Consider the following 55,629-nt stretch of genomic DNA (forward strand, 5'->3'; position numbering starts at 1 on the left):
GGACCCTGGCCGACGGCTGGGCCTACGCCCGACTCTATGAGTCGACCCGCCAACGCAACGACGCCCTACCCGGCTGGCTGCACTTCTACAATCACCACCGCGCTCACTCCACCATCGGCGGCCAGCCACCAGTCACCAGGCTGACCAACCTCCCTGGACATCACAACTAGGCTGTGACGATGACCGATCGGCTGGTGTGGATCGACTGCGAGATGACCGGGCTCGATCTGGGGTCCGACGCCCTCATCGAGATCGCAGCCCTGGTCACCGACGGCGACCTGAACATTCTCGGCGAGGGCGTGGACGTCGTCATCGCCTGCGACGACGCGAAGCTCGACGCGATGCCCGACGTCGTGCGCGACATGCACGCCCGGTCCGGGCTGACCGAGGAGGTCCGGCGCGCGACGGTCACGGTCGAGCAGGCCGAGAAGATGGTGCTCGACTACGTCCGCACCCACGTCCCGGACGCCCGGTCCGCGCCGCTGGCCGGCAACTCGATCGCCACCGACCGCGGCTTCATCGCCCGGGACATGACCGAGCTCGACGGGTACCTGCACTACCGGATGATCGACGTCAGCTCGGTGAAGGAGCTGGCACGGCGCTGGTTCCCCCGGGTGTTCTACGCCAAGCCGGAGAAGGGCCTCGCGCACCGCGCGCTCGCCGACATCCGCGAGTCGATCCGCGAGCTGGCCTACTACCGGCAGGCGCTGTTCGTGGCCCCGCCCGGTCCGACGACCGAGCAGGCGCAGGCCGCGGCGGCCGCCGTCGCGCACGTCGCGGCACCCCCGCAGACCGGTACGACCCCCGGCTGAGGGCTCCCACGGACCCCGGTCTATAGTTTCTCCAGCGCTTCCGGGAGTCCGGGAGATCGCGATGGTGGGTGTAGCTCAGTTGGTAGAGCACCTGGTTGTGGTCCAGGGGGCCGCGGGTTCAAGTCCCGTCACTCACCCGGTCGCCGATTCTGCAGCAGCAGAGCCGTGCGACGGACAAGTACACATGCGCCGTTAGCTCAATTGGCAGAGCAGCTGGCTCTTAACCAGCGGGTTCGGGGTTCGAGTCCCTGACGGCGCACGCACGATCACAACCGAATAGCACGCGCCGTTAGCTCAATTGGCAGAGCAGCTGGCTCTTAACCAGCGGGTTCGGGGTTCAAGTCCCTGACGGCGCACCACCGATTCTGTGGGGGTAGGACGTCATCGTCCTGCCCCCACAGCTCGTCCTGGCCCCTGCAGCTCATGGTGCCGACGGTTCCCGGCCGTGCTCAGCTCGGCAGGGCCAGCAGCCGTTCGGCGTTGAGGTGGGCGATCTTCTCCATCGCGAGCGGGGGCAGGTCCGCCTCGCGGAGGAACGCCCGGGCGCCGTCGTTGCCCAGCATCGGGTAGTCGACGCTGAACATGATCCGGTCCACCCCGACCGTCTCGACGCAGAACCGGAGCTGGGCCTGGTTGAACATCCCGCTCGGGGTGATGTGGACGTTCTCCCGGAAGTAGTCCCCGACCGGACGGTCCAGGCGGGTGATCCGCTACGGCAGGGCCTCCTCGATCCGCTCGAGGTAGAAGGGGACCATCTCGCCCCAGTGGCCGCCCCAGGCACTCGTCTGCAGCCGGGCCGTGACGATCGGGCCAGCCCGCCCTCGTAGTTCGACCGGGAGGTCTCGACCGGCGGGACGCCCGGGTGCAGGTAGATGGGCACCCGCAGCTCCGCCGACCGCCGCAGGACGGGGTCGAACCGGGGCTCGTCGAGGAACCCGTCCCCGGTCCGGCCGTTGATCATGGATCCGACGAACCCGAGCTCACCGACGGCGCGGTCGAGCTCGTCGGCGGCGGCGTCCGGCACGGCAGTCGGCAGCGCGGCGAAGGCGGCGAAGCGGTCCGGGTGCGCCGCGACGGCCGCCGCCGCGCGGTCGTCGACCTTCCGGACGAGCTCCACGGCGACGTCGGCGGGCAGCTGCGAGGCTAGCGGGCCACGGGACTGCCGGCCCCCGACGAGATCCTGCGAGGTCCCGGCCCCGGCGGTCTACTCCACCGGTCCGAGCAGGGCGAGCAGGATCCGTGCCAGCTCGGCCCGGTCCTGCGGCGGGATCCGCGCGAGCCTGCGGTCGAACTCCCGCGCCAGCGCGGCGAGCGCCCGGTCGCGGGCGGCCTCCCCCTCGGCGGTCAGGACGAGCCGGTGGCGGCGCAGATCGGCGTCGTCGATCTCCCGGCGCAGGTAGCCGAGGCCGACCAGGGTGCGCACGTACGCCGTCACGCTCGCCTTCGGGATGACCAGCGTCGCGGCGAGCTGGGCCGGGTAGGGGGACGTGGCGACCTCGGCGAGGACGAAGAACTCCTTCGTCTCCAGGCCCAGCTCCGCCAGGTCGGCGACGCACTCCTCCAGCACGACGGTCAGCAGCCGATGGTTCAGCGACCACAGCTGCGCGGCGTCGACCGACACGAGGGCCTCCCATTCCGTACGATGTCGAACAGAGTCAAAGTCGAACTACCTGCATGTCGAACTTCGACGCTGTCGACCCTAGACGGAGGGGCTCCCGTGCCACTGCAACACATCACGATCCCGCGCGGGCCCATCCAGCTCGCCGCCGACCTCCACCTGCCCCCCGGCACCGACGGGTCGGCTCCCCGGCGTGCCGTGGTGCTGTCGACCCCGGGCAGCAGCGTCAAGGAGCAGATCGGCGCCCACTACGCCCGCCGCCTCGCCGACCGCGGCATCGCCGCGCTCGTCCTCGACCCCGCCCACCAGGGCCGCAGTGGTGGCGAGCCGCGCGACCTCGAGGACCCGTACCGGCGGGGCGAGGACATCAGCTACGCACTCGACGCGCTCGACACCACGGCCGGCATCGACCCCCGGCGCATCGGCGTGCTGGGCATCTGCGCCGGTGGCGGGTACGCCGTCCACACCGCCCGCACCGACCACCGCATCAGGGCGGTGGGCGTGGTCGTCCCGGTGAACATCGGCACCGCGTTCCGCGACTTCGCGTCCGACGGCCCCGGCGCCGCACTCGACGCGATGGCGGACGCCCGTTCGGCCGAGAACCACGCCGGGGACCTCACCCGCGAGAAGTGGCTCCCCGACGACGCCGAGGAGGCCGCCGCGCTCGGAGTGGACGACATCGACACGACGCAGGCGATCCGGTACTACCGCACCGAACGGGGCGGGAGCGAGTACTCGACGAACCGTCGCCTCGCACGGGGGGACTCCCTGCTCCTCGGGTACGACGCGTTCCACCTGGTCGACCCGCTCATGACCCAACCCCTGCAGGTCGTTCTCGCCGGTCGCGTCGGCACCACCGGCTCCTACGAGGCCGGCATGCGGCTCTGGGAGATGGCCCCGAACCCCGTGGACCTCATGGTGGTCGACGGGGCGGGCCACTACGAGATGTACGACGAGCCCACCTACGTCGACGCCGCGGTCGACCGTCTCGCCGGCTTCTACGCCACCCATCTGTAGCCATCAGGGGAGCACCCGGCACCGCGGGGCAGGCTATCGTCGACCCCAGTTCGTTAGCTCCGGACAAGGAGATGCCGTGGGGAACGACGTCGTCGTACCGGCCGGTCCCGCCGGACGCCGGCACCGGCTGCTGATCCTGGCCGTGCTCTGCACCAGCATCCTGATCGTCTCGATGGACGTCACGATCATCAACGTGGCGCTGCCCGCGCTCGTCGCGGACCTGCGCGCCTCGATCACCGAGCTGCAGTGGACCGTCGACGCCTACACCGTCGTCCTGGCCTGCTTCCTGATGCTGGCCGGCGCGACGGCGGACCGGGTCGGGCGCCGCCGCGTCTTCCGGACCGGGCTCGTCGTGTTCGGCATCGGGTCGCTGCTGTGCAGCCTGGCTCCGACGGTCGGCTGGCTGATCGGGGCGCGGGTGGTGCAGGCCCTCGGCGGCGCGATGCTCAACCCGGTCGCCATGTCGATCATCACCAACGTCTTCGCCGACGTCCGGGAGCGGGCCCGCGCGATCGGGGTGTGGGGCGCGATGGTCGGCATCTCGCTGGGCCTCGGCCCGGTGCTCGGCGGGCTGCTCGTGGACACCGTCGGCTGGCGGGCGATCTTCTGGGTGAACATCCCCGTGGTGCTGGCGGCGTGGGTCCTGACGGCGCGGCTCGTCCCGGAGTCGCGGGCCGCCCGTCCGCGGCGGGCCGACCCGGTGGGCCAGCTCCTGGTGGTGGCGCTGCTCGGGTCGACGGTGGCGGCGGTGATCGAGGGGCCGCGGCTGGGCTGGTCGTCGGCGGGGGTGCTCGGGCTGGTGACGCTGGCCGTCGTCGCGCTGGTCCTGCTGGTCGTCTGGGAGCGGCGGCATCCCGAACCCCTGGTGGAGCTGCGGTTCTTCCGGAGCGCCCCGTTCACCTCGGCGACGGTGATCGCGGTCTGCGCGTTCGCGGCGTTCGGCTCGCTGCTGTTCCTGTCCGCGCTCTACCTGCAGGACGTGCGGGGGCTCAGCGCCCTGCAGGCCGGGCTGACCCTGCTGCCGGCCGCCGTCGCGACGACGGTGGTCGCGCCGCTGGCCGGGCGGATGGTCGCCGCACGCGGGGCCCGGCTGCCGCTCGTCCTCGGCGGGACGGCGATGGTGGCGGTCGCGCTGACCTTCTCCCAGCTCTCCCCCGCCACCCCACTGTGGGTCGTGCTCGTCGCGCACGGGGTGTTCGGCTGCGGGTTCGCGCTGCTCAACCCGCCGATCACGAACACGGCGGTGAACGGGATGCCGCCCGAGCGGGCCGGCGTCGCCGCGGCGGTGGCCTCGACGAGCAGGCAGGCCGGGCAGTCGTTCGGCGTCGCGATCAGCGGGACCGTGGTCGCCACCGCGGCGAGCACCGCCGCCGGGGTCGCGACGGCGTGGGCGGTCGTGGTGCCGCTGACCGTCGCGGTCGTGGTGCTGGGCGTACTGGGGACCACGGCGCGGGCGCACGCCTCCGCGGCCCGGGTCGCGGCGCTGTTCCCCGCGGGACCGTCGTCCCCCGCCCGCGCGGCCTGAGCGGGGGACGGCGGCGTCATCCGCGCGGAGCGGCGCCCGCGGCGGCGTCGACGGAGTGGTCCAGCACGACCATGTGTCCGGCCGCGTGGGTGAACACGTACTCGGCACCGCAGCCGGGCAGGGCCAGCTGCGGGGTGACCCCGCAGGCCCAGAAGACCGGCACGTCACCCTCCTCGACCACCGGCTCCGGCCCGAAGTCCGGCCGGGCCAGATCGGAGATCCCGATCGCGGCGGGGTCCCCGACGTGCACCGGCGCGCCGTGCCCGGTCGGGTAGCGCGCCGTCACCTCGACGGCCCGGTCGACGAGCGCGGCGGGCACCGCGCGCATGCTCACCACCAGCGGTCCGTGCACCCGGCCCGCGGGCACGGTCGGGCGGGTCGTGACGTACACCGCGGGCGCGGACGAGCGCGGGTTGCGCCGCACCGGGACCCCGGCCCGTTCCAGGGGCTCCTCGAAGGTGTGGCTGCACCCGAGCAGGAACGCCACCGAGTCCGCGCGCCACCGGTCGCGCAGGTCGGTCGGCTCGCCGTCCTCGACCCCGTGGAGCCAGGTCCGGTAACGCGGGAAGTCGGTGCGGACGTCGACCCGGGTGTCCCCGACGGTGACGACCGGGTCGCCGGTGTCGCCGACGCCGAGCAGCGGGCACGGCGTCGGGTTCCGCACGCAGAAGAGCAGGAAGTCGTACGCCGTCGACTGCGGTACCACCACCAGGTTGGCCTGTTGGTACCCACCGAACAGGCCCGCGGTGGGCTCGGTCCAGCTCCCGGCGGCGGCCAGGGCGCGCAGCTCGGCCGGGGTAGCGGGCGCCGTCGTCGCGGCGGTCACCGGGCCAGCTCCCGGCGGGCGGTCTCGCGGACGGTGAGCAGGGTCAGCAGTGCGACGACCGTCGCGACCATCAGCAGATAGCCGGGTGCGAGCGGGTCACCGGTGACCGAGGTCAGCCAGGTCGCGAGGAACGGGGTGAGACCGCCGCCGATGATCGTCCCGCCGTTGAAGGCCAGGGACAGGCCGGTGTAGCGGACCCGGGTCGGGAACTGCTCGGCGTAGGTCGGGTAGGTGACGGCCTGCACGACCGGCATCGGCAGGGCCAGCAGGAACATGCCGAGGACGGCCAGGGTGAAGTCGCCGGTGCCCATCAACGCCATCGTCGGGAGGATCAGCACGGAGTAGCCGAGGAACCCGGCGACGATGAGCTTCTTGCGGCCGTAGCGGTCCGACAACGCTCCGGCGAGCGGCATCAGGCACGCCACGAACAGCCCGATCGCGGCCATCAGCCAGAACGTGCTCGACTTCGGGTAGCCCAGCTCCGAGGTCAGGTAGATGTTCATGAAGATCAGGCCGATCCAGTAGCCCGCGTTCGACCCGGTGGCCAGCAGCAGCACGGTCACCAGCGCGCGCCGGTGGTGGGTGAGCACCTCCCGCACCGGGGCCTTGGGCAGCTCGCCCGCCACGCGGCTCTGCTCGAACTCCTCGGAGTCCTCCAGCCGGTGCCGGGCGACCAGGGTGAGCACCACCAGCGGCAGCGCGAGCAGGAACGGGATCCGCCAGCCGAACGCGCTCAGCTGCTCGGCGGTCAGCAGGGTCGAGGTGACCCCCGCGACCAGGGCGGCGGTGCCGCCGCCGAGCGCGACCCCGACCGGCGTGAAGGACCCGAAGAAGCCGCGTCGGCCCGCCGGGGAGGACTCGGCGAGATAGGTGGCCGACCCGGTCACCTCACCGCCGGCGAAGAAGCCCTGGGCGAGCCGGGCGAGGACCAGCAGGGCGGGGGCGAGCAGGCCCGCGGTGGCCGCGGTCGGCAGCAGCCCGACCAGGGCGGTCGCGGTGCCCATCCCGGTGATCGTGAACACCAGGACCGGCTTGCGGCCCAGGCGGTCGCCGAGCCGGCCGAGGACGATGCCGCCGAGCGGGCGCATGAGGAACGCGCTGCCGAACACCGCCAGCGTCGACAGCAGTGAGGCGACCGGGTCGGCGCCGGGGAAGAACAGCGGCCCGATGACGACGGCGAGGTAGCCGTAGACGCCGAACTCGTAGTACTCGACGGCGGTCCCGGACGCGGCGGCGAGCGCCGCGCGGCGGGACCGGGCCGGGCTCGGCGACGGGGTGGAGGGACTCTCGGCGGCCCGCCCGGTGGGGGCGTCGCTTGATAGGGTCATGGGTGTCTCCCGGTGGAGGTCCCGCTGCTGCGGGCAGGCGTGATCGCGGTGTGTGGGCGGAGAAGACCCGGCGTGCGCGAGACGGCGACACCGGTGGCTCAGCGGGTCATCGGCGGGCGGCATCCCGCCGATGACCCCGGCCGCGGGCCCGTCCGGGGACGGGCCGCGACCGTGTGGGGATCAGACGGCGAACAGCTGCTCGGGGTCGGCGAAGGCCTTGAACTCGAGCGCGTTGCCCGCGGGGTCGAGGAAGAACATCGTCCACTGCTCTCCCGGCTCCCCCTCGAACCGCACGTACGGCTCGATGACGAACTGCGTGCCGGCGGCGGTCAGCCGCTCGGCCAGTGCGCGGAACTCCGGGACGCTCAGCACGAGCCCGAAGTGCGGGACCGGCACGTCGTGGCCGTCGACGGGGTTGGTGCCGGCGACGCCCGCGCGCGGGGTGTCCGACGGCTCGCCGACCTGGTGGGTGACGACCTGGTGGCCGGCGACGTTCCAGTCGGTCCAGCGCTCGGCGGAGCGGCCGCGGGGGAAGCCGAGCAGGGTGCCGTAGAACTCGCGGGCCGCCTCGATGTCGTCCACCGGGATCGCCAGGTGGAACGGCGGCGCACGGAGGTGACGATCGCGGCGGGTTCCGTGGTCGGTGCGGACACAGGGGTACCTCTCATCCTTCGGTGTCGCGCCGGGACGGGATGGCGTCCAGACGCAGGGGGTCCCCGGGCCGGAGCTGGCCGAGGAGGTCGATGTCGGCGTCGGCGACGACGCCGACCACCGGGTAGCCGCCGGTCACGGGGTGATCGGCGAGGAACAGGATGGGCTCGCCCGATGGCGGGACCTGGACCGCGCCGAGCGGCACGCCCTCGCTGGGCAGCGATCGGTCGCCGACGGCGAGGGTGGCGCCGGTGAGCCGGATGCCGACCCGGTCGCAGTGCCCGGAGACGCGCCACGGGGCGTGCCGGAGCAGGGCGCGGTCGGCGGGGCCGAGGACGCCGTCGCGGGGGCCCCAGTGGAACCGGACCCGGGTCGCGGGACCGGGCAGCCGGGGCGCGGCGAGCTCGACCGGCACGGCGGGCGGCTCGCCCGGCACGGGGCCGAGCGGCAGGTCGACGCCCGGGGCGACGGCGGGCGGGCCGAGCCCGGTCAGCGAGTCCCGGGCGCGGGACCCGAGCACGGGGGCGGGTCGGACCCCGCCGCCGACGGCGAGGTAGCTGCGCAGCCCGCGCGGCGGGGTGCCGAGCCGCAGCCGTGCGCCGGCCGGGACCCGCACGCAGCGGGGGTCGGCGACCGGGCGGCCGTCGAGGGTGACCGGGACCGGGGCGCCGGTGACCGCGACCCAGCGCGGCACGTCGAGGACGACCGCGAGACCGCCCAGGGTGACCTCGACGGCGGCCTCTCCGGGCCGGTTGCCGACCAGCCGGTTCGCGGTGGCGAAGGCGGCCCGGTCGACCGGCCCGGACGCGGTGACGCCGAGGTGCGCGAGCCCGGGGCGGCCCGGGTCCTGCACGCTGGCGCCCGGCCGGGCGTCGAGCACCCGCAGCCGCGGGCCGGGGGCGGGTCCCGCGGCGGGCGGGACGGTGGCGGCGCGGGCGGGCGGGTCGAGCAGCGCGGTCATGCGGGCACCTCCACGAAGCGGACGCGGTCGCCGAGCCCGAGCCGGTTGGGCGGGGTGGCGTCGACGTCCCAGAGGACCGCCGTGGTCGTGCCGATCTGGTGCCAGCCACCGGGCGTCCCACCCGGGTACACGACGGTCTGGTTCCCGGCGATCGCGACCACACCGGCCTCCACCCGGGGCCGTGGGGTGGACAGCCGCGGCAGCCGCAGCGCGTCGGGGAGCCCGTCGAGGTAGGCGAACCCGGGGGCGAAGCCGAAGAAGCCGACCTGGTGGGTCGCGGCGGCATGCGCCCAGGCGACCTCGGCCGGGGTGGTCCCGAGCCGGTCGGCGACGGCGGGCAGGTCGGCGCCGTCGTAGCGGACGCCGACCTCGACCGTCCGGGCCGACGGGACGGGGGTGCCCGCGTCGGTGACGGTGGTGGCGGCGGCGCCGGTGGCGAGGGTGCGCAGGTGGCGGCGCAGCGCGGCCATCCGGGTGCCGGGGCGGGCGACGACGAGCACGGTGGCCGCGGCCGGGACGACGTCGGTCACCCAGGCGTCCCAGCCGTCGGCCGCGGCGCCGTCGGCGACCGCGCGCACGGTCCCGGGGAGGCAGTCCACGATCCAGGACCGGTCGCCGGCGCGGTGCACGGCGGGCGCGGTCACCGGGCAGCCCCGGCGAGCGGGCCCGCGCCGCAGCCGATCCCGGCGGCGGACAGGGCGTCGCGGGCGGCGCGGGCCAGGGCGTCGGCGCCGGGGGTGTCGCCGTGCACGCACAGCGCGGCGACCGCGCCGTCGGGCGGGCGGACGCTGACGACGGTCCCGTCGACGGCGGTGACCGTCCCGTCCCGGGCGACCGAGACGGCGCGGGCGGCGGCCTCGGCGGGGTCACGGACCAGGTCACCGGGCCGTCCGCGCGGGACGAGACCCCCGGCCGCGGTGTAGCCGCGGTCGAGGAACGCCTCGGCGCGCGGGCCGAGACCGGCCGCGAGCGCGCGCTCCCACACCTCGGTGCCGGGCAGGCACAGCAACGGCAGGCCCGGGTCGACGAGCCGGACCGCCTCGACGAGCGCGTCGGCGTGGTCGGGGTGGGTGCCGGTGGCGTGGTAGAGCGCGCCGTGCGCCTTGACGTACCCGACCCGGGTGCCGGCCGCCGCGGCGAACACCGAGAGCGCGCCGATCTGGTAGACGACGTCGTTGACCAGCGTGTCGCGGGCGACGTCGACGAAGCGGCGGCCGAACCCGGCGAGGTCGCGGTAGGAGACGTGGGCCCCGACCGCCACGCCGCGGGCCGCGCAGTCGTCGCAGGTGCGGCGCATGACGTCCGGGTCTCCGGCGTGGAAGCCGCAGGCGACGTTGGCGGCGTCGACGACGTCGAGCAGCGGGCGGTCGTCCGGCACCCAGGCGCCGAAGCCCTCTCCGACGTCGGTGTTCAGCGCGATCACCGGGCGTCCCGTCCGGCCCAGAACGCCGACAGCTCGCCGCGGTCGGCCGACCAGGCCGCGTGCAACCCGTCCTGGCCGCCGTCGATGTGGGCGAGCACGAGACGGCGGAGCTCGGCGGCGTCGCCGTCGGCCAGTGCCTGGACCATCCCGCGGTGCTCGTCCTGCACGCGGTCGTAGGCGCCGGTGCCGTGCACGTAGAACCGGGAGTAGGGCTCCAGGCGGTGGTAGAGCTGGGAGATCAGCTCGTAGCGCAGCGGCAGGCCGGCGAGCCGGTACATGTCCAGGTGGAACGCGAGGTTGGTGCGCGACCAGGCGGCGGCACCGGTGTCGGTGACCCGGTCCATCTCGCCGGCCATGCCGTCGAAGCGGGCGACGTCGCGCCGCGACACCCGTTCCGCGACGTGCGGGGCGAAGCTGGGCTCGACCATCCGGCGCAGGTCGTAGATCTCGTCGATCTCGGCCAGGTCCAGCTCGGTGACGAAGGTGCCGCGCCCGGGCTCGCTGCGCAGCAGCCCCTCCCCCACCAGGGTGCGCAGCGCCTCCCGCAGCGGGATGCGGCTCACGCCGTAGCGGTCTGCGAGCTCCTCCTGCACCAGCCGGTGACCGGGCGGGTACACACCCTCCACGATCGCGCGACGCAGGGCGTCGACCAGCGCGTCATCCGATGCCATGCGTTCTGTATACGGTGGATCCAGCGTGTACGAAAGCCCCTGCCGTCGTGCTTAACAGGACCGACACCGCAGGACACACGGCAGGACACACGGTCGTCGCGGCCGCGGCGGAGTGACCCGGGTCGCCCCGACATGACCGCGGAGCCCGCGGCCGCCACGATGGTGCGCATGGCCCGACCCGACCACGCCGTCTTCTTCAAGCGCTCGTTCTCGAAGATGGACCAGCTCGCGACCCCGTTCCTGACCGGGCGGCGGCTGTGCCGCCAGCTCGCCGGGGTGGTGCCGCGCGGCACGAACGGCGTCGTCGTCGAGCTGGGCGCGGGGCCGGGCGTGCTCGCCGAGCCGATCCGCGAGCGCCTCGGCCCGCACGCGCGCTACCTCGCGATCGAGATCGACGAGGAGCTTGTCGCCCACCTGCGCCGGCACAAGCCGTGGCTGGAGGTCGTGCAGGGCGACGTCGCCGACCTGGACCGGATCCTCGACGAGGCCGGCATCACCGAGGTCGATGCGTTCGTCTCGACCCTGCCGTGGGCGGTGTTCCCGCAGACCCTGCGCCTGCAGGTCATGGGGACGATCGCGCGCCGGCTGGCCCCGGGCGGGGTGATGAGCATGATCATCACCTGGATGGCGCTGCCGAACCGGGTGCGGGTGCTGCGCGACCTGCTCGACACCCACTTCGACGAGGTCGTGGAGACCGCGACCGAGTGGCGCAACCCGCCGCCCGCCCGCACCTTCCTGTGCCGGCGACCGCTCCCCCGGTTCAACTTCCTCGGCGGGCAGGACAACCGCTCGGCGAGCTGACATGGTCGTCCCGCCCGTCCTCGCCGCCGCCGTCCCACTGGCCGTCGTCGAGCGGCAGGGCACCGCCGAGTCGGTGCACCTGGGCACCGTGGCGGTGTACCACCCCGACGGCACCGTGACCGGCTGCGGCGACCCGGACGTCCCATTCCTGCCGCGCTCGGCGCTCAAGCCGGTGCAGGCGGTGGCGATGCTGCGAGCCGGGCTGGACCTCGACGGGGAGCTGCTCGCGCTGGCCTGTGCCTCGCACTCCGGCGAGCCCGGCCACGTCGACGGCGTGCGGCGCATCCTCGCCGGCGCCGGACTCGACGAGACCGACCTGGACAACACCCCGGACCTGCCGCTGGGGGCGGCGGCCGCCGCGGAGGCCCGCGCGGCGGGGACGTCGCCGTCGCCGGTGCTGCAGAACTGTTCGGGCAAGCACGCCGGGATGCTCGCCGCGTGTGTGGCCGCGGGCTGGCCGACGGCCGGCTACCGCGACCCTGCGCACCCGCTGCAGCGGCTGGTCCGGGACACCGTCGCCGAGCTGACCGGGGTGCCGGTCGGGGTCACCACCGTCGACGGCTGCGGCGCGCCGCTGTTCGGCAGCACCCCGGCCGGGCTGGCCCGGGCCTTCGCGACGCTGGCGACGGCCGCCCCGGGCACCGTCGAGGGGCGGGTCGGGGCCGCGGTCCGCGCGCACCCGTGGTGGGTCGCCGGCACGGACCGGCCGGTGACCCGGCTCGCCGGCGCGGTGCCGGGCCTGGTCGCCAAGGACGGCGCCGAGGGTGTGCTGGCGGCGGCGCTGCCCGACGGGCGGGCGTTCGCCGTCACCGTGCTGGACGGGTCGCCGCGGCCGCTGCCGGTCGTCGCCCGCGCGGTGCTGGAGTCCCTCGGCGCCGGGTCGGCCGCGCTCACCGAGGCGACCCGTACCGACGTGCTCGGCCACGGCACGCCCGTGGGCGCGGTCCGCGCGCTGGTCTGAGCGGCCCGCCCCGCCGCCCCGGGGACACCCCGCCCCCGGCTCCGGCGCGGGCACCGGGTCAGCCCGCGCCGCCCGTACGCGCGTGGTCCGCGGCCCGGCCGAGGCGGGCGGCGACCGCGTCGAGGTGCTCGACCAGCTCGACCGGTTCGACCACCTCGAAGTCGACGCCGAAGAAGCACAGCCATACCGCCAGCGACTCCAGTGTCCAGGCCCCGGCCGCGAGCTCGCAGCGGTCCCCGCCCAGGTCGGTCACGATCCCCGACGCCGGGGTGACGTGCTCGGCGATCCGCTCCGCCGGGGCGTGGAACACGATCCGTGCCCGGTGCGGGTAGGCGCCGGAGGAGATGCCGCGCTGGGCGAACGCGGCGATCCCGCCCTCCGGTTCCGGGCGCGGGGTGAAGCGCGGCCCGGCCAGCAGCTTCGGCCGCATCCGGTCCACCCGGAAGGTGCGGCGGTCGTCGCGGCCGGTGTCCCAGGCGACGAGGTACCAGCGGCGCCCGGTGTGCACGAGCCCCTCCGGCTCGGCGATGCGGCGGGTCTCGGTCCCGTCCCCCGCGACGTAGTCGAACCGGAGGACCTCGTGGTCGCGGCAGGCGGCGGCCAGCGCGGACAGCACGTCCGCGTCGACGGTCGGGCCGCGCGCGGCGAGTGTCGAGGTCGCGGTGCCCAGCGCGGCGACGCGCCGGCGCAGCCGGTTCGGCAGGACCTGCTCCAGCTTGGCCAGGGCACGGACCGAGGTCTCCTCGATGCCCGAGACCGACCCGCCCGCGGCGGTCCGCAGCCCGACCGCGACGGCGACGGCCTCGTCGTCGTCGAGCAGCAGGGGTGGCAGCGCGGCCCCGGCGCCGAGCCGGTAGCCGCCGGTCACCCCGGGTGTGGAGTGGACCGGGTACCCGAGGGTGCGGAGCTTGTCGACGTCGCGGCGGACGGTGCGCACGTCGACCTCCAGGCGCTCGGCCAGGGCGGGCCCCGTCCAGTCGCGCGGCACCTGCAGCAGCCCGAGCAGGCGCAGCAGCCGCGCCGATGTCCCCATCACGACGACCAGTGTGCCGCCGATCGCGGTCGGGTCCTGTCCTGGATGGGCAGCGCAGAGCCCGCCCCGACCCCCGGGGGCCCGGACCGGCCGTCTACGGTCGCCGCCGTGGACACGAGCGAGCGGGTCGGCCGGTACGTGCGGATGGTGGCCCTGGAGGGGCAGGGGACCGAGCTGGCGGGCGCGCTGCTGCGGGTCGCCGACGACATGGCCGCCCAGCCCGGCTGCCTCGCCTACGTCGTGAACGCCACCCCCGACGAGCCCGACGTCGTCTGGGTCACCGAGATGTGGTCCGACGCCGCGTCGTCGGAGGCGGCGCTGAGCCGCGACATCGGCGAGAGCGGGCTCGGCGACGTGCTGGCGCTGCTCACCGCTCCGCCGGACTACATCGAGGTCACCCCGCTCGGCGGGCCCGGCCTGGCCGGCCTGCCCGGCTGAGCGCCGGGCCGGCCGGACCGGCTCAGTCGCGCTGCTCGGGGCGTTCCTTGCGGGCCCGCAGCGACCCGGCGTGCGCGGTCGCCGTCGGGTCGCCCTTGGTCTTGATCAGGCTGGCGACGGTGACGATCGCGAGGATCCCCAGGATCACGACGAGGCTGACCATGGTCGGGATCTCGGGCACGGCCGGCGAGATGTCGACGTGCAGCCAGTGCAGGATCAGCTTCACGCCGATGAACCCGAGGATGACCGCGAGCCCGGCCGACAGGTAGACCAGCCGGTCCAGCAGACCCTTGACCAGGAAGAACAACGCCCGCAGACCGAGCAGCGCGAAGGCGTTGGCGGTGAAGACGATGAACGCCTCCTGCGTCACCCCGAACACCGCGGGGATCGAGTCCAGCGCGAACAGCAGGTCGATACCGCCGATCGAGACCAGCACGATGAACATCGGGGTCGCGACCCGGCGGCCGTTGTCCCGGGTGAACAGCTTCCCGCCGTGGTACTCCTCGGTGACCGGGAAGAGCCTGCGCGCGCCCCTCACGACCATGTTGTCCTCGATGTCGGGGTCCTCGTCCTTGTGCCGGTAGAGCTGCACCGCGGTCCACAGGAGCAGCAGACCGAAGACCAGGAACATGAACGAGAACAGGTTGAGCAGCGTCGCCCCGACCGCGATGAAGATCGCACGCATGATCAGGGCGAGCACGATGCCGAAGGTCAGCACCTTGTGCTGGTGCTCCTCCGGGACCGCGAACGTCGTCATGATCACGACGAAGACGAAGAGGTTGTCGACCGACAGGCTCTTCTCGACGATGTAGCCGGTGAAGTACTGGGTGCCGAAGTCCCAGCCGTGCATCGTCGCGAACACCAGCCCGAACACGATCGCGATCGCGATGTAGAACACCGACCACGCGGTGGCCTCGGTGAATCCCACCCGGTGCGGCCGCAGCCAGCCCAGGACGAGGTCCAACGCGAGCAGCGCGACGATCACGCCGATCGTGACGGCCCATTCGAGGCCGCTGATCTCGAGCACCGGAGGTCCTCCTGCAGGTCACCGCGCCGGCCACTGTGGCCGGTCGCGGAGCGCACCATATCGGGCAGTCAGGACACCGCGCCCGTCGTGAGGCCGGGCGCGGACGACGATCAGCCCTTCGGACGCGCCGCGAAGACCCCCTCGGCGGGGAACGCGCCGTTCGCCAGAGCAGTCCGGACGAACGCCCCGCCGAGCTCCCCGAGCCGCGCGGCCCCGTCGGTGCCGAGTGCCGTCCACGGCGCGGCGCCGAGGTGGTGGGTGTCGTTCTCGATCCGCTTGCGCAGCGCCGTGCCCTCCTCGGTCAGGACCGGTTCGACGGCGTCGTCCCCGGCCGTGTCGGCCGGCTGCAGCAGGCCGCGGTCGGCGAGTCCGGCGACGGCGGCGTTCCACTCGGCGGCCGACCAGCCGCGGCTGCCGCGGGCGAAGGCCACGGTGAACCCGGTGCCCGTCGCGGTCGCGGTGACCAGGGCCTCCAGCCCGGACAGCCCGGCCTCGACCAGCAGCGCGATGTGCCCGTCGCCGCGGTGCTCGCGCAGGATCGACAACGCGTGCCAGAGGACCAGGTGCGGCGCGGTCGGCCAGGGCACGTCGAGGTGCCCGGCGGCGAGCGGACGCCCGTCGGGGGTGACGGCCTCGGCCGCGGTCCGGGCCAGCCCGGCGGCCTCGGCCATCTCGGGCGAGGCGACGGCGTCGTCGCCCAGGGTGCGGCGCAGCGAGGCGTCGGCGACGACGAACCGCACGTCGAGCAGATCCGAGGGGGACGCCAGCTCCCAGGCCCGCGGGACCGACTTCGCGACCAGCCGCGGGGAGAAGTTGTAGAACGTCGCGGTGACCACCGACGGCCCGACCGCGCCCATGGGCGCGGCGCGCGGGGCGAAGTAGCTCATCCGGCCCGGCTCCAGCCCCGCGGCGGTGTAGGCCGGTTCGGCCGCGGCGGCGAAGTAGACCTGGGAGTGCAGTGGCTCCAGCCCTCGGGCGAGGCGCCCGGCGGCGACGGCGGTGTCGTTCATGACCGCGACGCTAGTCGGGGGGATCGGAGGATGGCGAGCAGCGCCGGCTCACCCACACGGACACACTCTGCGTGACATGATCATCACGCAAAGTGCCTCCCGGCTAGCGTGGCCGGGCCATGCCCCCGCCCCTCGACGACCGGCCCGCCGACCCGCCGCTCCCCGCGCCCGGCCCGGCAGGACCGGCCGCACCACCGGTCCTGCCGGTCCCGCCGGTCCCGTCCGACGGCGGCCGGCGCCCGGCGCACCGGCCGGCACCCGTGGCCCGCCGACGGCTGCGCGACCTGCTCCGCACCCCGGTCCAGATCCTCGCGACGACCGCGGCCGGGGTCGGTCTCCCGCTGCTGGTGCTGGACGCGGCCTGGCGGCTCGGGACCGACCTGACCAGGCCGGCGTACCTGGTCGTCGTCGCGGCCCTGGTCATGACGGCGACGACGGTGTGGCTGGAGGGCCTGCGCGCACTGCGCCCGTACCGTCCCCCGGCGGCGCCCGCCGCGCCGTGGCCGCCCGCGGTGCTGGTCGTCCCGGCGTACCTGCCGAACGAGGCCGGGACCATCCTCGACACCGTCTCGCACGCCCTGGCCCAGGACTATCCCGGGCCGCTGACCGTCGTCGTCGCCTACAACACCTCCGGGCCGCAGCCGGTGGAGGCGCAGCTGCGGACCCTCGCCGCGGCCGACCCGCGGCTGGTCGTCGTCGAGGTGGCGGACTCGACCACGAAGGCACAGAACGTGAACGCGGCGCTGCGGGCCGCCGACGGCGAGGTCACCGGCATCCTCGACGCCGACCACCACCCGGCACCCGACGCGCTGCGCCGGGCCTGGCGGGCGCTGTCGCACGGCGCCGACGTCGTGCAGGGGCACTGCAGCGTCCGCAACGGCACGGCGTCCTGGGTCGCCCGGACGGTCTCGGTGGAGTTCACCTGCATCTACGGCGTGAGCCACCCCGGGCGGGCCGGGCTGTTCGGGTTCGGCCTGTTCTGCGGCTCCAACGGGTACTGGCGGACCGAGGCGTTGCGCGCGACCCGGATGGAGGCGCAGATGCTGACCGAGGACATCGACGCATCGGTCCGCGCGCTGCTGGCCGGGCGGCGCTGCGTCGTCGACCCGGGCCTGCTCTCGCGCGAGCTCGCCCCGCTGACCGTGCGCGCCTGGTGGCACCAGCGGCTGCGCTGGGCACAGGGCTGGTTCCAGGTCTCGCGACGGCACCTGCGCACCGCGCTGCGCACCCGCGGGCTGCCCGCGCGCGCCCGGCTCGGGCTGCTGTTCCTGCTGGGCTGGCGGGAACTGTGCCCGTGGGTGACCCTGGCGATGGTGCCGGTGCTGGCGTTCGGCCTGCACCACCACGGCCCCGGCGAGGTCGTGCCGCTGCTGCTGGCGACGACGGTCTACACCCTCGCCGTCGGCCCGGGCCAGACGCTGCTCGCCTGGCAGGCGGCGCCGCCGGAGCTGCGCCGGCCCGGCTGGTTCCTGGGGTACCTGCTGCTCTCGCCGCTCTACGTCGAGCTGCGCAACGTCGTCGCCCGGGTCGCGCAGCTGCGCGAGCTCACGGGCGACCGGACCTGGGTCATCACCCCGCGGCAGGGTCGCTGAGCTCACGTCACGCCGTCCCAGGGGCGCGGTCGACCATTGACGGTCGACCGTCGTGCGGCATCACACCACTGCTCGCGACGAGCCTGGTCGCCACGACCGGCGCGTCCTGGCCGGTGTCGCTGCTGATCGCCGGCCTGGCGGCCGTGTCCGGCCTCTGCGTCCGGGGCCTGCACGAGAGCCGCACCGCCGACCTCACCGGCGCCGGGGCGTTCACCCGCTGAACGCTGCTCCGCGCGGCGGCGACGCCCGGGCTCCGGGGTGCGTGTCCACGTGGTCCGGCGATCGCGACCGTGAAGGGTCGCGCCGCATTCCGGTCCGTCCGGCCCGCCCGCGTGGTATCTCGACCCGGTGACCGCCGACCCCCCGCCTCCGCCGGCAGACTCCCTGTTCGAGAACCCTTCACGGAGTGAACGGTTCTCCGGGCACCGGCCCCGTCCGATCCCCAGGTCCGGCTCGGGCCGTGACATCCCGGCCGGAGCCGGAGCCGGGTCGGGAGCCGGAGCCGAGGCCGGAGCCGGGTCCGGGGCCGGGTCGGGGGCCGGGTCGGGGGTCGGGTCGGGGGCCGGAGCCGCCGAGCCGGTATGGATTCCCGGAGATGGTTCATCGCGTGAAGTGTTTCCGCCGACGTGGGATCTCGACCCCGACCAGATCGACCGGGTCGCCGCGCTCGCAGCGCTCCTCCCCGCTGGGAGCTGACCGCGCTCTACCGGCTCCGGGTGGTCGCGGCACGCCTCGATCTCACCCTGAACGAGCTCCTCGTGGTCGCCGAGTCGCTGGTGCGGGACCGGACGCTCAGCGGGTCGGAGATCGCCGGGATCGTGGGCCTCGGGGCGCCGGCCGTCACCGCGATCCTCGCGCGGCTCGAGGAGCGCGATCTCGTCCACCGCGATCCCGACCCGCACGACGCCCGACGGCAGGTGGTCGCGGCCTCGCCGGAGGCGCGGGCGGTGCTGCACCGCCCGCTCCACGACCACGACACCCGTCATCTCCTGGACGGTCTGTCGGCCAGCGCGGCGGACGGGGTGCTCGTCGCCGTGGGGCGGGCCGCGGACAACGGTCTGCGCCAGGTGCAGCGCGACCGTGACCGCTGGGCGGACGAGCAGGTGCGGCGGTCCCGGCTGGACGCACCGCGGTCCCGACCGCGCCGAATCGGTCCGGCGCCCGGGTGACGCGCCGACGCGGGCGCCGGAGCCGCGTGAGCGGGCCGGGCTCGTCGCGGCTCAGTCCGGGCGCGCCCACCCCGTGCTCCGCTGCACCGCGCGGCGCCAGTTGTCGTGCTCGCGGCGGCGCAGGCCGGGGTCCATCGTCGGTTCCCAGGCGGCCGCCCGGTGCCAGTTGCGGCGCAGTACCTCCGGGTCCGGCCAGTAGCCGACGGCCAGGCCGGCGGCGTAGGCCGCGCCGAGGGACACCGCCTCCGAGCCCAGGGGGCGTTCCACCGTGAGGTCCAGGACGTCGGCGACGCACTGCATGAGCAGGTGGTTCGCGGTCATGCCGCCGTCGACCTTCAGGCGGGTGACGGGCAGACCGGAGTCGGCGTTCATCGCGTCGAGCACCTCGCGGGTCTGCCACGCGGTCGCCTCCAGCACCGCGCGGGCGAGGTGTCCGCGGTCGATGTAGGAGGTCAGGCCGACGATCACGCCACGGGCGTCGGAGTACCAGTGCGGGGCGTAGAGCCCGGAGAAGGCGGGGACGACGTAGCAGCCGCCGTTGTCCGGGACGGTCAGTGCGAGCGTCTCGATCCGGGCCGCCGTGGAGATCATGCGCAGGGCGTCGCGGAACCACTGCACCAGCGAGCCGGTCATCGCGATGGAGCCCTCGAGTGCGTAGACCGGGTGGTCACCGAACAGGTACCCGACGGTCGGGATCAGCCCCGCCTCGGAGCCCGGGATGCGCGAGCCGGTGTTCTTCAGCAGGAACGCGCCCGTCCCGTAGGTGCACTTCGCCTCGCCGGGTGCGAAGCAGGTCTGGCCCACCAGCGCCGCCTGCTGGTCGCCGAGCGCACCGGCCACCGGCACCCCGTCCAGCAGGCCCGCGCACCGGCCGTAGACGCGCGCGTTCGGCACGATGGTCGGCAGCATGCCCCGCGGCACCCGCAGCGCCGAGCACAGCGCGTCGGACCACTCCAGCGTGCGCAGGTCCATCAGCATCGTGCGGCTGGCGTTGGTGACGTCGGTGACGTGCACGCCGCCGTCGGGGCCGCCGGTGAGGTTCCAGATCAGCCAGGACTCCATCGTCCCGAACAGGACCTCACCGCGTTCCGCGCCCTCGCGCGCGCCCGGCACGTGGTCGAGCAGCCACTGCAGCCGCGGTCCGGCGAAGTACGTCGCCGGGCCGAGCCCGCTGATCCGGGCCCAGCGGGCGGCGTCGGTGTCGGCGGCGAGCCCGGCGACGATGTCGGTGGTCCGGGTGTCCTGCCAGGTGATCGCCCGCGCCAGCGGGACCCCGGTGCGCCGGTTCCAGATCACCGTCGTCTCACGCTGGTTGGCGATGCCGAGCGCGACGACGTTCTCCGGGCCCAGCCCGGCCCGGCGCAGCGCCGCGGGCACCACCCGGGTCACCGCCCGCCAGATCTCCGACGCGTCGTGCTCGGCGCGGCCCGGGCTCGGGAAGTGCTGCCGGTGCTCGCGCTGGGCGACCGCGACCATCCGGCCCGAGCGGGTGAACAGCAGGCAGCGCGTCGACGTCGTCCCCTGGTCGATCGCGGCCACCACCCGCTCCCCCGCCGACAGGCCGCTCACGTCAGCCCTTCCAGCCCGTCGGCGATCTCGGCGGCCGCGGACACCAGCTCGACGACGACCTCCGGCCGGGCGCGGCCGTCGGCGGCGAACAGCTCCTCCACCGGGGCGCCGACCCCCAGCGCCGCGACGGTCAGCCCGCCCCCGCTGCGCACCGGCACCGCGAGCCCGCCGACGCCCGGCTCCCACCCGCCGGCGTCGGCCGCCCAGCCGCGCCGCCGCGTCGCGGTCATCTCGCGGGCCAGCGCCGCCGGATCGGTCACGGTCGCCCGGGTCCAGGCCGCCAGCGGCTCGACCGCCCGCACCGACGCCGGCGCGAACGCGAGCAGGCACCGACCCCACGCCGTCGCGTGCAAGGGCTGGGTGGTGTTGGTCCGCAACCGCTGCGGCGTGTCGTCGGGCCGGAACACGTGGTGCACCACGTCGACCCCGGCGCCGTCGGCGGACGGCACGCCCAGGTAGACCGCGCAGCCGGTGCCCGCCGCCAGCGCGTCGGCCCAGTTCATCGCCCGCGCGCGCAGGTCGTGCCGGTCCCACGGGGTGCCCAGCCGTCCCAGCCCCTCGCCCAGCAGGTAGCGGCCCGACGACTCCTGCGCCACCAGGCCCTCCTCCCGCAGGGTGCGGAGCAGCCCGTGCGCCGTCGGGCGCGGCAGGTCCAGCGCCGCCGCCAGCTCGGCCAGCGCCAGCGGACGCCCCGCGCCGCCGAGCAGCCGCAGCAGCGCCGCCGCCCGCTCCACCGACTGGATCGCCCGTGCCACGCAGCGATCGTAGGCCGTCCGGGGGCCCGGCGGACTCGATCATGGGCCGATCGACCCGCAACGTTCGGCATCGTCGAACGGATCGCGTTGCCCACCGGCGCGCACGCTCCTAGCGTCGCGCAGCACATGGCGGGGCCGCCCGGTCCCGTGAGGGGGACTCACCAGGAGGGGGTTCGATGACGAGCTCCGAGAACAGCGCGGGCGTTCCCGCACCCGCGGCACCGACCACAGGGGCGACCCCGGCGACCGCCGAGAAGGCGCCGTCCCTGCTCGGCGAGCTGAGCGCCGAGTTCGCCGGGACGATGATCCTGATCCTGTTCGGCGTCGGCGTCGTCGCGCAGGTCGTGACCACGCCCGACGGCAGCAACGGCGGGCACGACTCGATCGCCTGGGCCTGGGGCTTCGGCGTCATGCTCGGTGTCTACGTCGCCGGCCGGATCTCCGGTGCACACCTCAACCCGGCCGTCACGCTGGCGTTCGCCGTGTACGAGGGCTTCCCGTGGCGCAAGGTGGCCCCGTTCGTCCTGGCCCAGACCCTCGGGGCGTTCGTCGCGGCGCTGATCGTCCGGTTCGTCTACGCGGACTTCATCCGCTCGGTCGACCCGAACCTGACCGAGACCCAGGGCATCTTCTCGACCTCGCCGGGCACCCCGACGACGATCACGACGGCGTTCTTCGACCAGGTCGTCGGCACCGCGATCCTGGTGTTCGTGATCTTCGCGCTGGTCCACCCGCGCAACAAGGGCCCGCTGGCCAACATGGCCCCGTTCATGATCGGCATCCTGGTGGTGGGCATCGGCATGGCCTGGGGCGCGAACGCCGGCTACGCCATCAACCCGGCCCGCGACTTCGGGCCGCGGCTGGCCTCCTGGATCACCGGCTACGACACCGCCTGGGTGACGAGCGACGGCACGCCCTACTGGTGGCTGCCGATCGTCGCGCCGGTGGTCGGTGCTCTCGTCGGCGGCGGACTGTTCAAGCTGCTGATCGACCGCCACATCCCCGTCGAGGACGCTCCGCAGGAGGTCGGCGACACACGCTGAGCGCACCCGCCGCTCCCATCCCCGATCCACCCGCTCGAGACACACAGGAGAACTCATGGCCGAGTTCGTCGGCGCCGTCGACCAGGGCACCACCTCCAGCCGCTTCATGATCTTCGATCACGGCGGCAACGAGGTGGGTCGCCACCAGCTGGAGCACGAGCAGATCCTGCCGCAGGCCGGCTGGGTCGAGCACGATCCGATCGAGATCATCGAGCGCACCAACACCTGTCTCCAGCAGGCGCTCACCAAGACCGGCCTGACCGCGTCCGACCTGGTCGCGCTGGGCATCACCAACCAGCGTGAGACCACTGTCGTGTGGAACCGGCGCACCGGGCGCCCGTACTACAACGCGATCGTCTGGCAGGACACCCGCACCGACCGGATCGCGACCGCGCTCGACCGCGACGGCCGCGGCGACGTCATCCGTCGCAAGGCAGGCCTCCCGCCCGCCACCTACTTCTCCGGCGGCAAGATCCAGTGGATCCTGGAGAACGTCGACGGCGTCCGCGAGGCCGCGGAGAACGGCGACGCGGTCTTCGGCAACACCGACACCTGGGTCATCTGGAACCTCACCGGCGGCGCGAACGGCGGACTGCACGTCACCGACGTGACCAATGCCAGCCGGACCATGCTGATGGACCTGGAGACCCTCGACTGGGACGACGAGCTGCTCGGCTTCTTCGGCATCCCGCGGCAGATGCTGCCGGAGATCAAGCCGTCGTCGTCGGCGACCGCGTTCGGGAAGACCCTGGGAGGAGGCCCCCTCGGCGGCGAGGTCCCCATCACCGGTGACCTCGGCGATCAGCAGGCCGCGACCGTCGGCCAGGTCTGCTTCGCCCCCGGCGAGGCCAAGAACACCTACGGCACCGGCAACTTCATGCTGCTCAACACCGGCACCGAGCTGGTCCGCTCGGAGTCCGGCCTGCTCACCACGATGTGCTACCAGTTCGAGGGCGAGCGTCCGGTCTACGCGCTGGAGGGCTCCATCGCGGTCACCGGCTCGGCCGTGCAGTGGCTGCGCGACCAGCTCGGCATCATCTCCGGGGCCTCGCAGTCGGAGTCGCTGGCCCGCCAGGTCTCCGACAACGGGGGCGTGTACTTCGTGCCCGCGTTCTCCGGCCTGTTCGCGCCGTACTGGCGTTCCGACGCCCGCGGCGCGATCGTCGGCCTGTCCCGGTTCAACACCAACGCGCACCTGGCCCGGGCCACGCTGGAGGCGATCTGCTACCAGTCCCGCGACGTCAGCGACGCCATGACCAAGGACTCCGGGGTGACACTGGAGACGCTGAAGGTCGACGGCGGCGTCACCCAGAACGAGCTGTGCATGCAGATCCAGGCCGACGTGTTGGGCGTGCCGGTCTCGCGGCCGGTCGTCGCCGAGACCACCGCGCTCGGTGCGGCCTATGCGGCCGGGCTGGCCGTCGGGTTCTGGAAGAACACCGACGAGCTGCGGGAGAACTGGAACGAGGCCCGGCGCTGGGAGCCCACCTGGTCGCAGGAGCAGCGCGACGAGGGCTACGGCCGGTGGAAGAAGGCCGTCGAGCGGACCCTGGGCTGGGTCGACGTCGAGTAGGACCACCCGCCCGGTGTCGCCCTCACCACACGTGGGGGCGACACCGGGCACACCCGCGATCGGACGGGTGTTCATCGGGTACTCCCCGGCGGGACACCCGCGAGCAGGAACCACTCAGGAAGGTCTGATCATGAAATCGGTGGCGCTCTCCCCGGAGGCCCGTACCACGGCGCTGCAGGCGATGGGCGACCGCGAACTGGACGTGCTCGTCGTCGGCGGTGGCGTCGTCGGCACCGGCGCAGCCCTCGACGCGGCCACCCGCGGTCTGACGACCGGGCTGGTCGAGGCCCGCGACTTCGCGTCCGGCACGTCGAGCCGTTCCTCCAAGCTCATCCACGGCGGCCTGCGCTACCTGGAGATGCTCGACTTCCGCCTGGTGGCCGAGGCCCTGCAGGAACGGGGGCTGCTGATCCAGACCCTCGCGCCGCACCTCGTCCGTCCGGTGCCGTTCGTCTACCCGCTCAAGCACCACGTGTGGGAGCGCTTCTACGCCGGTGCCGGCGTCGCGCTCTACGACTCGCTCGGGCTGCTGTCGGGCCGGGCCCGCGGTCTGCCGCACCACCGGCACCTGACCCGTCGCGGCGCCCGCAAGGTCGTGCCGTCGCTGCGCAAGGACGCACTGGTCGGGGCCCTGGAGTACTACGACGCCCAGGTCGACGACGCCCGCCACACGATGGAGATCGCCCGCACCGCGGCCGCCTACGGCGCGCACGTGGCGACCCGGGCCCGCGTCGTCGGGCTGCTGAAGGACTCCGGCCGCGTGATCGGCGCGACCGTGCAGGACCTGGAGTCCGGCGACCGGTTCGACGTCCGTGCCAAGGAGGTCATCAACGCCACCGGGGTGTGGACCGACGACACCCAGGGCCTCGCCGGCGAGCGCGGCCAGTTCAAGGTGCGCGCGTCCAAGGGCATCCACCTGGTCGTCCCGCGGGACCGGATCCGTGGTGACGCCGGGCTGATCCTGCGCACCGAGAAGTCGGTGCTGTTCGTCATCCCGTGGGGCCGGCACTGGATCATCGGCACCACCGACACCGACTGGGACCTGGACAAGGCGCACCCGGCGGCGAGCGCGGCCGACATCGAGTACCTGCTCGCGCACGTCAACGAGGTGCTGGAGCAGCCACTGACCCACGAGGACGTCGAGGGCGTCTACGCCGGTCTGCGCCCGCTGCTGCACGGCGAGTCCGAGGCGACCTCGAAGCTGTCCCGCGAGCACGCCGTCGCCACCCCGGTGCCCGGGCTGGTCGTCGTGGCCGGGGGCAAGTACACGACCTACCGCGTGATGGCGCGCGACGCCGTCGATGCCGCCGTGCACTCGCTCGATGCGAAGGTCCCCGCCTCCTGCACCGAGAAGATCCCGCTGCTCGGCGCCGAGGGCTTCACCGCGCTGCGCAACTCCACCCACCAGCTGGCCTCGCGCAGCGGTCTGCACCCGGTGCGGATCGAGCACCTGCTCGGCCGGTACGGCTCGCTGATCGACGAGGTCCTCGACCTCCTCATCGCCGACCCGACCCTCGCCGAGCCGCTCACCGGCGCGGAGGACTACCTGCGCGCCGAGGTCGTCTACGGTGCCTCCCACGAGGGCGCGCGGCACCTGGAGGACATCCTCGCCCGCCGCACCCGGATCTCGATCGAGACGTTCGACCGGGGCGTGGGTGCCGCCGAGGAGACCGCGAAGCTGGTCGCCCCGGTCCTGGGCTGGAACGACGAGCAGATCGCCCGCGAGGTCGACCACTACGTCAAGCGGGTCGAGGCCGAGCGGGAGAGCCAGAAGATGCCCGACGACGCCACCGCCGACGCCGCCCGCCTCGGCGCGCCGGACGTGGTCCCGGTCGTCGGCTGAGCACCGCCGTCCTCGCGTGAGTGGCCCCGAGCGGACCCCGGACGGGCGCTACGTCGTCGTCCGGGGCCGCCGGTGGCGCGCGACCGACCCGGCGATCCCGGACGACGTCCGGTCCGCGCTGCAGCAGCACCTCGGGAAGGCCCGCGCCGAGATCGGAGCGGGGCGGCGGACGGGCGACGACGACCGCGTCGCCGCCGCCAGGACGCGGGTGTCCGCCGCCAAGCACGGGCTCGGCGAGCGCGGCACCCCCTGGTGGGACCTCGACGACGACGCCCGCCGCGAACGCTGGGAGACCGCGCTGCGCGACCTGGCGGACTGATCGCCACGGACGGCCCCTCGTCGAGGGCCGGACCTGTCCGCGATCGGTCCTATCGTCGTTCCCGTCGGACCGGGATCGCCCCGGTCCGCGGACCCGAGAGGCGGCCCCGGATGAACGCCACCGACGAGAAGCAGGCCCTGACCGGCGAACGTGCCGAGCTGATCAGCACCCTGGAGCGCCACCGCGGCTTCCTGCTGCAGACCGCCGACGGCCTGACCGAGCAGCAGGCGCGCACCCGCAGCACGGTCAGCGCGCTGACGATCGCCTCGCTGCTCAAGCACGTCGCGGACACCGAGGAGCAGTGGTTCCGCTTCGCCGTCGAGGGGGCCGGCGCGTTCGGCGAGGTCGACGTCTACAACGACTCCGTCGACTGGGACGCCGTCGACGCCGAGGCCGACGCCAACGGCGGCGACTGGTCCGCCTCCGGCGAACAGTGGGTGGACACCCGGTTCGTCCTGGCCGACCACGAGACCCTGGAGCACCTGCGGGCCCGGGTCGAGCAGGTCGCCGCACGCACCGAGGAGGTCCTGCGCACCGCGGACCTGGACAGCGCACACGCCCTGCCGGTCGCCCCCTGGTTCGAGCCGAACACCTCCTGGTCGGTGCGCCGGGTCGCGATCCACGTGCTCGCCGAGCTCAGCCAGCACGCGGGCCACGCCGACATCATCCGCGAGGCGATCGACGGCGCCGGACGATGGGCTGAGCCCCGGGCACGACGGCCCGTGGGCACCGGCGCGGCGGCGGCCGGGACGACCCGGGCGAACGTCGCCGAACGGATCCGCCCCCGCACCTGACCGGGCCGAGGGGCCGGGGTTACGTTGCGGCGGTGGCGGACCAGGTGAGCATCGCAGACATCGAGACGGCGGCGGAGCGGATCGCCGGGGGCGTGGTGCGCACCCCGACCGTCCCCTCCCCCGGGCTGTCCGCGGCCCTCGGCGCCCCGGTGCTGCTCAAGCTGGAGCACCTGCAGCGGGCCGGGTCGTTCAAGCCGCGCGGGGTGCTGGCCAAGCTCGCGTCGCTGACCGGCGACGAACGCGCCGCCGGGATCGTCGCCGTGTCCGGCGGGAACCACGGGCTCGCCGTCGCCGAGGTCGCGGGTGCGGCCGGGGTCGACGCCGTCGTCGTGATGCCGGAGAACGCGCCGGCCCGCTCGGTGACCGCGGCCCGCGCGGCCGGGGCCGACGTGCGGCTCACCCCGGACATCGCGGCCGCGTTCGCGCTGGCCGGGGAGCTGCAGCGGGCCGGGCGGACGCTGGTGCACCCGTTCGACGACCCGGTGATCGTCGCCGCGCAGGGCACCGTGGGGCTGGAGCTGGCCCACGACGCGGTCGCCCTGGGGCAGCCGCCGACCGACGTGCTCGTCTCCGTCGGCGGTGGGGCGCTGGTCTCCGGGATCGCGGTCGCGGTCCGCGCGTTGCTGCCCGACGCCCGGGTCTGGGGGGTGGAGACCGTCGGCGCGGAGTCGATGTCGACGGCGCTGGCGGCCGGCGGCCCGACCCCGGTGACGATCACGTCCGCGATCACCACGCTCTCGGCGCCGTCGGTGTCGCAGCTGACCTACGACCACGCCCGCGCGCTGGTGCACGAGGTCCTCGTCGTCGACGACGCCGAGGCCGTCCGCGGCACCCTCGCCCTCGCCGAGCACGCCGGGATCTGGGCCGAGCCGGCCGCGGGCTGTCTGGTCCCGGCCGCCCGCCGGATCGTCGAGCGGCACCCGGACGCCCGGCTCGCCCTGGTGGTCTGCGGCGCCAACGCCGACGTCGCCGACGTGGTCCGCGCCGCCGCGCAGCCGTGATCACCGGTCGTGGAGCGCAGCGTCCGCGAGCCGGGCGTGACACTCCACCACCGGCGATCACCGCGGGATGACCGCGTGCGGCCGGGGCGTTGACGCGGGCGTGGAGCGGACCGGGGTCGTGGTGATCGGCGCGGGCCAGGCGGGCCTGTCGACGGCGGCCAGGCTGCGGCGCGGCGGGCTGGAACCGGGACCCGGGTTCGTCGTGCTCGACGGCGAGGACGGCCCCGGCGGCGCGTGGCGGCACCGCTGGCCGACGCTGCGGATGCGCACGGTGAACGGCATCCACGACGTCGCCGGGATCCGCTCCGGCTTCGACGACCCCAGCGCCGACCCCGACCTGCCCGCGCGGGACGCCGTGCCGGCCTACTTCGCGCGCATCGAACGCGAGCTCGACCTGCGGGTCGTGCGCCCGGTGCACGTCCACCGGGTGTCCGACACCGGCGGGCCGCCGGCCGTCGACACCGCCGGGCCGCTGACCGTCGAGACCGACCGCGGCACCTGGGTCACCGACCACCTGGTCAACGCCACCGGCACCTGGACCCGCCCGTTCGTCCCCGCCTACCCGGGCCTGGCGACGTTCCGCGGCACGAGCCTGCACGCCCGCACCTACCCGGGTCCGGAGGCGATGACCGGGAAGCGGGTCGTCGTGGTCGGCGGCGGGATCACCGCGGTGCAGCTGCTGCTGGAGATCGCCCCGTACGCGGCCGCGACGACCTGGGTCACCCGCCGGGAGCCCGAGTGGATCGACACGCCGTTCGGGCCCGAGCAGGGACGCGCCGCCGTCGCCCGGGTCGAGGAGCGGGTCCGGGCCGGGCTGCCCCCGCGCAGTGTCGTCGGGGTGACCGGGCTGGCGCGCACGCCGGAGGTGCGGGCCGGGATCGCGAGCGGTGTGCTCGTCCGCAGGCCGATGTTCGCCCGGGTCGTGCCGGACGGCGTGGAGTGGCCCGACGGCAGTCGCGAGCCTGCGGACGTGCTGGTGTGGGCGACCGGCTGGCGACCCGCGCTGGGGCATCTCGCGCCGCTGCGGCTGCGCGGGCCGGGCGGCGGGATCGTCATGGGCGAGCCGCTCGACACCGGCGTCGTCGCCGACCCCCGGGTGCACCTGGTCGGCTACGGCCCCTCGGCGAGCACGATCGGCGCCGACCGGGCCGGTCGCGCCGCGGCCCGCGACGTCCTGGCGCGGCTACCCGTCGCGACCGGCGCCTGACCCGTCGGCCTCCCGGCCGAGCAGCCGGTACTCCCGGACGACCATCACGATGATCGCGATGTCGAGCGCGGCGAGGAACGGCAGCACGATGGAGTGCGTGTGCCAGGCGTGGACCAGCTCGTAGACGACGAACACCGCCAGGATCGCCACCGCGGGCGGGTAGGCGGGGCGCCAGCGGGTCAGCAGCGCCGCGACCAGGCCGAGTTTGAGCACCCCGTGCAGCCCGAGGTAGACGACGACGAAGGTGCGGTCCCCGCCGGCGAAGCGGTCGACGCCTTCGGTCAGGTGGCGGGCCAGGGTGCCGTCGGGCGGGCCGATCAGGTCACGGGCGAGGATCTGCGCGACGGCCCGGTGCAGCCAGTCCCCCGACACCAGCACCAGCGCGACGGCACCCAGCAGCTCCGCGGCCCCGTCGATGCCCTTCACGACCAGGGCGACGCGGAACAGCTGCTCGGTACGGCGGGCCGCGGGCGTCGTGGCCGTCGGACCGTCGGACCGGACGTTAGCCATGCGGGGACTGTAGACCCCGCCCGACCTGGGAGTTCCTTTACCCGAGGGAGGATCGGGACGGACCGGACGAGCCGGGCGAGACCGTAGCGCGAACCCGGGCCGGAGAGTACGGTCATTAGCGATGCTCAACAAAACGGGGCCGGTCGACCGGTACAAGTGGGTCGCGCTGTCGAACACCACGATGGGCGTGCTGATCGTGACGATCAACATGTCGATCCTGCTGATCGCACTGCCGGACATCTTCCGCGGCATCGGGATCGATCCGCTGGCGCCGGACAACATCGACTACCTGCTGTGGCTGATCATGGGGTACCTGGTCGTCACGGCGGTGCTGGTGGTCAGCTTCGGCCGGCTCGGCGACATGTACGGCCGTACCCGCATGTACAACCTGGGCTTCGCCGTCTTCACGCTGTTCTCGGTGCTGCTGGCCGCCACCTGGTTGCAGGGCGACGCCGGCGCGGTCTGGCTGATCACGATGCGGGTGCTGCAGGGCGTCGGCGGTGCGCTGCTGCTCGCCAACTCGACCGCGATCCTCACCGACGCCTTCCCGGTCCACCAGCGCGGGCTCGCGCTCGGGATCAACTCGGTCGCGGCGATCGCCGGCTCGTTCCTCGGGCTCGTCGTCGGCGGGGTGCTCGCCCCGGTGAACTGGCACCTGGTGTTCCTGGTGTCGGTGCCGGTCGGGGTGTTCGGCACGGTCTGGGCCTACGCCCGGCTCCGCGACACCGGCGCCCGCCGCGCGGCGCGGATCGACTGGTGGGGCAACCTGACGTTCGCGGTCGGGCTCGTCGCCGTCCTGATGGGCATCACCTACGGCATCCAGCCCTACGGCGGCGACGTCATGGGCTGGACCAGCCCGCTCGTCCTCGGCCTGATCGGCGGCGGGATCGCGGTGCTGGCGCTGTTCACCTGGATCGAGCGCCGCGTGGCCGAGCCGATGTTCCACGTCTCGCTGTTCTCGATCCGCGCGTTCACCGCGGGCAACGTCGCGAGCCTCCTGGCCGCGCTCGGCCGCGGCGGGCTGCAGTTCATCCTGATCATCTGGCTCCAGGGCATCTGGCTGCCCGAGCACGGCTTCCCGTTCGAGACGACGCCGCTGTGGGCCGGCATCTACATGGTCCCGTTGACGATCGGGTTCCTCGTCGCCGGTCCGGTGTCGGGCGTCCTGTCCGACCGCTACGGCGCCCGTGCCTTCGCCACCGTCGGGATGGTGGGCGCGGCCGCGACGTTCCTCGCGCTGCTGGCGCTGCCGGTGGACTTCGACTACCGGGCGTTCGCGGTGCTGCTGGCGCTCAACGGCCTGGCGATGGGCCTGTTCAGCTCCCCGAACCGGGCGGCGATCATGAACTCGCTGCCCGCGCACCAGCGCGGCGCCGGGGCCGGGATGACCTCGACGTTCCAGAACGCCGCGACGGTGCTGTCGATCGGGGTGTTCTTCTCCCTGCTGATCGCGGGCCTGTCGACGACACTGCCCACGTCCCTGCACGACGGGCTCATGGCCCAGGGCGTGCCGGAGCTCGCGGCGGACCGGGTCGCGGCGCTGCCGCCGGTCGGGATCCTGTTCGCGGCGTTGCTGGGCTACAACCCGATCGCGACGCTGCTCGGTCCGCAGGTCCTCGGGGCGCTGACGCCCACGCAGTCGGCGTACCTGACCGGACGGCAGTTCTTCCCGCAGCTGATCTCCGGCCCGTTCGCCGACGGGCTGACCCTCGCCCTCGGGTTCGCCGCCGTCGCCTGCCTGGTCGCCGCAGTGGCGAGCGCGCTGCGCGGCGGGAAGTACCACCACGTCGACGACGAGGCCGACGTGGCGGTCCCGGCCCCCGCCCGGAGCTGAGCCCGGGCGGGGACCGCGGGTCAGCCCGTGGCGACCTCGCTGCCGTCCTGGCTCCAGCGAGTGTGGAACGTGCCGTCGGAGTCGGTGCGCGCGTAGGTGTGGGCACCGAAGTAGTCGCGCAGCCCCTGGATGAGGTTGGCCGGGCCGCGCTCGCGCCGGTAGCCGTCGTAGTAGGACAGGCTGGAGGAGAACGCGGGGATCGCGACGCCCTGCTCGGTGGCGGTCACCACGACCCGCCGCCACGCGTCCTGCGCGTTCGCCACGGCCTCGGTGAAGTACGGGACCATCAGCAGGTTGTCCAGGTCCGGGTGCGACTCGTAGGCCTCGGTGATCCGGTTCAGGAACTGGGCCCGGATGATGCAGCCGCCGCGCCAGATCCGGGCCATCGCGCCGAGGTCGAGATCCCAGTCGTTGGCCCGGGAGGCGGCACGCATCTGCGCGAAGCCCTGGGCGTAGGCGACGACCTTGGACGCGTAGAGCGCCTGGCGGATGTCCTCGACGAGCTCCTCGCGGTTCGCGCCCGAGCCCGGGGTCGGGCCGCCGAGCGTGGTCGAGGCCTCCTTGCGCTCGTCGCGCAGGTTGGACAGCGTCCGCGCGAACACGGCCTCGGTGATGCCGGTCAGCGGCACGCCGAGGTCGAGGGCGTCGATGGCCGTCCAGCGGCCGGTGCCCTTCTGCTCGGCCTGGTCGACGATGACGTCGACCAGGGGCTTGCCGGTCTTCTCGTCGGTCTTGGCGAGCACGATGCCGGTGATCTCGATCAGGAACGACTCGAGGTCGCCGGTGTTCCACTCCTCGAAGATCTTCCCGATCTCCGGCGCGGACAGCCCGGCGACGTGCGTGAGCAGGTCGTAGGCCTCCGCGATGAGCTGGATGTCGGCGTACTCGATGCCGTTGTGCACCATCTTGACGTAGTGCCCGGCGCCGCCGGGGCCGACATGGGTGCAGCACGGGGTGCCGTCGACGTTCGCGGCGATCGCGGTGAGGATCTCCTCGACCTCGGCGTAGGCCTCCTGCGGTCCGCCGGGCATGATGCTCGGCCCGTTGAGGGCGCCCTCCTCACCACCGGACACACCGATTCCCATGAAGCGCAGCCCGCGCTCGGCGCAGTACGCGGCGCGGCGGTCGGTGTCGGGGAAGTGCGAGTTGCCGGCGTCGATGATGATGTCGCCCTGGTCGAGCAGCGGGGCGCGCTCGTCGATCACGGCGTCGACCGGCTTGCCGGCCTTCACCATGACGACGATCTTGCGAGGGGTCTCCAGGGCGTCGACGAACTCCTTCAGCGACTCGGCCCCGGTGAAGGCGCCCTCGTCGCCGTAGTCCTTCATGAACTCGGTCGTCTTCGAGGTGGTGCGGTTGTGCACCGCCACCGGGAAGCCGCGGCGGGCCATGTTGCGGGCGAGGTTGGCTCCCATCACCGCCAGCCCGGTGACCCCGATCCGGCTCTTCTCCGCCATCAGTGCTTCCTCCGTGTCGTTGCGACGCCGCTGTACCCGACCCATCCTGGCCCGTGGCCCCCGGCCGCGCAGCGAGGGACGGCTGTCCCCTCGGTCACCCTTCCCGGCCGCCGGCGAGGAAGTCCAGGAGCAGCGCGCTCGCGGCCTCCGGCGCCTCCTCCGGGATCCAGTGCCCGCAGCCCTCGACACGCTCGAAGCGGAAGTCGTCGACGTAGGCCGAGGACCCCCGCATCTGCCCCTCGGTGAGCGCGAGGTCGCCGTCGCTCCACACCCCCATCGTCGGCACCGTGATCCGCGGGGGCTGCGGCATCGTGGTGGGCACGAACCTCGCCGGGTCGACGTTGGCGCGGTACCAGTTCAGCGACGCGGTGAGCGCGCCCGGCCGGGACAGGTCGGCGACGTGCCGCGCGGCCATCGGGTGCCCGTCGGGCAGTGTCGCGTGCAGCCAGCCGCGCAGGAACTGCCAGTCCTCGGCCGGCATCACCTGCTCGGCGACGCCGGGGAACTGGAACCAGAGCATGTACCAGGACATCGCCTTCTGCCGGAACCCCGCGGTGGCGAACGCGGCGGGATGCCCGACGGAGAACGCGGCGTAGCGGGTCACCCGCGGCGAGGCGAGGGTGACGGCCCAGCCGAGCGAGGCGCCCCAGTCGTGCCCGGCCAGGGCGAACCGGTCGATCCCGAGCGCGTCGGCGATGCCGAGGACGTCGGCGACCAGTGCCCGCATCGGGTAGTGCTCGACCTCGGCGGGCCGGTCGGAGTCGCCGAAGCCGCGCAGGTCCGGGACGACGACGCGATACCCGGCCCCGGCGAGCGCAGCCGCCTGGTGGGTCCACAGGGCGGCCCGGTCCGGCCAGCCGTGCAGCAGCAGGACGGGGCTGCCGACGCCGCCGGTGTCGTGCACGGACAGCGTGATCTCGGGCAGCGTCGTGCCGGGGACGGCGATCCGCCGGGGCTCGGGCAGCGTCATGGGCCCGACCGTAACCCGTCCCGCCGAGGGGGTCGGCCTCCCCCGAACGCGCCCGCGAGGCGACGCTGACGCGACCGCAGCGCGCGCGACCGCAGCGCTGGTACACGACCGTCGCGCGAGAAAGGTGCACAGGACAGCAGAGACGCGCTAACTTATGGGGTGCGCTTCGAATCCGAGAACACATCCGTGCACGTCCATCATAACACGAGGGGCAAGAACACACCAGCCCCCCGCCCGTCAAGTCCCCGCTCCCCGTACGAGGCCGAACTCGCCGCCGAGACCGACCGGCTCCGCCGGCTGCACGCCCTGCTCGACGACGAGCTCACCGCGGCCACCGAACGCTCCCGCGGCGCCCAGGCCACCCGGGCCGGCGAGGAGCTCAGCGCCCGTTGGGAACGCGACGTCTCGGTGCACCGCTGGCAGGAGCGGATGCGTGCGCTCACCGCCGCCCGCTCCGGCCTGTGCTTCGGGCGGCTCGACCACGCCGACGGCGCCGACCCGACCCGGGTCGGCCGGATCGGGCTCACCGACCCCGCCGACGGCGAGAGCGCCCTGGTCGACTGGCGGGCACCCGCCGCGCGGCCGTTCTACTGCGCCACCCCGGTCTCGCCCCTGGGGGTGACCCGGCGCCGGCACTACGAGGTCGCGGGCACCGCACCGCACGAGCGGGTCACCGCGTACCACGACGACCTGCTCACCGATGCGGTCCCGGTCGACGCCGACCCCGCGTCGGCGTCGGACCCGGCGCTGCTCGCCGCGCTCACCGCGCCGCGCGGGGACCGCATGCGCGACATCGTCACCACGATCCAGTCCGAACAGGACGAGATCATCCGGCTGCCGCTGTCGGGCACCGTCGTGATCGAGGGCGGCCCCGGGACGGGCAAGACGGCCGTCGCGCTGCACCGGATCGCGTACCTGCTCTACACCCACCGCGACCGGCTCGCCCGCAGCGGCGTGCTCGTCGTCGGGCCGAGTGCGGGGTTCGTGCACTACGTCGGCGGCGTACTCCCCGCACTCGGCGAGTCCGCGGTCGTGTTCACCACCCCGGGGCGCCTCGCGCACGGCGTCGTCGCGGAGGCGACCGACCCGCCGGAGACGGCCCGGCTCAAGGGCGACCTGGCGATGATCGACGTGCTGCGCCGGGCCGTCGACGACCGTCAGGAGGTGCCCGGGCGGCCGATCACGATCGAGATGGACGACGTCGCCGTCGAGATCGACACGGCCCTGGCCGCCGAGGCGCGCCGCCGCGCGCGCGCCACCGGCCGTCCGCACAACGACGCCCACACGACCTTCCGCGACACCCTGGGGCGGCTGCTCGTCGACCAGGCCCTGGAGCGGCTGGAGGTCGGGCTGGAGGACCCGCCGGAGCTCGCGGAGCTGCTGGCAGGGCTGAACATCCCGGAGGTCGAGCCCGCCGGGGCGGCCGAGGTGTCGGCCGAGATGCGCGCCGAGCTGCGCGAGGGTGTGCGCACCGACCCGCGGTTCCACGCCGCCGTCGAGACGCTGTGGCCGGTGCTGACCCCACAGCGGGCGCTGGCCGAGCTCTACGCCGACCCGGACCGGCTGGCCACCGCGGGCGACGGACGGGACCTGTCCGCGCTGCGCCGCCCGCCGGGGGCACCGTGGACGGTGGCCGACGCCCCGCTGCTCGACGAGCTCGCCGAGCTGCTCGGCCCGGTACCCGAGGACTCCCCCGCCGCCGCCCCCGAGCCGGACGCCGCCTACGCCGCCGAGGTCCTGACGGTGCTGGACTCCGCGGACCGGACCCTCGCCGGGGAGGACCCCGACGAGCTGCGGCCCACCGACTTCGTGACCGCGGACATGCTGGCGAGCCGGCACGTCGCCGGGGTGCCGATGACGGTGGCCGAGCGCGCGGCGGGCGACCGGGACTGGCGCTACGGGCACCTCGTCGTCGACGAGGCGCAGGAGCTGTCCCCGATGGACTGGCACGTGCTGCTGCGCCGCTGCCCGTCGCGGTCGATCACCGCGGTCGGTGACCTCGCCCAGCGCAGTGCCCCGGCCGGTGCCCGGGCCTGGGACGACGTGCTCGCCCCGCACCTGGCCGGGCGCTGGACGCACCGCACGCTGACGGTGAACTACCGGACGCCGTCGGAGATCATGGACGCCGCCGCGGAGGTGCTGGTGACCTACGCCCCGGACCGTCGCCCGCCGGAGTCGGTGCGCAGCACCGGCGAGCCGCCGTGGACCCGCACCGTCGCCGCCGCCGGGCTGGCCGACGCGGTGCACGCCGCCGTCGCCGACGAGCGGGCCCGTTCCGGGCGCGGCACGGTCGCGGTGATCGCCCCGGCCGGGACCGACCTCGGTGCGCCGGAGGTGCCGGTGCTCACCCCGGCGGGGTCGAAGGGACTGGAGTTCGACGCCGTGGTGATCGTCGACCCGGAGCGGATCCGGGCGGCCGACCCGGCGGACCTCTACGTCGCGATGACCCGCGCGACGCAGCGGCTCGGCGTCCTGGAGGTGGCGGGCTAGAAGGCGGGCCAGGGGATGGCCGGGCCGTAGCCGTCCGGGCCGGGGAAGCGCGGTTCGGCGAGCAGGTGGTCGATCCGGGAGCGCAGCGCCGCGACCTCGCGGCGGGTGACGTGCTCGCCGAGGACGTCGGCGAACGAGTCCGCCAGCCGGGCGCGCAGCTCCTTCAGAGCGGCCAGGTGCTCCTCGCCGAGCTCGTCGCCGACCCAGCCCCACAGGACGGTGCGCAGCTTCGGCTCGGTGTGCAGGGTGAGGCCGTGGTCCACGCCGTAGACCCCGCCGTCACCGGCGAGGATCACGTGCCCGCCCTTGCGGTCGGCGTTGTTGACGACGACGTCGAACAGCGCCATCGCCCGCAGCTGCGGGTGGTCGGCGTGGACGAGCACGACCGGGTCCCCGGCGCCGTCGCGGGCACGGAGCACGGGCAGCCAGCCGCTCGGGATCTCGTGCGGCTCGCACAGCTCGACCAGCGACTCGGTGGCGAGCTGGATGGTCTCCTCGGTGATGTCGCCGGCCTGCTCGTCGTCCGTGTCGCCGTCCGTGCCGTCGCCGGGGGGCTCGGACAGGGCGCTCTCGTCGCCGGAGGAGACCCAGGCCTGCACCATGCCGGTGCCGAACGGGGCCTGCTCGCGCAGCACCGTGGGCGGCACGACGTCGAGCCCGGAGACCTGCGAGACGAGGTACGCGCCGACCTCGCGGCCGGCGAGCGTGCCGTCGGGGAAGTCCCACAGCGGACGCTCGCCGCGCACCGGCTTGTACACGCAGCGCAGGTCGACGCCGTCGAGCGAGACGGTGCCGAACAGGGTGGCGTTGGAGGCGTCGACCATCCGGCCGGTGATCTCCATGCGGCCGCGCAGGAGGATCTCCGGGACGGCCGGATCGCGCAGGTCGAGCGTCACTCCGTCCCGGCCACGGGGTTGCGGTCGTGGTAACCGTTGAGGCGCACGCAGACGTGGCCCTCCGGGTCGAGCGGCTCGGCGCAGAGCGGGCACGGCGCTCGGCCGGCGTCGACGACCTTCTCGGCGCGCTCGGCGAAGGACTTCGCCGCGGTCGGGGACAGGAACACGCGCAGCGCGTCCGGGCCCTCCTCGGTGTCGTCGAGGACGACCGACTCGTCGATCTCCTCCTCGGTCACCGCGAGCAGCTCGACGACGATCGAGCTCGAGTCCGCGTCCCAGCCCAGACCCATGGTCCCGACCCGGAACTCCTCCTCCAGCGGGACCGCGAGCGGGTCGTTGTCCGACGAGCCGGTGGCCACCGTCGTGCCGAGCAGGTTGTCCTCGCCGAAGCGCTTGGACACCTCGCCGAGCAGCGCCGTGATGCGTTCGGCCAGCACCGAGACCTGCTGCTTCTCCAGCAGGACGCTGATCGTGCGGCTGCTCTCGATCGCCTGCAGGTAGAAGGCGCGATCGCCGGGCTCGCCGACGGTCCCGGCCACGAAGCGGTCGGGTCGGCGGAAGACGTGGATGACGCGTGCCATGACCCTTCCCAGGGTAGGCGTATCCGGCTCCGGGGGCATCCCCGCGGTCACCCGCGGGTGCCGTCATCGCGACGATGCGAGGTGGATCACTCCGCCTCAGGCGTTGGTCGATCCCCCGACCACGGCGTCGGAGGCGCTCACCGGCTGCTCCTCGCCGTCGGCCGGCTCCGGCTTCGGCCTGGGGACCAGGCTCGCGACGTCGCCGGACTGCTCGTTCATCCGCGCGACGAACGGCCGCAGCTCGGTGTAGGTGACGACGCTCACCGAGCAGGTGTCGACGACGATCCGCTGGAAGTTGTCGAGGTGGGTGGCCAGCGCGTCGGCGAGAACGGCCTTGATCACGTCGCCGTGGCTGCAGGCCAGCAGGATCGCGTCCTCCCCGTGCTCGGCGCGGACCCGGCCGACGTGCCGGCGGATCGCCGCGACCGAACGGGCCTGCATCCCGGCCAGGGACTCGCCGCCCGGGAAGGTCGCGGCCGACGGGTGCGCCTGGACGACCCTCCAGAGATCCTCCTTCAGCAGATCGGTGATCTTCTGCCCGGTCCACGTGCCGTAGTCGACCTCGGCCAGGTCGTCCTCGACGACCGGTTCCAGCCCGCGGGCCGCCGCGAGCGGCGCGACGGTCTGGCGGCACCGCTCCATCGGGGAGGTCACGACCGAGGCGATCGGGAGGGCCGCGAGGCGGTCGACGACGGCCGCGGCCTGCTCCCGTCCGCGGTCGTCGAGCTCCACGCCCGGGGTGCGCCCGGCCAGCACGCCCGCGGTGTTCGCGGTGGACCGGCCGTGCCGCAGGAGGATCAAGGTCGTCACGCCGACCGAGGCTACGCGGCGTGGCGCCGGTCAGTACGCGCTGACCGCGCCGAGCGACAGGGCGGCGAGCAGGGCGACACCCAGCGCGATCCGGTAGGCGACGAACACGTAGACGGTGTTGTTCTGCACGAACCGGAGCAGCCAGGCGATCACCGCGTAGCCGACGACGAACGCGACCACCACCGCCACCAGCATCTGCGGACCGGACGGGCCGTCGCCGGCGAACACGTCGGGCAGGGTGAACAGGCCGGCCCCGAACACCGACGGGATCGCCAGCAGGAACGAGTACCGCGCGATCGCGGGCCGGGTCAGGCCCAGGAACAGGCCGGCGGTGATCGTGCCGCCGGACCGCGAGACACCCGGGATCAGCGCCATGGCCTGGGCGAAACCGAGCAGGACACCGTCCCGCCAGGTGATCTTCTCCATCGGCTTGACCTGCGAGCCGAAGCGCTCGGCCAGCCCGAGCAGGGCACCGAACACGATCAGCATGACCGCGACCAGCCACAGGTTCCGGGCGACGCCCTCGATCTGGTCCTTGAACAGCACCCCCAGCACCGCGATCGGGACCGAGCCGATGATGACCAGCCAGGCCAGCCGGTAGTCGTCGGTCGCGCGGACCTCCGCGTTGCCGAAGCCGCGCACCCAGGTGATGAACAGGTGCCAGATGTCCTTGGCGAAGTAGACGATCACCGCTGCCTCGGTGCCGATCTGGGTGACGGCGGTGAACGCCGCGCCCGGGTCCCGGCCGAATCCGACCGCCGAGACGATCCGCAGGTGGGCCGAGGAGGACACCGGGAGGAACTCGGTGAGCCCCTGGACGATCCCGAGGACGACGACCTCGATCCAGCTCACGACCGGCTCCCGTCGCGGCCGCGGGCGGGGGTGTCCCGGTCGGGGGTCGTCCGGCCCTGGCGGCTCGGCTCCTGGGTGATCACGGGCCGTCACCGTACTCGCCGAGACGGGCGTCACTCTGCGCGCCCTCACCGGTCCGACGGGCCTGCGCGCCTAGGCTCGGCGACCGTGCAACGCAGACCGGTGGGCAGCAGCGGCCTCGAGGTGTCGCGGGTCGGCCTGGGCACGATGACCTGGGGAGAGGACACCTGCCCCGCCGACGCGGCGGACCAGCTGCGGGCGTTCGTCGACGCCGGCGGGACATTCGTCGAGACCGCCGAGGACTACGGCGGCGGCGCCGCCCAGCAGGTGCTCGGCGGGCTGTTGCGGGGCACCGTGCGTCGCGACGACATCGTCCTCGCCGGGCGCGGCACGACGACCCCCGACACCGGTGAGCGGGCCTCGCGGACCGCGCTGCTGCGCTCGCTGGACCGCACGCTGCGCCGGCTGGGCACCGAGTACCTGGACCTGTGGCAGTTCCCCGGCTGGGATCCCCGGGTGCCGCTGGACGAGACGCTGTCCGCCGTGCAGGTCGCCGTCTACTCCGGACGGGTCCGCTACGCCGGGCTGGTCGCCCCGGCGGGCTGGCAGCTGGCCACGGTCGCGGGCAGCGCCACGGCCGGGCCCGACCCGGCCGTCTGCCGCCCGGTGTCGGCGCAGGTGGAGTACTCGCTGCTCGCCCGGGAGCCGGAGGCCGAGCTCCTGCCCGCCGCCCGGCACCACGGCCTCGGGCTGCTGGCCTGGGCCCCGCTCGGCCGGGGCGTGCTGACGGGCAAGTACACCGACGGCACGCCGGCGGACTCGCGGGGCGCGAGCGCGCTGCTGGCGTCGTACGTCGAGGCGCGCCGCACCGAGCACTCGGCGCGGATCGTGCAGTCGGTCCTCACCGCCGCCGACGGGCTCGGGACCTCGCCGCTGTCGGTGGCGCTGACCTGGGTGCGGGACCGTCCGGGGGTGGCCTCGGCCGTCGTCGGGGCGCGGGACGCGGCCCAGCTGCGGGCCTCGCTCGCGGCCGAGGACCTGGTGCTGCCCGCCGAGATCCGCACCGCGCTGGACGACGTGAGCGATCCCGTCTGAGCCTCCCCGCCGGCCCGGGTGCCCCTTACAGTGGGAATGCCCGACGCGACACCCACCGTTCACCCGGTGGGCACCGACGAGCACGGCACGACCGGGAGGCACGCATGACCGAAGGCGCTGGGAACGGGTCGGAGGACTCCGCCGCCGGGAATCGGGTGGCCGGGACTCGGGACGGCGACGGCTGGACCGACGACCGGTACGAGTACCGCCCGGTGCGCATCGAGGGGGACGTCTCCCGGCTCACGGCGTCGGTCCGGCTGGCGATCCAGGCCGAGTTCTCCGGCTGGGAGCTGTCCCGGCTGCGGCTCTACCCCGGCGGCGTGCGCAAGATCGTGCTGCGACGCCGGCTGGGCGCCCAGCAGGGCCTGCTGCCCGAGCCCACCTTCTGACGGCTCCCGCCGCCCACCCGCGGTAGGGGTCAGGCGTCCTGCCAGCCGACCTCCGGCGGTGTGCCCGCCCCGCGCGGGCTGGGCACCCCGCGGAACCCGTAGGGCGCCGGCTCGCGACCGGGCTGGACGTACCAGCACTCCCCCGGCTCGCCGCGCTCGATCATCTGCTCGATCGCGGCGGCGACGTCGTCCGCCGTCAGCAGCGGGAAGTCGCCGAACTGGGCGCGGACGTTGCCGATCAGCGGGGTGTCGGCGAACCCCGGGCACACCGCGGTGACCCGGATGCCCTCCCCTGCCAGCGCCGGGCCCGCCGCCCGGACGTAGCCGACGACGGCGTGCTTGGTCGCGGTGTAGAGCGCGTCGCCGGGCAGGCCGATCAGCCCGGCCAGCGACGCGGTCGCCACCACGTGCCCGCCCCCGGCGCGCCGCAGTGCCGGGACGGCGGCGTTGAGCCCGAACACCACGTGATCGAGGTTCACCCCGAGGATGCGCCGGTAGCCGTCCAGGTCGAGGTCGGTGACGCCGGACTGGCCCGCGGTGACGCCGGCGTTGAGCAGCACGACGTCGAGCCGCCCGAACCGCTCCTCCGCCGCGGCCACCGCGGCGGGCAGCGCCGTCGGGTCGGTGACGTCGGCCGGGAACGCCAGACCGCCCGCCTTCTCCGCGACGGCCGCGGCGCCGTCGGCGTCCCGGTCGACGACGACCACCTGCGCACCCGCCGCCACCAGCCGGTCCACCGCGGCCGCGCCGATGCCCGACGCGCCCCCGGTGACCAGGGCGACCTTGCCCGAGAGATCCATGCCGCCACCCTGCCACCCGCGGGCCGGGTACGTCACGGCGCCGGGCGGAGGTCAGGCGGTCCGCAGGAAGCGGTCGAGTACCCGGGTGCCGAACGTCAGCGCGTCCACCGGCACCCGCTCGTCGATGCCGTGGAACAGCGACGCGAAGTCCAGCTCGGGGGGCAGCCGCAGCGGCGCGAAGCCGTAGCACTTCATGCCCAGCGTCGAAAACGCCTTCGCGTCGGTCCCCCCGGACAGCATGTAGGGGACGATCTCGGCGGTCGGGTCCTCGGTGCGCAGCGCGGCCTGCATCGCGTCGGTCAGCGCGCCCTCGAACGGCGTCTCGACGGCGGGCAGCTCGGTGACCCACTCGCGCTCGACGTCCGGACCGAGCAGCTCGTCGACCTCGCGCAGGAACGCCTCCTCGCGGCCCGGCAGCACCCGGCAGTCGACGACCGCCTCCGCCGTCGACGGGATGACGTTGGCCTTGTACCCGGCGTTCAGCATCGTCGGGTTCGCGGTGTCCCGGACGGTCGCGCCGATGATCCGCGAGATCGGCCCGAGCTTGGCCAGGGCTCCCTCGAGGTCGTCCTCCGGGTACTCGACGCCGGTCAGCTCGGTCATCCGGTCCAGGAACGCCCGCACCGTGTCGGTGATCGTCAGCGGGAACGTGTGGTTCCCCAGCCGGGCGACGGCCTCGGCCAGGATGGTGACGGCGTTGTCGTCGTGCAGGAACGAGCCGTGACCGGGCTTGCCCTTGGCCCGCAGCCGCATCCAGGCGATGCCCTTCTCCGCGGCCTCGATCAGGTACGCCCGCTGGTCCTCACCCAGGGTCAGGGAGAACCCGCCGACCTCACCGACGGCCTCGGTGCAGCCTTCGAACAGGTCCGGCCGGTTCTCCACCAGCCACTGCGCGCCCCACTTCCCGCCCGCCTCCTCGTCGGCGACGAAGGCCCACACGATGTCCCGCGGCGGGACGACGCCCTCACGCTTGAAGCGCCGGGCGACCGCCAGCATCATCGCGTCCATGTCCTTCATGTCGACGGCGCCGCGGCCCCAGACGTAGCCGTCCTGGACCGCCCCGGAGAACGGGTGCACCGACCACTCGCTCGCGTCCGCGGGGACGACGTCGAGATGGCCGTGCATCAGCAGCGCGCCGCGGGTGCGGTCGGCGCCCTCCAGCCGGGCGATCACGTTCATCCGCTTCGGCATGCCGGACTCGACGAGCTCGACGTCGTAGCCGGCCTCGCGCAGCTTGTCCGCCACGTAGTCGGCGGCCTCGGCCTCACCGGCGAGGGTCTCGGGGTCGCCGGTGTTGGTCGTGTCGATCCGGATCAGCTCCGAACACAGCTGCACGACCTCGTCCTCGGCGCTGGTCGGGTGGTCGTTCGCTGGAGCGGTCATGGGCGTCGTTCTACCACCGGCGGCCCGTGCCTACCCCGCCGCAACCCGGTCGCCGGCCTCGGCTATGCTCCCCCCACGACGCGATCGAGAGATCGCGACGTCCGAGTGGCGGAATGGCAGACGCGCTAGCTTGAGGTGCTAGTCCCCGTATAAGGGGGTGGGGGTTCAAGTCCCCCCTCGGACACAGTTTCATGGCTTTCGTGCCGCACCTGGCGTGCCGGTGGTGGAAGGCACTCCGACACCACGGCGGCGGTCGGGCCGCCAGGTACGGCCGGTTCCGGTGAGCACAGGGCCCATCACGCCGCTGCTGGTCCCGGCAGCCGTTGTGGCCGCACCACGTCACAGCACCCACCGCGTGTGCCACCCCCCCTTCCCACGCTGTCGACCGGGGCAGCGGCCACCACCATCGCCCTCCCGTCGTCCACGGCATGTGACTTTCGGGGTAGCGACGTGTGCCGATCGGGGCTTCTACTGTGGTCGCCGCACATTTACATTTCAGCCATGGGCGCACACGGTGACCGGGTCGCTGGAATGTTCGCGGCCATCGACACCCGGAATTGGGACGAGCTGTCGGAGTTCTTCCACCCCGAGATGGTCTACGAGCGACCCGGATACGACCCGTTCGTCGGCCGCGATCGCATCATGCGTTTCTACCGCGAAGAACGGGTCATCGCGAAGGGGCGCCACACCCTCGACGGCGCGATCGTCGAGGAGGAACGGGCGGCCGCGTGGGGCCGGATCGAGGCCGTGCGCAACGACGGCGAACCCGTCACCCTCGGGTTCGCCGACATCTACCTGTTCGAGGACGGTGCGATCAAGGTGCGCCGCAGCCACTTCTTCGTGCCTGCGGTCTGACCGCACCGCCCCGTCAGGCCTGGGGGACCAGCGGCGGGCCGACGTGGCGCAGCGCCTCGATGCGCCGCTTCGCGAGCTGCTCGGCCGCCGTCGCCGTGTCGATGCCGTCGGCCCGGGCCGCGGCCAGGATCTCGCCGGTGGTACGGCCGATCCGCAGCACCGTCGCACGGGTCTGCTCGGGATCGTTCCCGAGCCAGTTGCCCACGTAGAGCAGCAGGCCACCGGCGTTGGCCACCTAGTCGGGCACGTACAGGATGCCGGCGTCGGCCAGGGCCACCGCGTGCCGCGGCTCGGCGAGCACGTTGTTGGCCCCACCTGCGACGATGCGGCAGCGCAGCGCCGGGATCGAGGCGTCGTCGACGACCGCGCCGAGTGCGCAGGGGGCGAACACGTCGCAGTCGACGCCCAGGATCTCGTCCGGATCGACGACCTCGACGGGGAGATCGACGGCCAGTCGTTCGACCTTCGTGCGGTCGACGTCGGAGATGACGAGCTTCGCGCCCTCCTGCGCGAGGTGCCTGATCAGCGGCTCGCCGACGTGGCCCGCGCCCTGCACGGCGATGCGGCGTCCCTCCAGCACCGGGGACCCGTCGACGAACTCGACGGCGGCGCGGATCGACTCCAGCACCCCCAACGCCGTCAGCGGCGACGGGTCCCCGGTGCCGGAGAAGACGCGCTTCGCCTCGACGGCGAGCACGTCCATGTCCGCCTGGCTGGTGCCCACGTCGACGCCGGGGATGTAGCGGCCGGCGAGGCTCTGCACGAAACGCCCGTGCGCGCGCAGGAGCGCCTCGGTCTTGTGCCGTGCCGGATCACCGATGATGACGCTCTTCGCGCCGCCGAAGTTCACACCGGCGATCGCCGCTTTGTACGTCATTCCCTGGGAAAGGCGCAGGACGTCGTTGAGCGCCGTCTGCTCGTCGGGATACGGCCACATCCGCACTCCGCCGATGCCGGGGCCCAGGGCCGTATTGTGCACCGCGATGATGGAACGGAGGCCACTGTTCGGGTCCGAGCAGAAGACCACCTGCTCGTGTTCCATCGATGCCATCGTGTCGAACAGGTTCATGGAGCAACTCTGGCCGCGTCGACCAGGTTCGGAAATGGCCACCCGCAGCCGAAGTGGACCCTTTCAGCCGGCCGCCACCTCCGCCTCGATCGACGTGGCCGCAAGCAGCTTGCCCGTCGTCGAGTCGTGCAGGCTCAGGTCGGCGATCTCGACCTCCGGCCGTGTCTCGCTGGTCCATCGGCGGACGTTGACGGTGAACACCGCGCCCAGGTCGGCGTTGCCGAAGTAGCCCATCTTCTGGTCGACCACGCGGCGCTCCAGGAACCGCGCGTCGTCGCGGCCGAGCTCGCGCCACAGGCGCAGCAGGGCGGTGTCGAAGATGGCGAAGTAGGACGCGAAGTAGACCAGCCCGGCGCCGTTGACGTCGCGCACCGTGTCGAGCGGGTAGGTGTAGCTGGTGGTGGGACCGGCGACGAAGCCCGGTGGTGCGTCGGTGCAGAACGTGCCCGCCTCCCGCGCCCGTCCGACGATGCCGCGTGGGGAGAACCGGTTCGGGATGCGCGGCAGGTCGGCGAACTCGAAGTCGGGCGGCGCCGTGGTGGCCAGATCGGCGTTGGTGCCCGGCCGGGTGCGCGCGATCCAGCGATTCCAGTTCTCCACGTACATGCAGTCCGGGTGCGGGTTCTCGTAGAACTCCTCCGGTTCCAGCGGCACGTCGGCCCGGTGGAGGCCCGCGGGTGCCAGTACGTGCAGCGTCAACGTCGACTGGCTGCCGAACTGGAACACCCGCGAGGTCAGGTCGAGCTCGTCGCCGAACGCGAGCCCGTGCGGGTGGACGACCTTCCCGCCGCGGACCCGGTAGTAGTAGAACGACAGGTAGGCCGGGTCGCCGGTCGCGGTACGGGCGGCGTGCACGTTGGTGCGGCACGCCGCGGCCACGGCCTCCCACGTCCAGTCCCCCACCTCGCCGAACACGAGCGAGCCGCCGCTGCACATCCCCGGCGAGACGACCACCCGGCGGGCCAGCGTGTTGACCGTCTGCACGGCCTCAGCCCTGCCGCTGGTCGGCCGGCAGGCGCTTCTCCAACAGCGCAGCGACGTCGCCGAGCGTGGGCAGCTCCAGCAGCTCGTAGTCCTGGACCTCGAGGCCCAGGCGGCTGCGCAGCAGTCCTGCGAGCTCGGCGGCGGTCAAGGAGTCCAGCCCCACCTCGCCGCACCGCGCGTCCGCGCTCAGGTCCTCGGCACAGAGCTGGAACTCGTCCACCAGGATCTCGGTGAGGACCGAGTAGGTCGAGATCATCACGCACTCACTTTCTCTGCGGCGGCACGGGCCATCGTCTGGGCGACGTCGACGATCAGGTCCTCCTGACCGGCGACCGCCTGGAGCCGGCCCAGGGCGAAGAACACATCGCGCGGATCGACGCCCTCGCGGGCCGACACCTCGATCACGCGGGTCTTGAACCCGGAGAACACTCCGGCGAGCCCGCTCACGATCGCGACCGAGTCGACGGCGGGTGGGGCGGTCATGAGATCGCGTTCGGCGAGGTCGGCGGCGTCGAGGAGCTTGTAGAGATCGATGCCGGTGTCGAACCCGATCCGGTCCAGGACGGGCACGAGCACCTCGAGCTGGGTGTTGCCGGCGCCGGCGCCGAAACCGCGGGCGCACGCGTCCAGGATCGACGCGCCGGCCTCGGCCGCGGCCACCGAGTTCGCCACGGCCATGCCGAGGTTGTTGTGCCCGTGGAACATCACCGGTACGTCGACCGCGGCGCACATGGCCGTGATCCGCTCCGTGACGTCGCCGGGCAGGTAGTGCCCCGACGAGTCCATGATCCCGACTCCGGTGGCGCCGAACCCGACCAGCCGGGCGCACTCCTCGGCGAGGCCCTCCGGGGTGGCCATGTGGCTCATCAGGAGCACGGCGTGTGCCTCCACGCCGCGCTCACGCAGGTGCTCGAGATGGCGCTCGGCGAGATCGCCCTCGGTGCAGTGGGTGCCGATGCGCACGAGATCGACACCGTGCGCGACGGCGTCGTCGAGATCGCGCACGGTGCCCCAGCCCGGCAGCATGAACACGGCCATCTTGCTGGTGGTGAGCGCTTCCCGGACGGTCGCGAGCATCTCGTCGTCGCTCAGCAGCGCCTTTCCGACCTGCAGCGACGACGCGCCCAGGCCGTTGCCGTGACCGACCTCGACGACGGGCACGCCGGCTGCGTTCGCCGCCTCGGCGTACCCACGGAGCTGCTGCGCGTCGAGCTGGTGGCGAACCGCGTGGTGGCCGTCGCGCAACGTCGGGTCGTGGATCTGGATCGTTCGTGCCGGTGCCGCACTCATGACGCCTCCGCCTCGGCGATCGACCGCCGGTCGTCCGCACATCGCTCGGCGACGCTGAGCGCGGCGGAGTTGATGATGTCGAGATTGCCCGCGTAGCGCGGGAGCCGTTCGCCGGAGGCCGTGACCTCGACGGCGACGAACGCCCGCTCGTCCTGCACCGAGCACGCCGACACGACGAACCCGCCGACGAACCCGCGCAGTTCCTTGGCCACGCCCTCGGCGAGGTCTCGGACCGAGTCCTCGCGGAAGCCCGAGCCCAGCATCGACATGGCCACCCGGAAGGTCGCCGGCGGCCGGGCGGGGCTGATGTTGAGGATCGCCTTCACGTCGCCGACACCGGTGAAGGTGCGGACGGCGTCCTGGGTGGTGTCGACGTACTCGTCGAGGTTGATGCGCGTGCCGTGACCGACGCTGAGGGTCGCGGCCGTGGTGACCACCTCGACGTAGTCGACGTGGTGTTCCGCGGTGATCGCGTGCAGCACCGGGATCGCCGCCTGCCCGCCGCAGGTGACCATGCTGATGTCGCGCAGGCCCGCCGCGCTCGCCCCGTTCACGGTCGGGACGACCATCCGCCCGGCCCGGCTCGGGGTCAGGTCGACCAGCATCGTGTCGAAGGGCGCGAGCCGTTCGGCGTGCTCGGCATGCGCGACGGCGTTGGTGGCGTCGAAGACGACGTCGAAGGGCTCGTCCACCTCGATGATCGAGGAGATGCCGCGGTCGGCGATCGGCATGCCGAGCCGGGCGGCCTGGCGGAGCCCGGCGTTGGCTCCGTCGCGGCCCACGACCAGGCCCAGGTCCAGCACGTCCGAGTGCATGATCTTGTCGGCCAGGTCGACACCGATGAGCCCGGCACCGAGCACTGCTGCGGAGAGCCCGCCTGTTCGCTTCATCGGGGAATCCCCCTCTTCTCATCCGGTGGGACGGCCTGTCCCGCGTGGACGGTGATCGCGCCGAGCCGGTCGAACTCGGCAGTGCAGGTGTCGCCGTGCTCCAGCGGGACCGCGGCGTGCAGCGCGCCGGTCATGACCAGGTGCCCGGCTTCGAGGGTGATCCCGTGCTCGCCGAACACGTTGGCGAGCCACGCGACGACCGCGACCGGGTCGCCGAGTGCGGCGGCGCCGGTACCGCTCGCGACCACCTCGCCGTTGCAACGGAACGTGACACCGACTCGTCGGTAGTCGGTGCCGGCCGTGGCCTCCACCCAGGAGCCCAGCACGGCCGCCCCGTTGGAGGCGAGATCGGCGATCGTGTCGGCCAGGCGGATGCGCCAGTCCACGATCCGGGAGTCGACGATCTCCAGCCCGGCCGCGACCCCACCGATGGCGGCACGCGCCTGCTCGACGCCGACACCGGGCCCGGTCAGCGGCGACGCCAGCCGGAACACGATCTCCGCCTCCACCTTGGGCGCGATGAACCTGCCGCGGTCGAGGACGGCGCCGTCCGCGTAGAGGGTGGAGCCGAACACCGGGGCGAAGTCGGGGGTGTCGACCCCGAACATCTCCTGCATCGGAGCCGAGGTGAGCCCCGCCTTGTAGCCGACGACACTGTCGCCGTCGGCCAGCAGCAGCGCCGTCAGCTCCCGCTGGACGGCGTAGCCCTCGGCCGCGCCCAGGGTCGGGTCGTCGTCGGTGAACGGGGCGACCGGCTGCTGCGTCGCGCGGGCCTCGTACAGGATCTCGGCGCGGCTGCGCGCGTCGGGCGCGATCATCGGCTCGCGATGATCAGGCGGCTGCCCGGCATCGGCAGCGGGGTGAGCGTCACGTCGCCGAACCCGGCACGGGTGAACGCCGCGCGCCATTCGGTCTCGGTCGGGAGGTTCACCTCCATGGACGCGGCGTGCAGGTAGGTGAACAGCGCGCTGAAGGCACGTTCCCGGGGATCCTGGGCGTACGGGACGCAGTCGGTGACGATGACGCTCCCGCCCTCGGCGAGGCCCTCGCGGCAGGTGCGCAGGATCCCCTCGAGCACCTCCGGCCGCGCCGCGGTGTCGTGCATGACGAACCCGGCGTGGACGACGTCGGCGCCCTGCACCGGCTCCGGGTGCTCCAGCAGCGACTCGATGGGCCGGTTGACCATCGTGAGCCGGTCGCTCACCCCGGCCAGCTCCGCGGCCTGCTCGGCCGCTCCGCAGGCGCCCGCGCTCATGTCCAGGGCCAGGCCGGTGCTGGTCGGCAGCGCCGTCAGCAGCTGGATCAGGAGCCCGCCCGCGCCGGACCCGAGATCGACGATGCGCTGCGGCTTGCGGCTGAGGATCTCCGCGACCTGGCCGGGGTAGAAGCCGGCCGAGCCGATCCAGCGTGACGAGATCGCCACGCTGCGCCCGTCCCGGCTGTACCTGCCGGCCACGGCGTCGGGTTCCCGCAGGAACTCCGCCGCGTGGTCGAGGTAGGGCCGGTTCGCGGTGAGCGACCAGGACAGGTAGCCCGCGGCGTAGCGCCGATCGGCCATGTCGGCGCACGGGGTGAAGCTGTCCTCGCCCGCGGGATCGAGCAGGCCGGCGGCGACCAGCGCCCCGAGGAAGGACCGCGCCCCGGCCTCGGGGACCGAGGCGAGCGCGGTGACCTCGGCCAGGGAGAACGGGGCCTCCCCGTCGAGCAGCGTGGAGATGCCGACGTTCTCGGCGATCTCCAGGAGCGCGGCGTCGGCCGCGAGATCGGCGGCGATTTCTCGGACTGAATTCGTGGTCATTCGTCGTCTCCCCATGTCGGACAGTGGGCCGTTCAGAGGATCTGCAGGGCCGCCGCCCGGTTGATGGCATTCGTCCGTGAATGCACCCCGAACTTGGCGTAGATGTTTGTGAGGTGCCTTTTCACCGTGCCGGCGCAAATGGACAGCCGGGCGCCGACCTGGGCATTGCTGAGCCCCTGCGCGACCAGGTCGAGCACCTCCACCTCGCGGGGCGACAGCGGTCCGCGAGGTGTTTCACCGAACCGGTGGACGGCGATTGCCGGCAGCGCGAGGAGCACCTGGTCGCTGCGTGCGCCGACCGTGCGGACGACGGCGAGCAACTCTGCGCGCGTCGACCGCTTCGAGACGTATCCGTGGGCGCCGGCAACCATCAGCCTGCGCACGGCACGTGTGTGCCCGTGGACGCCGAGCACGACCACACGCGGCGCCGACGGCGCCGTGACCAGGGAGTGAAGCACCTCGACGGGCCCATCCGCGGTCTCCGCGTCGAGCAGCACGACATCGGGCCGGTCGCGCCGCACGAGCGCCACCGCGGCAGGGCCACCGTCGGCCTGACCGATCACCCGCAGATCGGGCTCGATGTCGCAGAGCTCGGCCAGACACTCCCGCAACAACGTGTTGCCGTCGACGAGGGCCAGGCGCAACTGATTCACCGAAGCCCCTTTCGGATCCACTCGAAGATACTGTCCAGAATACGGTTCTCACGTTTCCTGGATGGAGGTCAACGTTACGCGTCGGTTACTGTCGGACCGCTCTCGGGCGGGACTCAGCATCGGTCGAAGAAGTCGTCGAGCACGGGCACACCGAAACGCAGGGCATCCACCGGAACACGCTCGTCGACACCGTGGAAGGCCGCCGGGAAATCGAAGTCGGCCGGCAGCTTGAGTGGGGCGAAGCCGTAGCAGGCGATGCCGAGCCGGCTGAAGTGCTTCGCGTCCGTACCCGCGGGCAGCAGGTACGGGATCACACCGGCGCCCGGGTCGTGGCGGGCCACGCTGGCCGCCATCGCGTGCGTGAGCGGTGTCGGGAAGTCCGTCTCGACCGCGATGTCCCGATAGAAGATCTCGCACGTCGCGTTCGGCCCGACCAGCGCGACGAAGGACGCGATGAACTCGTCCTCGTGCCCCGGCAGGAACCGGCAGTCCAGCTCGGCGCTGGCCAGGCTCGGGATCACGTTGGTCTTGTTGCCGGCGCTGATCAACGTCGGCGACGCGATGTTCTGCAGCGAGGCGCCCACGATCCGTTCGAGCGGGGAGATCGCCTTGAGCAGCGCGTCCGGGTCGTCCGGGTGGAACTGCTCGTCCAGTTCGGCGGACAGCGCGTCGATGAACTGCCGGGTCGTCGGTGTGAGCTGGACCGGGAACCGGTGCTCGCCGACCCGGTGCATGATCTCACCGAGCTGCGCGATCGCGTTGGAGGAGTTGAGCATGGAGCCGTGCCCGGCGATCCCCTTCGTGGTCACCCGGAACCAGATGACCCCCTTCTCCGCGGTCTCCACCAGGTAGAGCCGGCGGCCGTTCGGCAACGTCGCCGAGAAGCCGCCGACCTCACCGATCGCCTCGGTGCACCCCTCGAACAGCTCCGGTCTGTTGTCCACCAGCCATCGCGCGCCGAGCCGACCGCCGTTCTCCTCGTCGGCGACGAACGCGAGCACGACGTCGCGCGCCGGCGGGCGACCCGCCCGCATCCGCGCCCGGACCACGGCCAGCATCTGCGCCGCGAAGTACTTCATGTCGACCGCGCCACGGCCCCACAGGCAGCCGTCGGCGATCTCCCCGCCGAACGGGTGGTGTCGCCAGAGCGCCGGCTCGGCCGGCACGACGTCGGTGTGGGCGTGCACCAGCAGGCCGGGCCGCTCGGGATCGGCCCCGGGCCAGCGCGCCATCACCGTCGTGCGACCCGGGCGCGGCTCGATCAGCTCGACGTCGAGACCCACCTCGGTCAGCAGCCCCGCCGCGTACTCGGCGGCGAGCCGCTCACCGGGCCCGCGGTCGTCGCCGTAGTTGGACGTGTCGAACCGCATCAGGTCGCGGCAGATGGAGACGGCCTCGTCCTCGGCACTCATCGGCGCGCTCATCGAGCGGGGCCCTTCGGCAGGTCGACCTCCGTGAGCGGGCCGGGCCCCTCGACCGCGGGTGTGACCGACTCCAGCGACCTGCCGGTGGTCCGCGGGCCGAGCACCAGCACGTTCACGATCAGGACGGCGAGCGCGGCGGCGACCACGCCGAACACGAACTCCGGCCCGATGACCAACGCGGGGAGCAGGACATAGGGCAGTGCGGCCGTGGTCAGCCGGCTGATCGAGTACGCGACGCCGGCACCGGTCGCCCGGAGGGCCGTCGGATAGATTTCGCCGTGATAGACGTGGTAGGCATTCGAGTAGATGTTGCTCACCAGCGTGAAGATGAATCCCCACAGGATGATCGCGGCGGGCGACTGGGCGTACCCGAAGAGCAGCCCGGCCACCGCCATGCCACCCGCGGTCACCGCGATCAGCACCTTGCGTTCCACGCGTTCCACAATCGGTAGGGACAGCGCCGAACCGAGCGGGTAACCGATGAAGATGAACCCGAGATAGGCCAGGGAGGCGACGATCGAATAGCCCTTCGCGGCCAGCACCAGCGGGGCGATGGTGCCGAATCCGTAGTAGCCGAACGCCGAGCAGAAGTTGAGCACCCAGGCCATGGTGGTGGTGCGCCGAAAGCGGGGAGCGAAGATGGCCGACAGCGGCATCTTCTCGGCAACGGTCGGACTCTCCGGTTTCCGCTCGGGCTCCGGCAAAACCTTTCCACTCGCGCGGGCAGCGTTCTCCCACTTCGTCATCAGCGCGTCCGCCTCGTCGTGGCGACCGACGGCCTCCAGCCAGCGGGGTGACTCCGGCAGCATCCGCCGCAGCACCCAGACGATCAAGGCACCGAGCGCACCGAGGATGAACATCCACCGCCAGCCGTCGACGCCGAATGGGCTCAATGGCACGAGAATGCTGGCCAGGAACCCGGCCGTCGGCACGCCGAGGAAACCCACGGTGTAGGCGAGCGCGGTGAACCGGCCGCGCAGCCTGGCCGGCAGCAGATCGGCCAGGTAGGCATCGGCCAGTGCCAGCTCGGCACCCAGGCCCACTCCGGCGAGGAATCGCGACACCACGAGCACTTCGACGTTCGGAGCGAGGCCACCCACGAGCGAGAAGAACGAATAGATCCCGAGATTCAGCAGGAACGCCCGCCGTCGACCGATCCGGTCGGCCACCCGGCCGAGGAAGATCGCTCCGATGAACTGTCCGACGAACGCGCTCGCCAACACCGCCTTCAACGGGTCGGCGCCGAGCTCGAAATGCTGCTTGAGCACGCCGGAGAGCGTGCCGGCGAGGAACACCTCGTAGGTGTCGAAGAACAGTCCGAGACCGACGCACACCACTGCCATGACGTGCAGCCGGGTGATCGGCATTCGGTCCAGCCGCGCCGATATCGTCATCGCATCAGACATAGGAGCCTCGTTCCGTCAAGGAGTCTGCCTAACGAATTAACACAACCTTGTGTCAGCTGTAACATGTGGCGCAGCGATCACTCGCCGGCGCCGCCCCCGTCGACTACCATCGGCGAGTCTTCCTGCGGCGCGCACCTTTGGATATGGCCAATGACATCGGAAATGGACCGTTTTCCGACCGATATCCTCGGCGTGCTCGGAGACTGGTCGGCCGGCAGCGGGCCGCTCCACCTGCGCATCGCGAGGGCGGTCCGCGACGCGATCGAGTCCGGCGCGCTGCTGCCCGGGCGGCGGCTCCCGTCGGAGCGTCAGCTCGCCGACCAGCTGGCCGTGAGCCGCACGACCGTCGTCGCGGCCTACGACCGGCTGCGCGGCGAGGGCCTGCTCGTGAGCAGGCGCGGCAGCGGCACCCGCGTGAGCCTCGACGCGCGGCCCCGGCGCGAGTTCACCGCGGCCGTGCCGGAGGGCCGTACCACCTCGATCGTGCGCCGGCTCATCACCGGGCAGAAGGACGTCATCTCACTCGCCATCCCCGACTGGGACGACAGCGCGGGGATCGGCCAGGCGGTCCGCGAGACGGTCGAGTCCGACCTCAAGGAGCTGCTGTCGGGCACGGGCTACCAGCCGCGCGGCCTGCTCACGCTGCGGGAGGCGGTCGCCGACTCCTACACCCGTGCCGGGCTGCCCACCACCACCGACCAGATCCTGGTGACCAACGGCGCGCACCCCGCGGTGCTGCTGGCCACCCAGCTGTACGTGCAGCCGGGTGTGAGCGTCGTCGTGGAGAACCCGAGCTGGCCCGGCTACCTCGACATCTTCACCAACGCAGGTGCGCAGCTGGTCGGGGTGCCGCTCGACGACGAGGGCATCGACGCCGTCCAGCTGGACCGCACGCTCGCCGAGCGGCCGCCCGCGTTCGTCTACGTGATGCCGACCTACCAGAACCCCACCGGCATCCTCATGTCGCAGGCCCGCCGGCAGGCGCTGGCCCGCATCACCGCGCGTCACCGCGTCCCGGTGATCGAGGACCACTCCTACATCGGGTTGGCCCACGGCGACGCGCCACCACTACCGATCGCCGCGTACGGTGCTCCGCAGGCCGAGGTCCTCACCGTCGGGTCGCTCGACAACGCCGTCTGGCGGGGACTGCGGGTCGGCTGGCTGCGGGCGTCCGCCGACATCATCGACTCCCTGACCTACCGCAAGAGCCTCATCGACCTGGGCGGCCCGCTGCTCGACCACGCCATCGCCGCCCGGCTGCTGCGCCATCACGGCTGGCCGATGACGACCCGCTCGGCCGAGCTGTCGAACCGGCTCGACGTGCTGGAGGAACTGTTGCGCGATCGCTTGCCGGGCTGGCGCTGGCGCCGCCCCGACGGCGGGATCGCACTGTGGGTGACGCTGCCGCGGCCGAACGCCACCGCCTACGCCCAGCTCGCCCTGCGCCACGGCGTGGAGGTGCTGCCCGGCCCCGCGCTGGACGCCACCGGCCGCGACGACAGCCACATCCGCGTCCCGTTCACCCAACCGTCGCACGTGGCCGCCGAGTTCGTCGATCGGCTGGCGCTGGCGTGGGCCCAGCTGGAACGGTCGTGAGGTGGGTAGCGCGCTCGACGAGGACTGGCCCGAGGTCCGCGGGCTGTGTGCCGAGGTGCGCCGCGACGTGCCCGTCATCGTCCCGGAGATCGTCACGCACATCCGGGCGGCGTCGCCCGACTACGAGCACGTGCCGCGCGCCGACCACGAGAAGCACGTCGGTGAGCAGTTCCGCGGCCTGCTCGACGGGCTCGCCGCCCGGTGCCCGCCCACGGCGGCGCAGACCGAAGCGGCCCGGGAGCTGGGGCGGCAACGGGCCCGGCAGGGGGTGCGGGTCGAGGAGATGATCGGCGCGTACCACGTCGGCTACCGCGAGATGTGGAACGTGCTGCTGGCCAGGGCCGACGAGCGGGAGCCACAGATCGCGGCGCACCTGGTGCGCGTCGTGGACCTGTGGTGGACGTGGATCCGGCTGATCAGCAGTGCCTCGGCCGACGCGCACGCCGAGACCCTGCGTTCCCAGCACGCCGTGCAGATCACCATGACGCACCGGTTCCTGGAGATCCTGCGCGCCGGCGAGGACCCGTCGGGTGAGGCCGTGCACCTCGCCCGTGCGCTGACGTTCGACCCGGACGGGTCGTTCCAGGCCGTCTGCTTCCTGCTGCCGAG

Annotated in this window: 57 protein-coding genes, 4 tRNA genes and 1 pseudogene (1 of these 62 only partly in view); 27 read left to right on the forward strand and 35 right to left on the reverse strand. The window is 73.3% G+C overall.

What is annotated here, in order from left to right; genetic code table 11:
• The 5 genes from FVA95_RS10735 to FVA95_RS10755 all read left to right on the forward strand — a co-directional run.
• On the forward strand, positions 1-170 hold a 170-nt coding region (locus FVA95_RS10735; RefSeq protein ID WP_149664080.1), incomplete at its 5' end, for an integrase core domain-containing protein.
• 9 nt (positions 171-179) lie between these two features.
• On the forward strand, positions 180-812 hold the full coding sequence (gene orn / locus FVA95_RS10740; protein WP_043280303.1) for an oligoribonuclease: 633 nt from the start codon (positions 180-182) through the stop codon (positions 810-812).
• A 64-nt stretch (positions 813-876) separates the two neighbouring features.
• Positions 877-949, forward strand: a tRNA-His gene (locus FVA95_RS10745).
• Positions 950-998: 49 nt separating this feature from the next.
• Positions 999-1,071 (forward strand) — tRNA-Lys (locus FVA95_RS10750).
• A gap of 24 nt (positions 1,072-1,095) precedes the next feature.
• A tRNA-Lys gene (locus tag FVA95_RS10755) sits at positions 1,096-1,171 on the forward strand.
• Positions 1,172-1,261: 90 nt separating this feature from the next.
• Here the strand turns inward: FVA95_RS10755 and FVA95_RS32835 are convergent.
• The 3 genes and pseudogenes from FVA95_RS32835 to FVA95_RS10765 form a co-directional block, all read right to left on the reverse strand.
• On the reverse strand, positions 1,262-1,453 hold the full coding sequence (locus tag FVA95_RS32835) for an amidohydrolase family protein (protein WP_240051405.1): 192 nt from the start codon (positions 1,451-1,453) through the stop codon (positions 1,262-1,264).
• 266 nt (positions 1,454-1,719) lie between these two features.
• Positions 1,720-1,929, reverse strand: a pseudogene (locus FVA95_RS32840) (amidohydrolase family protein); the annotation flags it as partial.
• Between the two features lie 87 nt (positions 1,930-2,016).
• Positions 2,017-2,433 carry a MarR family winged helix-turn-helix transcriptional regulator gene (locus FVA95_RS10765; protein ID WP_149664081.1) on the reverse strand — a complete coding sequence of 139 codons (417 nt, stop codon included), beginning with the start codon at positions 2,431-2,433 and terminating at the stop codon, positions 2,017-2,019.
• A gap of 96 nt (positions 2,434-2,529) precedes the next feature.
• Between FVA95_RS10765 and FVA95_RS10770 the strand changes: the two genes are divergently transcribed.
• Together FVA95_RS10770 and FVA95_RS10775 are read left to right on the forward strand one after the other, a co-directional pair.
• Complete coding sequence (locus tag FVA95_RS10770; protein WP_164514852.1) at positions 2,530-3,447, forward strand: alpha/beta hydrolase; 918 nt, start codon at positions 2,530-2,532, stop codon at positions 3,445-3,447.
• Positions 3,448-3,523: 76 nt separating this feature from the next.
• Positions 3,524-4,972 carry an MFS transporter gene (locus FVA95_RS10775; protein ID WP_304627178.1) on the forward strand — a complete coding sequence of 483 codons (1,449 nt, stop codon included), beginning with the start codon at positions 3,524-3,526 and terminating at the stop codon, positions 4,970-4,972.
• 16 nt (positions 4,973-4,988) lie between these two features.
• On the opposite strand, the gene FVA95_RS10780 is transcribed toward FVA95_RS10775, so the two are convergent.
• The 7 genes from FVA95_RS10780 to FVA95_RS10810 all read right to left on the reverse strand — a co-directional run bounded on the left by FVA95_RS10780 (position 4,989) and on the right by FVA95_RS10810 (position 10,832).
• Complete coding sequence (locus FVA95_RS10780) at positions 4,989-5,798, reverse strand: D-glutamate cyclase family protein (RefSeq protein WP_149664083.1); 810 nt, start codon at positions 5,796-5,798, stop codon at positions 4,989-4,991.
• The gene (locus FVA95_RS10785) at positions 5,795-7,126 is read right to left on the reverse strand and encodes an MFS transporter (RefSeq protein WP_149664084.1); all 1,332 of its coding nucleotides are present in this window, start codon (positions 7,124-7,126) and stop codon (positions 5,795-5,797) included. The genes FVA95_RS10780 and FVA95_RS10785 overlap by 4 nt, the downstream gene beginning before the upstream one ends.
• 180 nt (positions 7,127-7,306) lie before the next feature.
• A complete protein-coding gene (locus FVA95_RS10790; protein WP_149664085.1) occupies positions 7,307-7,720 on the reverse strand; it encodes a VOC family protein in 414 nt (137 codons plus the stop codon).
• A 70-nt stretch (positions 7,721-7,790) separates the two neighbouring features.
• Positions 7,791-8,738, reverse strand: a complete 948-nt coding sequence (locus FVA95_RS10795) for a biotin-dependent carboxyltransferase family protein (protein WP_149664086.1) — start codon at positions 8,736-8,738, stop codon at positions 7,791-7,793.
• On the reverse strand, positions 8,735-9,382 hold the full coding sequence (locus tag FVA95_RS10800) for an allophanate hydrolase subunit 1 (protein ID WP_161992266.1): 648 nt from the start codon (positions 9,380-9,382) through the stop codon (positions 8,735-8,737). Before FVA95_RS10800 ends, FVA95_RS10795 begins: the two co-directional genes overlap by 4 nt.
• Positions 9,379-10,161, reverse strand: a complete 783-nt coding sequence (locus tag FVA95_RS10805; protein ID WP_370460854.1) for a LamB/YcsF family protein — start codon at positions 10,159-10,161, stop codon at positions 9,379-9,381. Before FVA95_RS10805 ends, FVA95_RS10800 begins: the two co-directional genes overlap by 4 nt.
• The gene (locus FVA95_RS10810; RefSeq protein WP_149664088.1) at positions 10,158-10,832 is read right to left on the reverse strand and encodes a GntR family transcriptional regulator; all 675 of its coding nucleotides are present in this window, start codon (positions 10,830-10,832) and stop codon (positions 10,158-10,160) included. The genes FVA95_RS10805 and FVA95_RS10810 overlap by 4 nt, the downstream gene beginning before the upstream one ends.
• A 168-nt stretch (positions 10,833-11,000) precedes the next feature.
• On the opposite strand from FVA95_RS10810, the gene FVA95_RS10815 reads away from it, so the two are divergent.
• On the forward strand, positions 11,001-11,633 hold the full coding sequence (locus FVA95_RS10815) for a class I SAM-dependent methyltransferase (protein ID WP_161992267.1): 633 nt from the start codon (positions 11,001-11,003) through the stop codon (positions 11,631-11,633).
• 1 nt (position 11,634) lies between these two features.
• The gene (locus FVA95_RS10820) at positions 11,635-12,594 is read left to right on the forward strand and encodes an asparaginase (protein ID WP_149664090.1); all 960 of its coding nucleotides are present in this window, start codon (positions 11,635-11,637) and stop codon (positions 12,592-12,594) included.
• 58 nt (positions 12,595-12,652) lie between these two features.
• Here FVA95_RS10820 and FVA95_RS10825 read toward each other — a convergent pair whose 3' ends face one another.
• Entirely contained in the window at positions 12,653-13,630 is a 978-nt protein-coding gene (locus FVA95_RS10825; protein ID WP_164514853.1) for a YafY family protein, read from the reverse strand.
• A gap of 105 nt (positions 13,631-13,735) precedes the next feature.
• Between FVA95_RS10825 and FVA95_RS10830 the strand changes: the two genes are divergently transcribed.
• Complete coding sequence (locus FVA95_RS10830; RefSeq protein ID WP_020623433.1) at positions 13,736-14,065, forward strand: putative quinol monooxygenase; 330 nt, start codon at positions 13,736-13,738, stop codon at positions 14,063-14,065.
• Positions 14,066-14,087: 22 nt separating this feature from the next.
• Here the strand turns inward: FVA95_RS10830 and FVA95_RS10835 are convergent, their stop codons facing one another.
• Positions 14,088-15,092 carry a TerC family protein gene (locus FVA95_RS10835; RefSeq protein WP_149664091.1) on the reverse strand — a complete coding sequence of 335 codons (1,005 nt, stop codon included), beginning with the start codon at positions 15,090-15,092 and terminating at the stop codon, positions 14,088-14,090.
• 110 nt (positions 15,093-15,202) lie between these two features.
• Positions 15,203-16,102 (reverse strand): hypothetical protein, encoded by a 900-nt coding sequence (locus FVA95_RS10840; protein WP_149664092.1) that lies wholly within the window; start codon positions 16,100-16,102, stop codon positions 15,203-15,205.
• 119 nt (positions 16,103-16,221) lie between these two features.
• Here FVA95_RS10840 and FVA95_RS10845 point away from each other — a divergent pair, with 119 nt between their 5' ends.
• On the forward strand, positions 16,222-17,694 hold the full coding sequence (locus tag FVA95_RS10845) for a glycosyltransferase (protein ID WP_149664093.1): 1,473 nt from the start codon (positions 16,222-16,224) through the stop codon (positions 17,692-17,694).
• Positions 17,695-18,410: 716 nt separating this feature from the next.
• Positions 18,411-18,863, forward strand: a complete 453-nt coding sequence (locus FVA95_RS10855) for a MarR family winged helix-turn-helix transcriptional regulator (protein ID WP_161992268.1) — start codon at positions 18,411-18,413, stop codon at positions 18,861-18,863.
• 51 nt (positions 18,864-18,914) lie between these two features.
• On the opposite strand, the gene glpK (FVA95_RS10860) is transcribed toward FVA95_RS10855, so the two are convergent.
• Positions 18,915-20,432, reverse strand: coding sequence for a glycerol kinase GlpK (gene glpK, locus FVA95_RS10860; protein ID WP_149664095.1), 1,518 nt, complete (start codon positions 20,430-20,432; stop codon positions 18,915-18,917).
• Complete coding sequence (locus FVA95_RS10865; RefSeq protein WP_149664096.1) at positions 20,429-21,187, reverse strand: IclR family transcriptional regulator; 759 nt, start codon at positions 21,185-21,187, stop codon at positions 20,429-20,431. Before FVA95_RS10865 ends, glpK (FVA95_RS10860) begins: the two co-directional genes overlap by 4 nt.
• A gap of 302 nt (positions 21,188-21,489) precedes the next feature.
• Between FVA95_RS10865 and FVA95_RS10870 the strand changes: the two genes are divergently transcribed.
• The 7 genes from FVA95_RS10870 to FVA95_RS10900 all read left to right on the forward strand — a co-directional run bounded on the left by FVA95_RS10870 (position 21,490) and on the right by FVA95_RS10900 (position 28,967).
• On the forward strand, positions 21,490-22,230 hold the full coding sequence (locus FVA95_RS10870; protein ID WP_240051412.1) for an MIP/aquaporin family protein: 741 nt from the start codon (positions 21,490-21,492) through the stop codon (positions 22,228-22,230).
• 55 nt (positions 22,231-22,285) lie between these two features.
• Positions 22,286-23,803: a glycerol kinase GlpK gene (glpK, locus tag FVA95_RS10875; protein WP_149664098.1), complete on the forward strand. Its 1,518-nt coding sequence runs from the start codon at positions 22,286-22,288 to the stop codon at positions 23,801-23,803.
• 130 nt (positions 23,804-23,933) lie between these two features.
• A complete protein-coding gene (locus FVA95_RS10880) occupies positions 23,934-25,646 on the forward strand; it encodes a glycerol-3-phosphate dehydrogenase/oxidase (protein ID WP_149664099.1) in 1,713 nt (570 codons plus the stop codon).
• Between the two features lie 16 nt (positions 25,647-25,662).
• Positions 25,663-25,965 carry a hypothetical protein gene (locus tag FVA95_RS10885; protein WP_020624847.1) on the forward strand — a complete coding sequence of 101 codons (303 nt, stop codon included), beginning with the start codon at positions 25,663-25,665 and terminating at the stop codon, positions 25,963-25,965.
• A gap of 110 nt (positions 25,966-26,075) precedes the next feature.
• Positions 26,076-26,759, forward strand: a complete 684-nt coding sequence (locus tag FVA95_RS10890; RefSeq protein ID WP_149664100.1) for a DinB family protein — start codon at positions 26,076-26,078, stop codon at positions 26,757-26,759.
• 44 nt (positions 26,760-26,803) lie between these two features.
• On the forward strand, positions 26,804-27,760 hold the full coding sequence (locus tag FVA95_RS10895) for a pyridoxal-phosphate dependent enzyme (RefSeq protein ID WP_149664101.1): 957 nt from the start codon (positions 26,804-26,806) through the stop codon (positions 27,758-27,760).
• 67 nt (positions 27,761-27,827) lie between these two features.
• Positions 27,828-28,967, forward strand: a complete 1,140-nt coding sequence (locus tag FVA95_RS10900) for an NAD(P)/FAD-dependent oxidoreductase (protein ID WP_149664102.1) — start codon at positions 27,828-27,830, stop codon at positions 28,965-28,967.
• On the opposite strand, the gene FVA95_RS10905 is transcribed toward FVA95_RS10900, so the two are convergent.
• On the reverse strand, positions 28,944-29,477 hold the full coding sequence (locus FVA95_RS10905; RefSeq protein WP_149664103.1) for a DUF2127 domain-containing protein: 534 nt from the start codon (positions 29,475-29,477) through the stop codon (positions 28,944-28,946). The genes FVA95_RS10900 and FVA95_RS10905 overlap by 24 nt on opposite strands.
• 121 nt (positions 29,478-29,598) lie before the next feature.
• Between FVA95_RS10905 and FVA95_RS10910 the strand changes: the two genes are divergently transcribed.
• On the forward strand, positions 29,599-31,311 hold the full coding sequence (locus tag FVA95_RS10910) for an MFS transporter (RefSeq protein WP_149664104.1): 1,713 nt from the start codon (positions 29,599-29,601) through the stop codon (positions 31,309-31,311).
• A gap of 20 nt (positions 31,312-31,331) precedes the next feature.
• Here FVA95_RS10910 and gndA read toward each other — a convergent pair whose 3' ends face one another.
• Together gndA and FVA95_RS10920 are read right to left on the reverse strand one after the other, a co-directional pair.
• Complete coding sequence (gndA, locus tag FVA95_RS10915) at positions 31,332-32,768, reverse strand: NADP-dependent phosphogluconate dehydrogenase (RefSeq protein WP_149664105.1); 1,437 nt, start codon at positions 32,766-32,768, stop codon at positions 31,332-31,334.
• A 94-nt stretch (positions 32,769-32,862) separates the two neighbouring features.
• Positions 32,863-33,738 (reverse strand): alpha/beta fold hydrolase, encoded by an 876-nt coding sequence (locus tag FVA95_RS10920; RefSeq protein WP_149664106.1) that lies wholly within the window; start codon positions 33,736-33,738, stop codon positions 32,863-32,865.
• A gap of 186 nt (positions 33,739-33,924) precedes the next feature.
• Here FVA95_RS10920 and FVA95_RS10925 point away from each other — a divergent pair, with 186 nt between their 5' ends.
• Complete coding sequence (locus tag FVA95_RS10925; protein WP_240051408.1) at positions 33,925-36,228, forward strand: UvrD-helicase domain-containing protein; 2,304 nt, start codon at positions 33,925-33,927, stop codon at positions 36,226-36,228.
• Here FVA95_RS10925 and FVA95_RS10930 read toward each other — a convergent pair.
• The 4 genes from FVA95_RS10930 to FVA95_RS10945 form a co-directional block, all read right to left on the reverse strand.
• Complete coding sequence (locus tag FVA95_RS10930; RefSeq protein WP_149664131.1) at positions 36,225-37,070, reverse strand: SCO1664 family protein; 846 nt, start codon at positions 37,068-37,070, stop codon at positions 36,225-36,227. The genes FVA95_RS10925 and FVA95_RS10930 overlap by 4 nt on opposite strands.
• A gap of 50 nt (positions 37,071-37,120) precedes the next feature.
• Complete coding sequence (locus FVA95_RS10935) at positions 37,121-37,705, reverse strand: DUF3090 domain-containing protein (RefSeq protein WP_060710949.1); 585 nt, start codon at positions 37,703-37,705, stop codon at positions 37,121-37,123.
• Between the two features lie 96 nt (positions 37,706-37,801).
• Positions 37,802-38,515, reverse strand: a complete 714-nt coding sequence (locus FVA95_RS10940; protein WP_149664107.1) for a histidine phosphatase family protein — start codon at positions 38,513-38,515, stop codon at positions 37,802-37,804.
• A gap of 30 nt (positions 38,516-38,545) precedes the next feature.
• Entirely contained in the window at positions 38,546-39,367 is an 822-nt protein-coding gene (locus tag FVA95_RS10945) for an undecaprenyl-diphosphate phosphatase (protein WP_149664108.1), read from the reverse strand.
• 168 nt (positions 39,368-39,535) lie between these two features.
• Between FVA95_RS10945 and FVA95_RS10950 the strand changes: the two genes are divergently transcribed.
• Together FVA95_RS10950 and FVA95_RS10955 are read left to right on the forward strand one after the other, a co-directional pair.
• On the forward strand, positions 39,536-40,483 hold the full coding sequence (locus FVA95_RS10950) for an aldo/keto reductase (protein WP_149664109.1): 948 nt from the start codon (positions 39,536-39,538) through the stop codon (positions 40,481-40,483).
• Between the two features lie 104 nt (positions 40,484-40,587).
• A complete protein-coding gene (locus FVA95_RS10955; protein ID WP_062400830.1) occupies positions 40,588-40,872 on the forward strand; it encodes a DUF5703 family protein in 285 nt (94 codons plus the stop codon).
• Between the two features lie 29 nt (positions 40,873-40,901).
• On the opposite strand, the gene FVA95_RS10960 is transcribed toward FVA95_RS10955, so the two are convergent.
• Both FVA95_RS10960 and FVA95_RS10965 read right to left on the reverse strand, forming a co-directional pair.
• Positions 40,902-41,672 carry an SDR family oxidoreductase gene (locus FVA95_RS10960; protein ID WP_149664110.1) on the reverse strand — a complete coding sequence of 257 codons (771 nt, stop codon included), beginning with the start codon at positions 41,670-41,672 and terminating at the stop codon, positions 40,902-40,904.
• A gap of 51 nt (positions 41,673-41,723) precedes the next feature.
• The gene (locus tag FVA95_RS10965) at positions 41,724-43,055 is read right to left on the reverse strand and encodes a M20/M25/M40 family metallo-hydrolase (RefSeq protein WP_149664111.1); all 1,332 of its coding nucleotides are present in this window, start codon (positions 43,053-43,055) and stop codon (positions 41,724-41,726) included.
• 99 nt (positions 43,056-43,154) lie between these two features.
• Between FVA95_RS10965 and FVA95_RS10970 the strand changes: the two genes are divergently transcribed.
• A tRNA-Leu gene (locus FVA95_RS10970) sits at positions 43,155-43,239 on the forward strand.
• Between the two features lie 317 nt (positions 43,240-43,556).
• Entirely contained in the window at positions 43,557-43,910 is a 354-nt protein-coding gene (locus tag FVA95_RS10975; protein ID WP_043281071.1) for a nuclear transport factor 2 family protein, read from the forward strand.
• Positions 43,911-43,923: 13 nt separating this feature from the next.
• On the opposite strand, the gene FVA95_RS33905 is transcribed toward FVA95_RS10975, so the two are convergent.
• From FVA95_RS33905 to FVA95_RS11025, 11 genes are all read right to left on the reverse strand, one after another.
• Positions 43,924-44,145 carry a hypothetical protein gene (locus FVA95_RS33905; protein WP_368667315.1) on the reverse strand — a complete coding sequence of 74 codons (222 nt, stop codon included), beginning with the start codon at positions 44,143-44,145 and terminating at the stop codon, positions 43,924-43,926.
• A complete protein-coding gene (locus FVA95_RS10980) occupies positions 44,146-44,979 on the reverse strand; it encodes a Glu/Leu/Phe/Val dehydrogenase dimerization domain-containing protein (RefSeq protein ID WP_368667316.1) in 834 nt (277 codons plus the stop codon).
• Between the two features lie 63 nt (positions 44,980-45,042).
• On the reverse strand, positions 45,043-45,963 hold the full coding sequence (locus tag FVA95_RS10985) for an LnmK family bifunctional acyltransferase/decarboxylase (protein WP_149664112.1): 921 nt from the start codon (positions 45,961-45,963) through the stop codon (positions 45,043-45,045).
• A gap of 4 nt (positions 45,964-45,967) precedes the next feature.
• Complete coding sequence (locus FVA95_RS10990; RefSeq protein ID WP_149664113.1) at positions 45,968-46,219, reverse strand: acyl carrier protein; 252 nt, start codon at positions 46,217-46,219, stop codon at positions 45,968-45,970.
• Positions 46,219-47,253: a 4-hydroxy-2-oxovalerate aldolase gene (dmpG, locus tag FVA95_RS10995; protein ID WP_149664114.1), complete on the reverse strand. Its 1,035-nt coding sequence runs from the start codon at positions 47,251-47,253 to the stop codon at positions 46,219-46,221. The genes FVA95_RS10990 and dmpG overlap by 1 nt, the downstream gene beginning before the upstream one ends.
• Positions 47,250-48,143 (reverse strand): acetaldehyde dehydrogenase (acetylating), encoded by an 894-nt coding sequence (locus FVA95_RS11000; RefSeq protein ID WP_149664115.1) that lies wholly within the window; start codon positions 48,141-48,143, stop codon positions 47,250-47,252. The genes dmpG and FVA95_RS11000 overlap by 4 nt, the downstream gene beginning before the upstream one ends.
• Positions 48,140-48,961 (reverse strand): 2-keto-4-pentenoate hydratase, encoded by an 822-nt coding sequence (locus FVA95_RS11005; RefSeq protein ID WP_149664116.1) that lies wholly within the window; start codon positions 48,959-48,961, stop codon positions 48,140-48,142. The genes FVA95_RS11000 and FVA95_RS11005 overlap by 4 nt, the downstream gene beginning before the upstream one ends.
• Positions 48,958-49,941, reverse strand: a complete 984-nt coding sequence (locus FVA95_RS11010) for a trans-aconitate 2-methyltransferase (protein WP_161992269.1) — start codon at positions 49,939-49,941, stop codon at positions 48,958-48,960. The genes FVA95_RS11005 and FVA95_RS11010 overlap by 4 nt, the downstream gene beginning before the upstream one ends.
• 32 nt (positions 49,942-49,973) lie before the next feature.
• Positions 49,974-50,594: a response regulator transcription factor gene (locus FVA95_RS11015; RefSeq protein ID WP_205015820.1), complete on the reverse strand. Its 621-nt coding sequence runs from the start codon at positions 50,592-50,594 to the stop codon at positions 49,974-49,976.
• Between the two features lie 113 nt (positions 50,595-50,707).
• Entirely contained in the window at positions 50,708-52,006 is a 1,299-nt protein-coding gene (locus FVA95_RS11020; protein ID WP_240051409.1) for a M20/M25/M40 family metallo-hydrolase, read from the reverse strand.
• An 8-nt stretch (positions 52,007-52,014) separates the two neighbouring features.
• Positions 52,015-53,424 (reverse strand): MFS transporter, encoded by a 1,410-nt coding sequence (locus FVA95_RS11025; protein ID WP_149664119.1) that lies wholly within the window; start codon positions 53,422-53,424, stop codon positions 52,015-52,017.
• Between the two features lie 192 nt (positions 53,425-53,616).
• Between FVA95_RS11025 and FVA95_RS11030 the strand changes: the two genes are divergently transcribed.
• On the forward strand, positions 53,617-55,020 hold the full coding sequence (locus FVA95_RS11030; protein WP_240051410.1) for a PLP-dependent aminotransferase family protein: 1,404 nt from the start codon (positions 53,617-53,619) through the stop codon (positions 55,018-55,020).
• 1 nt (position 55,021) lies between these two features.
• A protein-coding gene (locus tag FVA95_RS11035; RefSeq protein ID WP_149664121.1) for a CdaR family transcriptional regulator crosses the window boundary here: on the forward strand, positions 55,022-55,629 show its 5' portion. 574 nt of this gene lie beyond the right edge of the window; 608 of the gene's 1,182 nt are visible here — the first part of the coding sequence; it begins with the start codon at positions 55,022-55,024; the stop codon falls past the right edge of the window.

The organism is Pseudonocardia sp. EV170527-09 (genome assembly GCF_008369905.1).
Classification (GTDB): Bacteria; Actinomycetota; Actinomycetes; order Mycobacteriales; family Pseudonocardiaceae; genus Pseudonocardia.

Coding starts and splice junctions, on each gene's coding strand:
- orn (WP_043280303.1), top strand. CDS start 180: ATGACCGATCGGCTGGTGTGGATCGACTGCGAGATGACCGGGCTCGAT.
- FVA95_RS32835 (WP_240051405.1), bottom strand. CDS start 1,453: ATGTTCAACCAGGCCCAGCTCCGGTTCTGCGTCGAGACGGTCGGGGTG.
- FVA95_RS10785 (WP_149664084.1), bottom strand. CDS start 7,126: ATGACCCTATCAAGCGACGCCCCCACCGGGCGGGCCGCCGAGAGTCCC.
- FVA95_RS10795 (WP_149664086.1), bottom strand. CDS start 8,738: ATGACCGCGCTGCTCGACCCGCCCGCCCGCGCCGCCACCGTCCCGCCC.
- FVA95_RS10810 (WP_149664088.1), bottom strand. CDS start 10,832: ATGGCATCGGATGACGCGCTGGTCGACGCCCTGCGTCGCGCGATCGTG.
- FVA95_RS10815 (WP_161992267.1), top strand. CDS start 11,001: ATGGCCCGACCCGACCACGCCGTCTTCTTCAAGCGCTCGTTCTCGAAG.
- FVA95_RS10820 (WP_149664090.1), top strand. CDS start 11,635: ATGGTCGTCCCGCCCGTCCTCGCCGCCGCCGTCCCACTGGCCGTCGTC.
- FVA95_RS10840 (WP_149664092.1), bottom strand. CDS start 16,102: ATGAACGACACCGCCGTCGCCGCCGGGCGCCTCGCCCGAGGGCTGGAG.
- FVA95_RS10845 (WP_149664093.1), top strand. CDS start 16,222: ATGCCCCCGCCCCTCGACGACCGGCCCGCCGACCCGCCGCTCCCCGCG.
- FVA95_RS10870 (WP_240051412.1), top strand. CDS start 21,490: ATGATCCTGATCCTGTTCGGCGTCGGCGTCGTCGCGCAGGTCGTGACC.
- glpK (WP_149664098.1), top strand. CDS start 22,286: ATGGCCGAGTTCGTCGGCGCCGTCGACCAGGGCACCACCTCCAGCCGC.
- FVA95_RS10880 (WP_149664099.1), top strand. CDS start 23,934: ATGAAATCGGTGGCGCTCTCCCCGGAGGCCCGTACCACGGCGCTGCAG.
- FVA95_RS10890 (WP_149664100.1), top strand. CDS start 26,076: ATGAACGCCACCGACGAGAAGCAGGCCCTGACCGGCGAACGTGCCGAG.
- FVA95_RS10900 (WP_149664102.1), top strand. CDS start 27,828: ATGACCGCGTGCGGCCGGGGCGTTGACGCGGGCGTGGAGCGGACCGGG.
- FVA95_RS10905 (WP_149664103.1), bottom strand. CDS start 29,477: ATGGCTAACGTCCGGTCCGACGGTCCGACGGCCACGACGCCCGCGGCC.
- FVA95_RS10910 (WP_149664104.1), top strand. CDS start 29,599: ATGCTCAACAAAACGGGGCCGGTCGACCGGTACAAGTGGGTCGCGCTG.
- gndA (WP_149664105.1), bottom strand. CDS start 32,768: ATGGCGGAGAAGAGCCGGATCGGGGTCACCGGGCTGGCGGTGATGGGA.
- FVA95_RS10920 (WP_149664106.1), bottom strand. CDS start 33,738: ATGACGCTGCCCGAGCCCCGGCGGATCGCCGTCCCCGGCACGACGCTG.
- FVA95_RS10930 (WP_149664131.1), bottom strand. CDS start 37,070: ATGGAGATCACCGGCCGGATGGTCGACGCCTCCAACGCCACCCTGTTC.
- FVA95_RS10935 (WP_060710949.1), bottom strand. CDS start 37,705: ATGGCACGCGTCATCCACGTCTTCCGCCGACCCGACCGCTTCGTGGCC.
- FVA95_RS10955 (WP_062400830.1), top strand. CDS start 40,588: ATGACCGAAGGCGCTGGGAACGGGTCGGAGGACTCCGCCGCCGGGAAT.
- FVA95_RS10960 (WP_149664110.1), bottom strand. CDS start 41,672: ATGGATCTCTCGGGCAAGGTCGCCCTGGTCACCGGGGGCGCGTCGGGC.
- FVA95_RS10965 (WP_149664111.1), bottom strand. CDS start 43,055: ATGACCGCTCCAGCGAACGACCACCCGACCAGCGCCGAGGACGAGGTC.
- FVA95_RS10975 (WP_043281071.1), top strand. CDS start 43,557: ATGGGCGCACACGGTGACCGGGTCGCTGGAATGTTCGCGGCCATCGAC.
- FVA95_RS10980 (WP_368667316.1), bottom strand. CDS start 44,979: ATGAACCTGTTCGACACGATGGCATCGATGGAACACGAGCAGGTGGTC.
- FVA95_RS10990 (WP_149664113.1), bottom strand. CDS start 46,219: ATGATCTCGACCTACTCGGTCCTCACCGAGATCCTGGTGGACGAGTTC.
- dmpG (WP_149664114.1), bottom strand. CDS start 47,253: ATGAGTGCGGCACCGGCACGAACGATCCAGATCCACGACCCGACGTTG.
- FVA95_RS11000 (WP_149664115.1), bottom strand. CDS start 48,143: ATGAAGCGAACAGGCGGGCTCTCCGCAGCAGTGCTCGGTGCCGGGCTC.
- FVA95_RS11005 (WP_149664116.1), bottom strand. CDS start 48,961: ATGATCGCGCCCGACGCGCGCAGCCGCGCCGAGATCCTGTACGAGGCC.
- FVA95_RS11010 (WP_161992269.1), bottom strand. CDS start 49,941: ATGACCACGAATTCAGTCCGAGAAATCGCCGCCGATCTCGCGGCCGAC.
- FVA95_RS11020 (WP_240051409.1), bottom strand. CDS start 52,006: ATGAGTGCCGAGGACGAGGCCGTCTCCATCTGCCGCGACCTGATGCGG.
- FVA95_RS11025 (WP_149664119.1), bottom strand. CDS start 53,424: ATGTCTGATGCGATGACGATATCGGCGCGGCTGGACCGAATGCCGATC.